Raw genomic sequence first — 54,273 nt, 5'->3', positions numbered from 1 at the left:
AGCTTCAAGGAACAGGACGCTCTGATTGATCGCGGTGTCGATGTCCTGATTGCCACTCCGGGCCGTCTGCTGGACCATTTCGAACGCGGCAAGCTGCTGCTGACCGGTGTGCAGATCATGGTGGTGGACGAAGCCGACCGGATGCTGGACATGGGCTTTATCCCTGATATCGAGCGCATCTTCTCGCTGACGCCCTTCACACGTCAAACGCTGTTCTTCTCGGCCACGATGGCGTCCGAGATCGAACGGATCACCGACACATTCCTGTCCGCCCCTGCCCGGATCGAGGTTGCCCGTCAGGCCACCGCGTCCGAGACCATCGAGCAGGGTGTCGTCATGTTCAAAGGCGGTCGCCGCGACCGCGAAGCCAGCGCCAAGCGCAAGGTTCTGCGCGCCTTGATCGACGGTGAAGGCGACAAATGCACCAACGCGATCATCTTCTGCAACCGCAAGACCGATGTGGATATTTGCGCGAAATCGCTGAAGAAATACGGCTATAACGCCGCTGCGATCCACGGCGATCTGGATCAGTCGCAGCGTATGAAAACGCTGGATGGGTTCCGCGATGGCTCACTGCGGTTGCTGGTTGCATCGGACGTCGCCGCGCGCGGGCTGGATATTCCTTCGGTCAGCCATGTGTTCAACTTTGACGTCCCAGGTCATGCCGAGGATTACGTCCACCGGATCGGTCGAACAGGCCGTGCCGGGCGCGAAGGCAAAGCGATGACAATCTGCTCGGGTCGCGATGAAAAGGCGTTGGATGCAATTGAAAAGCTGATCCAGAAAGACATCCCGCGCATCGACAATCCGGTCAAAGACGAGCCCAAACCCGAAAAGCCGAAGTCCGAGAAAAAATCAAAGGCGCCGGATGCCAAGAAAGGCGAGCGCAAGAAGGACAAAGAGCCCAGAGGCCGTGACCGTCGCGGTGATGCGGGCCCTGCGGTTGTGGGTATGGGCGACCATATGCCCAGCTTCATCGCGCTTAGCTTTGATGAACGCCGCGCAGGCTAGATCGCCAGAACCAATGCCAAAATTGACAGCCCCAACAGCGTCATACCGGCGACCTCGCGCCGGGTGACGGTCTCGCGGAAGACCAAAATCGACGCCAGCAGGCTGAAAATCAATTCCACCTGCCCCAGCGCCTTGACATAGGCCGCGTTCTGCAAGGTGAAGGCGAGAAACCAGCAGAAGGACCCGCCGAGGCTGGTGAGACCGACAAACACGCCTGTTCGGCGTGTCTCCCAAACTGCGCGCAACTCGGCCCTGTCACGCCACAGCAACCACAGCCACATGCAGAGAAATTGGAACGTCACCACCGCCGCCAGTGTGACAAGCGCCCGAAACCAGGCGTCGATATCGCCCAGTTGCAGAGACGCGCCGCGATAGCTGACTCCTGAAAACGCGAACAGAACGCCCGATCCCAGACCCAGTTGTGACGCGCGATTGGTTAGATGCCGCCACCACGCACCCTGCCCGTCTGGCGCCTTCGACAGCACTAAAACCGCAATCAATCCAAGCAGGATTGCCACGAAAGCCCCGGCTGAGACCTGATCGCCGAGGATCAGAAAGCCTACGATCGCAGTCTGGATCACTTCGGTTTTCTTAAACGTGATCCCAACCGCAAAATTGCGCTGTTTGAACAGGGCCACGACACAGATTGTCGCTAAGATCTGCGAGGTTCCGCCGATGACAACAAACAGCCAGAACAGGCCGGGCAAGTGCGGCAGTGCCATCCCGCCGCCCCAAAGCGCTGCCAGTAAGCCCAAAAGGGCAAGCGGTGCCGAATAGGCAAACCTGGCAAACGTAGCGCCCGCAGCCGACAGCTTTACAGTGCTGAGCGATTTTTGCAGCATGAACCGCACAGTCTGGAAAGACGCGGCAGCGATGGTGACGGGAATCCATAAACTCATGATCCCCGTTCTGTCGTTAAATCAGGACTTTGGCCAGAGCGGATGCGCAACCGGGTCTTTGGCACGCCACAAGTATTCGCGGAAAATTTGCCCGTAAGACCGGTAAACATAGGCCTCATTGCAAGCCAGATACCGGTCTTTGCCAGACCAATAAAGTGTTGGAAGTCGATACCAAGGGGCCGCGGGATGCATATGATGAACGACGTGCAAGTTATTGTTCAAAAACAAAAATGCCAACAAGCCCTTGTCTTCGACAATAACGGTTCTGGCACGCGACTTTTCATGTGCGCGGTGTTCCAGAAAGGTGCGGATCTTGACCAGACCCAGACCCAGATATGCCGACAGCACGAAGGCCCAGATCGGCATCGGTGACATCGCGACGACCAACAACACTGCGATGACTCCGGGCATATGCAGGGCCCACGCCAGCAGGATTGCCCAATCCCCTCGCCGTGCACCCTGCCATTCATCGCCGAAAAAGGCGATCTGGCTGATGGCGGGGCCCAACAGAATACGCCCCAGCAACGTGTTGTTCGCCGCATAGAGGCGCTTTCGCCATGCGGGCAACGATGCCCAGACCAATGGGTCCAGATAGTTCGACTCGGGATCGTCATAGGGATCGGTCAGGTTCGAATCCAGATGATGCGCCAAGTGCAAGTCGCGAAACCGATTGAACGGAATGAACAGAGTCAACGGCAACGACATGACGGCCTCGTTCAGCCATTGCACGCGAAATGGGTGGCCGTGCAAAGCCTCGTGCGTCAACGATGAATGCAGCGCGGCGACCAGCGCCATCGCTGGTATTGCCGCCCAAAGGGACCCCTCTGCCAACCAGAAGACGACGCCCAGCCATGCTGCATAGCAGGCCGCCATCAGGCCAGCGGTGATCCATTCTGTGGTTTTGGGGGACGTGGGCTCAACCATTTCGGCCCCACGAAATACCGGCCCAGATACGTTCATAGGCCACGTACATGGTCAAACCGATGGCCGTGTTCACCACCGCCAACGCACCGCCCACCGCAGCAGAACCGGTGGCGATCAAACCCACCAAAGTCATGACCGCCAACCCCATCGCATTCCATACGATAGCTTTCACGACCGATCTTCGTCGCGTTTCCATTCCGGACCCCATAATTATTGCTTTGTTAAAAACGTTACGGACATTCGCGGGAATTGAGAATTCTGAATATGATTAACAAAATTCATCAGTCGTGATATTTTCAAACACATGACTGAAAAAATTGACAAACGCGGCCGGGCGTTGCAGTTCCGGCAACGTCTGACCCGCGCGATGGAAGACAGAAATGTAAGCCAAAGCGCATTGGCCCGCAGCATTGGCGTGGACCGTTCGACCGTCTCACAATTGCTGACCGGGTCGGGCGCGCGCCTACCCAATGCGCATGTTGTTGGGTCTTGCGCCTCGGCGCTGGGGGTTTCGGCGGATTGGCTGCTCAGTCTGTCCGACCGCCCTGAAAGCGCCGCTGAATTGTTGGCAAGCTCGCTGTCTTTGACCAAGGCCCCGCGGGCGCTGGTGGACGAACGCATCTTTGAATGGCACCGCGAAGCCGCCGGTTACAAGATACGCTATGTTCCCGCGGCCCTGCCCGACATGCTGAAAACCCGTGCCGTGCTGGAATGGGAATATGCACCGCATCTTGGACGCACGGCGGATCAGGCCATCGGCGCCTCTGCCGACCGGCTTGCCTGGATGCGCAGCGCGCAGTCAGATTACGAGATCGCGATGCCTATGTATGAAATCCGCAGTCTTGCCCAGGCAACCGGCTATTACGAGGGTTTGGCGCAGGAGGTTCGACTTGAACAGATCGACCACCTGATCGAGCTGTGTGAGCAGCTTTATCCGCGCCTGCGGCTCTATCTGTTTGACGCAAAACGGCTTTACAGCGCCCCGATGACCATCTTCGGTCCCATGCTTTGTGCGTTCTATGCGGGTGGGCACTACATGGCGTTCCGCGACCGCAATCGAATCGAAGTTTTTTCTCATCATTTCGATACGTTAGTGCGCGAAGCTGACCTGACCGCGCGCGATGTTCCGACCCATCTTCGGCAATTACGGGCCAAGATTTCAGGCGGCTCCGAAGTGGCAGATGCCAATCCAGCCATCCTGTAGTATGATCGCCTTGCGTGAACATTCGGGCAATCCGCCCCAGACAAGGAGGATGACAGTAATGGACGCACTCAAAGCCGCTCAATATGCGCGGGCGCTCTACACCGCCCACGGAGACCGCGCCGAGGCCGAAGCCGCCCAGAAAATGCGTGAATGCGAGGCGGCCGGAAACCAGCAGCAAGCACAGGACTGGCAGGCTGTTCGCCAGACCATTCGCCAGATTCGCGGACCGAACCAAGGTTAATGACTAACTGACCCCAAAAACCAAGCCAGGCGCGACCCTACGGTTGCGCCTGAACGAGCGGAATTTAGGGCCCGAGACTTTTCCCCACAATATACAGAATTTTGGCTTGGGTTATCCCCAGCCTTCTCCCCCGAAACCGGTTTGCCTTTGGACCCGTGTCTGCGCCAGCCTTGGCCTATCACTTGTCACAATGCGAATCGAACTTGATGAAATCCGCAATCAACATTCTGCAACCCGAACACCGGGCGCTGAAAACGACCGTGCTGGTTCTGGACGAATGCAGTACGCTGAGTTTCGCCTCGGTCGTCGATCCGATGCGGGCCGCGAACCGGCTGGCCGACCGGCCCGCATTTGACTGGGACTATGTAACCGCCACAGCGGATCCCGTCAGGCTTAGCAGCGCGTTGCTGGTGCCCGGTATTCCGCTGGCCCGTCTTGATCGCTGCGACCTGATGATCGTCATCGCCGGGTTCCAATCGGTACGACACGCGACACCGGCGCTGCTGACCGGATTGCAGCGTATTGCCGACACAGGTGCAGCCATGGCCGGAATCGATGGTGGGCAATGGCTGCTGGCCGAGGCAGGGCTTTTGGATTCACATGCCGCTGCACCGAGGCAAGAGGATCACGCCGCCTTTGCCACCCGGTTTCCCAAGATTGAGCTGAGTTCCGAACGCTTCACAGCCTCGGGCAGCCGTCTGACAGCGGGCGGCGCGGTACCGATTGTCGAGTTGATGCTGCACATCATGTCCAAGCGTCTTGGCGCTGGATTTGCCGCCCGCGTCGCCAGCGTCTTTGCGCAAGACATCACCGTCGCACCATCCGAAACCAAGCCAAACGTGCAGCATCGCGATACGCCGCTGACCGAACAGGCAAACTCACTTATGGCTGCCGCGCTGGACGATCCACTGCCACTGGTCGATATCGCGGAAACACTGGGCACCAGCCCGCGCACTCTGCAACAACAGTTTCGCCTGCGCTTCAACACCACGCCGCAGGACCACTACCTTCAACTGCGACTGGCCGAGGCCCGGCGGCTGGTGACGGATACCGACATGTCGCTGCTGGACGTGGCCGCGGCCACCGGGTTTGCGTCGCAATCCAGTTTCGCCCGCGCATTCCGCACCGCGCACGGCTTGTCCGCGCGGGATCTGCGGCAGGATAGCGGCCAACCCACGCATCACTGACACTCACAACCTTTGTGAACTTCGCAGGCGGGTAAATCCCGCCAGCCGGGCTAGTAGGGCATCGGAAAGGCTTTGTGCGCTGCCGCGATGTCAGCCAGCGCCGCGTCCGGCAGTTCCATCTCGACCCCATCCAGAATGTGCTGCAACTGCGCTTCGGTCGTGGCACCAAAGATCGCGGACATCATGAACGGCCGGGTCCGGCACCAGGCCAACGCCATATGAACCGGGTCGAGACCGTATCGTTCAGCAATACTCAGATAGGCAGAAACCGCGTCAAACACGCGATCAGATTTGCGCCCACCCATATTTGGCACCAGCGACATTCGGGACCCTTCGGGCACGGCACCGCCTTGATATTTCCCAGTCAGAAACCCGGCGGCCAAAGGGGAAAAGGCCATCAGGCCCACCTCTTCGAACAGGCACAACTCGGCCAGATCGGTGTCGAAAAGACGACAAAGCAACGAATACTCGTTCTGGATCGAGGCCACACGGGGCGTACCAATCTCATCGGCCAATCGCACCCATTGGGCGGTTCCCCAGGCGCTTTCGTTCGATAGACCGAAGGCACGGATGTTACCCTTGTCGACCTGCTCCTGCAACGTCTCGAGGCAGGCTCGCATGTCGGCGATCACCGCATCCCGGTTCCCGCCCGAGGGGTCATAGTGCCAGTTCTGGCGAAACATGTAGCTGCCGCGATTGGGCCAGTGAAACTGATAGAGGTCGATGCAATCGGTTTGCAACCGACGCAACGAGCCTTCGATGGCCTGCGGAATCGTTTCGCCCGAAATCGGCGCGCCGTCACGCGCATGCATAAATCCTTCGCCGGAATGCTTGGTCGCCAGAACATAGTCGCCCCGACGCGCGGGGTTGGCGGCGTTCCATGTGCCCAGAATCTCTTCGGAACGACCGATGGTCTCTTTCGAGACCGGGTTGACCGGATACATCTCGGCGGTGTCGACAAAATTGATTCCGGCGTCCAGCGCCATATCCATTTGTCGATGCGCCTCGGCCTCTGGTGTCTGGGTTCCAAAGGTCATTGTGCCAAGGCACAAATCAGACACCATGATGCCGGTACGGCCTAAAGGATTCATTTTCATACTAAAAACTCCTGAACTCCATGAGGCGAAACACCTAGGATTCCGCCTTCTTCTCCCACCGGCCGGATTCTTCGGACCAATATTGCGCCGAACACCCTGCCTCGGTCAGCGCTTTCCACTGTCCCCTCGCCTGCTGGACCGCCGTGTCGTCGTTGCCGTCAAACAGTATGCAGACCCGCTCCAGCGCCGCCACTTCGTCAGGCGCCACCGTTGCACCGTCCACCGCCATAACGCAGGCCGGCTCATTTGCGGCCTGCATTTGCGAGGTCAACAGAACGGGCTGCGCCGCGTCATGCGGTCCACCGTCCCGACCATGCGGTAGGAACCCGTCCTCGGGTCCCAACCACAGTTTCTCGTCCAACCAGTCCAACCGCGCGGGATCGGTGCCGCGCACGGCGATCCGCCAACCGGCCTGCCGGGCTTTGTCCAGCAGAACCGGCAGCGTGCGCTCCAGCGGTTGTCGCGTCAGGTGGTAGAAGTAGACTGCCCCCATCAGGTCACTCGAAATTGTCCTGTACAAATCGGCTGAGGGCGCGAACACCCCATCCGGTTGCCCCTTTGGGGGCATAGGACGTCTCGGACGAGACCGACGCGACACCGGCGATATCCAGGTGAATCCACGGTGTATCCTCTTTGACAAACCGTTGCAGGAATTGTGCTGCGGTAATCGATCCCGCCGCCCGTCCGCCGACGTTCTTCATATCGGCGATGCGCGATTTCAGCAGATCGTCATAGGGCTGCCCAAGCGGCAACCGCCATGCGCCTTCGTCTTCGGCCTTGGCAGACTTGAGGAACGCGTCGCAGAATACGTCGTTGTTCGAGAACACGCCAGCGTTCTGATGTCCCAGACCGATAATGATCGCTCCGGTCAGCGTCGCCAGATCGATCATGCCGACCGGGCTGAACCGATCCTGCGCGTACCACATCACGTCGCACAGAACCAAGCGGCCCTCGGCATCGGTGTTGATGATCTCGACCGTGTCTCCCTTCATCGACTTGACCACATCCCCAGGCCGGGTCGCGTTGCCCGAGGGCATGTTTTCGACCAACCCGACAAGCCCCACCACATTGGCCTTGGCCTTGCGTTTGGCCAGCGCGCGCATGGTGCCCGCAACAACGCCAGCGCCACCCATGTCCATGGTCATGTCTTCCATGCCGCCCGCCGGTTTCAGTGAGATGCCGCCGGTGTCAAACACAACGCCCTTGCCGACCAGAGCCAGCGGCGCGTCATCCACATCGCCGCCTTTCCACTGCATCACGACAACTTTCGACGGGCTGACCGAGCCTTGCCCGACGCTCAGCAGCGTACGCATACCCAGTTCGGCCAGCTTGTCCTCTTCCAGAACCTCGACCTCAAGCCCCAGTTCCTGCATCTCGGACAGGCGGTTGGCAAATTCGGTGGTGGTCAACACATTGGCCGGTTCATTGGTCAGATCACGGGTCATGTGAACGCCATCGGCGATCGCATATAGCGGGGCAAACGCGGCTTCGACCTCGTCGGGTTTGTTGTGGCTGATGGTGATGGATCCAAGCGCGTCAGCCTCTTTGCTCTTGTGCGCGTCGAACTCATAGCTGCGCAGCACCATACCCAGCGTCAGATCTTCGGTGCGGAGCTGATTTCCCGCCATGACCAGAACATCCTTGTTGCCAGCTAGCTTCGCCAGCTTTGCCCCAGCCTTGCGCGCCTCGTCGGGATCGGGACGGCGCGGCAGGATCAGGATGTCCAGCGCCTCGGCCTCGGTTCCCGTTGGCCAGGCCAGCGAGATCACGTCGCCGGTCTTCACCTTGGCAAACCTTTCGCTTTCGACCAGCCGGGCCAGGGCCCCTTTTGTCAGACGATTGGCGCGTCGCGCCGCCGGGCCCAATTTGCCTTCAGCAGGGATGATCACCGCGACGCGTCCGGGCGCTTGCGCGATCCCGTCCAGATCGAATGGTTGAAAACGGACCGGTCTGAGGCTGCTCATATCATGCTCCTGAAAAATGCATTGCCCAAGACCTAGCCCGCACTGCGGCAGTTGACCAGATAGCAGTTTTCCCCGACCCGCAATTGCATTAAGGTCGCCGTAAAATAACCGGCAGGCTCGGGGGAAGAAATTTGAGACCAATCGGCAGGCATAAGCCGTCGCGCATCTACGCGTGCCGGGACGCTGCACAGGCGATTCCCGCAGGGTGTCGAAATTCGGAGGGTCCTGCGTGATCCTCGACCGTTACTTCGCCCGCCGCTTCCTCCAGAGTTTTTTCGTCATCGGCGGTATTTTTCTGACGCTTCTGATCCTGATTGATCTGGTGGAGCAGGTGCGCCGGTTTGATGACGCCAACCTGTCGTTCGGCCAGTTGTTGCAGATCACGTTGCTCAACACGCCTGCTGCCATCAGCGAGATGCTGCCGTTGCTGGTCATTCTGGCAACAATCGCGTTGTTCGTTGGACTTGCCCGCAGTTCCGAGCTGGTGGTGACCCGCGCCATTGGCCGGTCCGGTATTCGCGCCCTTGTCGCCCCCGTGCTGTTGGCGCTGGTGATCGGCGCGCTGGCGGTTTCCATGTTGAACCCGATCGCAGCGGCCACATCGGAAGAGGTTCAGCGCCTGTCGGACAGGTACCGAAACAACGGCGATTCGACCCTTTCGATCAGCCGAGAAGGACTGTGGCTGCGTCAGGGCACTGCCACCGGGCAATCCGTTATTCACGCCAAAAGCATGTTGGACAGCGAGTCATTCGGCCTGAGCGACGTGACCATCACGGCCTTTCTGCCCAACGGCAAACCGACTGAACAGATCGCTGCCGAAACGGCGGTGCTGGAAGATGGGAACTGGGCGCTGCACAACGCAAAGGTCTGGACCATCCAGGATGATCTGAACCCCGAGGCCAACGCCATCAACCACGAGGTACTGAAACTGCCGACTTCGCTGACCCGTGATCGGATTATCGACACTTTGGGCCAGCAGGATTCGGTGTCGATCTACGATCTGCCACAATTGATTCGCGATCTGCGCGAGGCTGGGTTTTCGACGAAACAGTACGAGGTCTGGCTACAGGTCGAACTGGCCCGGCCGTTGTTTCTGGTGTCGATGGTCCTGATCGGTGCCGCCTTCACCATGCGACACGTACGGTTTGGCGGAACCGGAGTCGCAGTGTTGTCTGCGGTCTTGCTGGGGTTCGGCATCTATTTTGTCCGCAACTTCGCTCAGATCCTGGGTGAGAACGGGCAACTGCCGATAATGGTCGCAGCCTGGGCTCCGCCCGTTGCCGCGATCCTGCTGTCGCTTGGCCTGTTGCTGCACGCGGAGGACGGCTGATGCGGTCGTTGCTTTCGCTGCTATTGTCCAGCGCCCTGATCCTGTCGCTGCCCGCGGTGTCTCTGGCCCAGTCCGATGCGCCAGATGCAGAACAGTCGCCTGCCGGGCAGGACCAACCTGCGTTGCTGGTAGCTGACACGATCTTTATCACCAAGGACCGCAAGCTAGTGGCCGAAGGGAATGTCGAGGCCTATCAGGGTGATGTCAAACTGACCGCACAAAGTGTCGTCTATGACCGCGAAACAGGATCGCTGACTCTGACCGGGCCAATCCGAATTGATCAGGCGGGGCAGTCAACGCTGCTGGCCGATTCTGCCGAACTGGATGACGGAATTCAGAACGGGCTACTGACCGGTGCGCGAATGGTTTTCGATCAACAGGTTCAGATCGCTTCGGTTCAGGCCACACGCGCGGCGGGTCGGTACACGCAATTCAGCAAGGTGGCCGCGACCTCGTGCCATGTCTGCGCCGATGGGCGGCCCCCATTGTGGCAGATCCGGGCGCGCAAGGTCACGCATGACCAACTTGAACGCCAACTTTATTTCGAAGGCGCGCAGTTCCGCATTCTCGACCTGCCGGTGTTCTACTTTCCGGTTCTGCGTCTGCCCGACCCGACGCTCGAGAGGGCAACGGGCTTTCTGGTGCCGTCGATCCGTACCACCTCGCAACTGGGCACGGGCCTGCAGGTGCCCTATTTCATTCGGATCGGCGACCACAAAGACCTGACACTGACGCCCTACGTCTCTGCCAAAACGCGCACATTGGGCTTCCGATACCGGCAAGCCTTTAAACGCGGTGACATCCGCCTGCGTGGTGCCTTCACCCGCGACGATCTGCGTCCCAACCAGGACCGGGGGTATTTTTTCGCCGATGGGCGGTTCCGACTCGGAAAAGGCTATAGGCTGAAATTCGATATCCGAACCACGTCGGACGATTCATACCTTGCCGACTACGGCCTGCCGGATTTCGACCGCTTGCGCAGCGAAATATCGGTTGAACGGATCCGGCGAGACACAGCCTTCAAAACAGGGTTTATCCATTACAAGTCGCTTCGTGACAGCGAGCCGCAGGACGAGATCCCCTCGCGCGTGTTCGATCTGAACTACCGCAAACGATATTTCCCGAAACCTGTGGGCGGAGAGGTTCGGCTGGCCTTCATCGGCCATGCGCACCAGCGCACCAGCGACGAAGATATCATTGGTCGCGACGTGGCCCGCGCCACTTTTGACGCTGCCTGGCTACGTAGCTGGACATTTGCGACGGGCCTACGGGCGGACGCGCGACTGGGTGCCTCGATCGACACGTTCAACATCTACGACGACAGCAACTATCCCGACAATGTCACGCGGTCGACACCTCGCGCGGCGCTGACGCTGCGCTACCCAATGGTGCGGCGCGAACAGAGCGGTGCAACCCAGTATCTGGAACCAATTGCACAAATCGGCTGGGCCCATGTGACGAACACCGACGTTCCCAACGACGAAAGCACCTTTCAGGAATTCGATCAGGGCGATCTGCTGTCTCTGTCGCGCTTCCCGGCAGAGGACCGACGCGAAGACAGTGCCACCGCCGTGGTGGGCCTGAACTGGGCCCGCTATCACACCGACGGGTGGGAGGCGCTGGCGACCGTCGGACAGGTTTTCCGCACCAGCGCGGACCCGGATTTCACGCTGTCTTCTGGCTTGCAAGGCACATCATCAGATTTGCTGCTGGCCGGTCAACTACGCAATGGCAAAGGGCTGACTGTCGCTGCGCGCGGATTGTTGAGCGGTGATCTAAGCTTTACCAAGGCCGAATTCCGCACCGCCTGGACAAATGGTGACACCGGCGTGTCGGGCAGCTATGTCTGGCTCAAACCCGATCCGGTGGAAACTGGTGGGGATGAGATCTCGGAACTTTTGGTGACCGGGCGGTACCGGATCAACGAAAACTGGCTGACACGCGCGAACGCGCGCTATGATTTCAGTGCATCCGAACCGATCCGCGCCGGACTTGCCGTTACGTACAGTAACGAATGTGTGGAATTTAATGTGACCGCCAGTAGACGATTTACATCCACATCAAGTATTGATCCTACGACGGAATTCGGCTTTAGCGTGGCCCTGACCGGGTACTCTGTCGAAAGCGATGGTGAGAAGTACAAGAAAAGATGCAGTTGATCTTAGGTTTCACACAAATGGTCCGCCGCGCGCACCGCGTTTCGATTCTGCCGATTCTGGCCGCGTCCATGCTGCCATTCATGCCCGCGCAAACTCTCGCTCAAGGACTGTTCTCACCAGCGATCCGGGTCAATCAAGACATTGTGACCTGGTACGAACTGGAGCAGCGGCAACAGTTTCTCGAACTGCTTGGCGTTCCGGGCAGTGCCGAGGACGAGGTGCGGAAAGCCCTGATCGATCAACGTCTGCGCAAGCAGGCGATGCGCGAAGCAGGTATTGAACCCGCACCCGAGGACATCCAGAACGGCATCGACGAATTCGCCGCCCGCGGCAACCTGAGCGCCGAACAGTTCCTGAAACTGCTCAATGACGCCGGGGTTTCACAGGAAACGGTACGCGACTTCATTGGCGACCAAGTCGCCTGGCGCGATTTCATCGGGGCGCGCTTTGTCTCGCAGGCCCGCCCCTCTGAGGAAGAGATCGACCGCGCACTGGGTCAAGGCGGTGGCGGCGGTCTTCAGGTGCTGCTGTCCGAGATCATCATACCGGTCACGCCGCAGACATTGCCACAAGCCGAAGCACTGGCCGAAGATATCTCCCGTGTTACGGGTCAGGATGCTTTCGCCTCAGCCGCCGCACAGTATTCTGCGGCCGAGACCCGAACCAATGGCGGTCGGCTCGAATGGCTGTCGCTGACGAACCTGCCACCCGCGTTGCAACCCGTCATCCTGGGGTTGGAAAATGGCGAGATCACAGATCCCTTGACCCTGCCAAACGCTATTGCCCTGTTTCAGATGCGCGGCATCCGCGAGGTCGCGTCGGGCGCACCGACCTATTCCAAGATCGATTATCTGCAATATTACATCCCCGGCGGGCGCAGTCCCGAGGCTTTGGCCGCCGCGGCCAAGCTGAAAGAAAGCGTGGATACCTGCGACGACCTCTACGGAGTCGCCAAGGGCCAACCGCCCGAAGTTCTTGACCGCAAGTCCGTCAGCCCTTCGGAAATCCCGCGCGACGTGGCGCTGGAGCTGGCAAAACTCGACCCCAACGAGGTGTCGACCGCCCTGACCCGTAACAATGGCCAGACGCTTGTGTTCCTGATGATGTGCAACCGAACCCGTGTATTGGGTGAGGATACCTCGCGCGTGGATGTCGCCAACGCGCTGACGCAGCAGCGGTTGCAGGCCTTTGCCGAAAGCCTGCTGGAACAGCTGCGCGCCGATGCCATCATCATCGAGCAATGACGCGTCCCATCGCGCTCAGTTGCGGTGAACCGGCCGGGATCGGGCCTGAGATCGCTGCAAAGGCATGGGACACGCTGCGTGACACCTGCCCCTTTGTCTATATCGGCGATGCCCGGCATCTGCCGGATGGCACCCCCGCCCAGCAGATCGAAGACCTGAGCCAAGCGCAGGCAATCTGCGCCCAAGCCCTGCCCGTTCTGCACCAGGACTTTGCCGCACCGGCAACGCCCGGCCAATTGAATCCGATCAACGCACCATGCGTTATCGATGCGATTGAAACAGGCGTGTCGCTGGTGCAATCCGGCAAAGCCTCTGCCCTGTGCACCGCACCCATCCACAAACAGGCCCTGATTGATGGCGCCGGATTTTCCTATCCCGGCCACACCGAGTTTCTTGCGGCACTTGCAGGGCGCAGGCGCGTGGTGATGATGCTGGCCAGTGATCAACTGCGTGTCGTACCTGCCACCATCCACATTCCTCTCGCGCGCGTTCCGGCCGAACTGACACCGGATGTGTTGCGCGAGACCATCGCCATCACCGCAAGCGGTCTGCAAACGCAATTTGGGATCGTGCATCCCCGAATTGCGGTGGCCGGATTGAACCCGCACGCAGGTGAAGGCGGCAAAATGGGTAGCGAAGAAATGGATTGGATCGCCCCGCTATTGGCCGACCTCGATCCCGATGGATACACGGTGACCGGACCGCACCCCGCGGACACCCTGTTTCATGCCGCCGCGCGCAGCCGGTATGACGCCGCGATCGCCATGTACCACGATCAGGCCCTGATCCCGATCAAGACGCTTGATTTCGACCGTGGAGTGAACGTGACTCTGGGCCTGCCCTTCACCCGGACCTCGCCGGATCACGGAACCGCGCTGGACATCGCCGGACAAGGCTGCGCGAACCCGACCAGCCTGATCGAGGCCCTGAAGCTTGCGCAAAACATGGCGCGGACGCGCTGATGCTTCGTCTGGTCAAAATTATCCACGCCGGAGGAAAAAACCTATGGCGCGCGTCCACAAATCCACGCCACGGTAACGCATGAGCGCCATCGACTCCCTCCCCCCTCTGCGCGAAGTGATCGCGACGCACCAGCTTTCGGCCCGAAAATCGCTGGGCCAGAACTTCCTGCTCGACCTCAACCTGACGGCCAAGATTGCGCGACAGGCGGGCGATCTGACCGAATGCGACGTATTGGAAATCGGACCCGGCCCCGGTGGCCTGACCCGTGGTCTGCTGTCCGAAGGCGCGCGCAAGGTTGTTGCAGTGGAAAAAGACACCCGCTGCATCGCTGCGCTGAACGATATCGCTGCCGCGTACCCCGGAAGGCTTAAGGTGATCAATGGCGACGCGTTGGAAATCGACCCGCTGGCACATCTAACGCCACCGATCCGGATCGCGGCCAACCTGCCCTATAACGTCGGCACCGAGCTTCTGGTGCGCTGGCTTACGCCGCCGGAATGGCCACCGTTCTGGAAGAGCCTGACCCTGATGTTCCAGCGCGAGGTTGCCGAACGTATCGTTGCGCAACCCGGTAGCAAGACCTATGGACGTCTCGCAATTCTGGCGCAATGGCGAGCCGATGCTCGCATCGCCATGTCCCTGCCGCCCGGCGCCTTCACCCCGCCGCCCAAAGTCTCGAGCGCCGTCGTCCACCTGACCGCCCTGCCGGAGCCCCGTTACCCGGCAGACGCCGCCACCTTGTCGCGCGTCGTTGCGGCGGCGTTCAACCAACGCCGTAAGATGCTGCGCGCCTCGCTAAAAGGTGTAGCACCGGATATCGAGGATCGCCTGATTGCAGCCGGTATCAAACCCACCGAACGCGCCGAGCAAATTTCGCTGGAAGCCTTTTGTGCACTGGCCAGGCAAATCCACAGCTAACAAAAAAACCCCGGCCAATTGCCGGGGTTCTTCTATCTCGTTCTGGAGAAAATTCTATTCCGCCGCCTCGGGGGCATCGCCGTCGCCAGCGGCCTGCTCGGGCGCGGGCTTTGGTTTGCGCGTGCGCGGGCGGCGCGCGGGTTTTTCCTTGCGCTCTTTAGCTTCTGGCGCAGCAGGCTCGGCGCTCTGGCTTTCCGGTGTCTCGACCAGCCCGCTTTCAGGCTGAACCGGTGCTTCTGCGTCAAAGCCCATCACATCCGGCTGCGGAGCCTCGGCCGGGTCGGCCTGACGCGCGGCCTCGCGTTCCTGGCGTTCGGCACGCTCACGATCCCGCTCGGCCTGGCGTTCACGGTTCTGCCGCTCCTGCTCTTCCCGGCGGGCTTCGATTTCACGCTGCGCTTCGCCGAGCAGCCGAAGGTAATGTTCGGCGTGCTGTTGAAAGTTTTCGGCGGCCACGCGGTCATTGGACAGCTGCGCATCGCGCGCAAGCTGGTTGTATTTATCAATGATTTGCTGCGGGGTACCGCGCACCTTGCCTTCGGGACCCGAGCTGTCGAAAACTCGGTTTACGACGTTGCCGCCCGAAGGACGATTGCGGTTATTCTTGGCCCGAGAACGGGATTTCGAGGATCTCATTTTACTTTACGTCAGCCTTGTCAATTCGCTGTCTGTCGACCCGTATCTCACGTCACTTTCAGGCGTTTGCCATGACGTGTCGTCGACTTTTTGGGCTTGGCGTCAGGGGTACGCTGAAACAGCGTCGGCCTCTCCGACTACCCTGAGTAAACATGTCCTGAGGGTGCAGACAAGGGGTTTGTGAGACTTTTCGCAGGTTTTTTACCTCAACCGGCGCTTTTACGCCTCACCTTTTGCATTCAACCCGGCAATCTGGCCCTGACGACCCTGTCGCGACCGTCCAGGTCAGGGATCACGCGGATATCGTAGAGGCCCGCTGCGTCGAATAGCGCCGATACCGCCGCGCCCTGTGTTGGGCCGATCTCGACCAGGATCCGCCCGCCCGGGGTCAAAAAGTCCGGCGCTGAGGCCGCGATGTGACGATACGCCGCCAATCCGTCGCCCTCGTCCGTCAGGGCCATACGCGGCTCGTGCTCGCGCACCTCGGGCGACAGGTCCTGCATTTCCTCCCGCGAGATATAGGGCGGATTCGCCACGATCAGGTCGAATTCACCTTCGACCGCAGCGAACCAATTGGACTGACGAATATCCGCGCGATCCTGCACATTGTGCTGTACCGCGTTTGCGCTGGCCTGCAGACAGGCGGCTTCGCTCAGATCGACGCCAATTCCGCTGGCACTGGTGCGTTCGGCCAGCAATGTGATCAGGATACAGCCCGAGCCGACACCCAGATCCAGCAGGTGATCGAAAGGTTCGCTCAGCGCGGCCTCGATCAGCGCCTCGGTCTCGGGGCGCGGGTCCAGCACGTCTCGGCTGACGCGGAAGCGGCGGCCATAGAATTCGCGTTCACCCAACAGGTGCGACACCGGCACACGAACCGCACGCAGCGAGATCAGGGTATCGTAGCGTTCGGCAATGTCGGGGGCCAACTCTTCGGGTGCAATCAGCGTCACGCGGCTGGCTTCAATCTTGGCCGCATGGGCCAGCAAAACGCGGGCATCCCGCGCCGGATCGGGCACGCCCGCTGCGCGCAATCGCGCCGTTGCGGCAACCATTGCCTGAGCGGCTGTCAGCGCAGCGATCATTGCGCCATCTCGGCCAAAAGCCGCGCCTGATCATCAGCGGTCAATGCGTCGATAACCTCATCCAGATCGCCTTGCATCACCTGATCCAGCTTATAGAGCGTCAGGTTGATACGGTGATCCGTCATGCGGCCCTGCGGGAAATTATAGGTCCTGATCCGTTCCGACCGATCGCCCGAGCCCACCTGGCTGGCACGGTCGGCTGATCGCTCACTGTCGATGCGCTGACGCTCAAGATCATAAAGGCGTGTTTTCAGAACCTGCATCGCAATTTCACGGTTGCGGTGCTGCGACTTCTCGGAACTTGTCACCACCAGCCCCGTGGGCAAATGCGTGATCCGCACCGCCGAGTCGGTGGTGTTGACATGCTGCCCACCAGCGCCAGAGCTGCGCATGGTATCAATGCGGATGTCATTGGCATCGATCTGAATGTCCACATCCTCGGCCTCGGGCAGAACCGCAACGGTGGCCGCCGAGGTGTGAATTCGCCCGCCGCTTTCGGTTTCGGGCACGCGCTGCACGCGATGCACGCCGGATTCGTATTTCATGCGGGCAAAGACGTTTTCGCCCTTAATGTGCGCGACGACTTCTTTGATCCCGCCCAGATCGGATGCCTGTTCCTCAATGATCTCAAACTGCCAGCCCCGCGCCTCGGCATAGCGCTGATACATGCGCAGCAGATCACCCGCGAACAGCGCGGCCTCATCCCCACCGGTACCGGGGCGGATTTCCAGCATCGCAGGACGAGCGTCCGCTGCGTCCTTTGGCAACAGCGACAGTTGCAGGGCGTGTTCTGCCTCGGGGATACGAGCCTGAAGTTCGGGGATTTCCTCTTCGGCGAGCTCCTTCATGTCCGGGTCGGACAGCATCACCTCGGCCTCGGCCAGATCGGCCACCAATTGCCGCCACGCCATGATCTGATCAACCACCGGTTTGAGGTCGGAATATTCCTTCGCCAGCACAGCGATGTCCCCGCCCGAGGCGCCATCGGCCATGGCGGCTTCGAGGTATTGGAAACGCTGGGTGATCTGTTCAAGTCGTTCTTCGGGGATCATCCCGGCGGTGTCTCTCATCGCGGGGCTTTGGTCAAGGGCCGACGGTGTGCTAGGTTGATTGGTATGAAACGAATTGTTCTGGCCCTAACCCTGCTCTCGACTCCCGCCTTCGCCGATGTTGTCGGTCCAGGAGGCAAGGTTCAGGATTGTTATTGTACGGACAAATCCGGCACACGTGTGGAACTCGGCGAGATGATCTGCCTGCAAGTCGATGGACGCATGTTCATGGCCCAGTGCCAGATGTCGCTGAACGTGCCGATGTGGCGCGAGGTTCAGGAAGGGTGTTTGTCGTCGTGGTTGTCGCAGCCTAGGTCTGAATCAGACGTGCCTAAAACAAGCGTCGGCACAATGTGATTGACTACAAATCAGACCATCTACTCAGGTTGCACTTTTTTCGCTGATACAGTTTGCCCACAAATGCTAAAATGGTTCCGGCAATCGCAAATATAACAGCGAGCCGTACAATTTCGGCAATACGGATTTCAATCGTGAACACGAACGCCAACAAGACGCAGCCTGCGATTGCAAAAACGAAGCAGAAGAGAAATAAATACACGTAGGATAAAGGAGATTCCCAATAGGGAAAGTGCCTTGGTTCGAAACCCAATGCTCTCAGATACCTGATGATTATGACAACATCACCAGGGTCGCTAAGCCCAGCGGCTTCCATCTCTGCCTGAGCGTTCCCGAATTTCCGCTCGTAGTCGTTCAATCTGCTGATCCTAACCCTCGTTGACGCTCAAAGATTTACATCTGCTCCAACCACCGCTCAACCCGCGCCTTGTTCACCCCAAAATCCTTCCGCCCGAAGCGCGAGCGCGCGTAAATACGCAACGTATCACCGTCCCGCCGCACTGTGGTGTAGTCAGGGAAACCGAGCACTTTGGTACGGGTAATATAGGTGATCATCCCCTCGTCGACCGAACCGGCCAGAACGGTAGTGCGCGGGGTCGCTCGAATGATGGCGTCCAGACGGGCGAGACTGTCGGGGCCGGTTTCGACAACCCGCACCACTCCGTTTTTCATGTCTCGCACGTCCCCTAGCGGGGCAACATGCCACCGGATCGGATCGGATGGAGCCAACCGCACGTAAGCCCCGGCCAACAAAACCAGCCCAATAATCAACCAGAGAACCATCTTTACCATCTCGCTTGCGTCCTTTCCGGGAAGACTATCCGGAACGGAGGTTTCGACAAGGCAAATCGCGCTGTGTTACCGCGCCGTCACTCCGGGCAGAATGCACAGCAGTTCGAACAGGATATTCGCCGCGGTCAAAGCCGTGTTTCCCGAAGGATCATAAGGCGGAGACACCTCGACCAGATCGCACCCGACGACCTTGATGCCTTGCAATGCATGGATCAGTTGCAGCGCCTGCGGGGTGGTCAGCCCGCCAATCTCGGGTGTGCCTGTGCCCGGGGCATATGCCGGATCGAGGCTGTCGATGTCATAAGTGACATAGACGGGATGATCGCCAATTGTCTTGCGGATCTGCGCACCAATCTCGGTCAGGTTCTGTTGCCACAACTCCCACGCGGGGAACTGACGGAACCCCCAGTCCTGCGCCTCGGTAAAGTCAGTGGCAGCATAGCCCGAGCCGCGGATACCGATCTGAAAGGTTTTGTCCGGCAGGATCAGCTTTTCCTCGTAAGCGCGGCGAAACACCGTACCGTGGGTTTCCTTTTCGCCAAACATTTCGTCGTTCACATCCGCATGGGCATCGACATGCACCAAGGCAACCGGCCCGTGCTTCGCTGCCACCGCCCGCAGGATCGGCAGCGTGATCGAATGATCGCCGCCCATCGCGACCGGGATCACTGCCTGATCCAGAATGCCGTCATAGCTGTCTTTGATGATCTTCAGACTGTCCGCCAACGAAAACGTGTTGATCGCCAGATCCCCGATATCGGCGATTTGCAGGCTGTCGAAGGGCGCGGCCCGGGTCGCCATATTGTAAGGCCGGATCATCGCGCTTTCGGACCGGATCTGTTTCGGCCCGAACCGCGTGCCCGACCGCCAGGACGTTCCGATATCCATCGGGATACCCAGAACCGCAACATCCAATCCCGCAAGCGAGGCCGCCTGTGGCAAGCGCATGAACGTGTTCGGACCGGAAAACCGGGCCAGATCGTTGCCACTGATGGGCTGATTGAAATCGTTCATTTGCGTCTTAGCTCCCGTCCTGCCTGATCACCTCAACAAGCCAATACCGGAGATATGGCTAACCAAAGGTTAAAGTTGGGCTCAGGTCAGTTTGTTCCACCCCAGAAGACAGATGATCTGCGTCGCCACATGCGCACCCGCAATCGCGGTTGCCCCAGAGGTGTCATAGGGGGGTGAGACCTCGACCACGTCCCCACCTTTGATGTTGATCCCGGCAATGTCGCGCAAGATGATCTGCGCCTGGATCGAGCTTAGACCGCCCCAGACCGGTGTGCCGGTGCCGGGGGCAAAGGCCGGATCAAGACCGTCGATGTCGAAACTCAGGTAGACCGGACTGTCGCCCAGGATACCCTTGATCTTCTGCGCCACAGCCGCTGGGCCCGCTTCATAGACCTCGCGCGCGTCGATGATGTTGACGCCCAGAGTGTCCTCATTCGTCGTGCGGATACCGACCTGAACCGAGCGTTTGGGGTCGACGATTCCCGATTTCACCGCCTTGTAGAACATGGTTCCGTGATCCACGCGGTCCATATTGTCGTCCGCCCAGGTATCCGAATGCGCATCGAATTGCAGCAATGACATCGGTCCGTATTTCTCGGCATAGGCTTTCAGGATCGGAAAGCTGATATAGTGATCTCCTCCCAGTACGACCGAGGCGACATCGGCTGCCAGAATCGTCCGGATGTGGTCCGTCAAAGTATCGGGAAAATCAGGAATATTGGCATAGTCAAAGGCAAGGTCCCCGTAATCGGTGATTGCCAGTTCGCTCAGCGCTTTGAACGGCCAGCCATACGGTTCGTCCGGCGATTGCAACGTGCTGGCCTCGCGGATGGCACGTGGGCCAAGGCGGGTGCCGGGCCTATTGGTCACTGCCTGATCGAAGGGCACACCGGTGACAGCGATATCAACCCCGGTCAGGTCCTTGGTATACAAACGCCGCAGGAATGAAGTCGCCCCGCCAAAGGTGTTCTCGTACGAGACGCCTTTGAGGTCCGCGTTGGTAAACGCCTCATCGACGTAGTTTTTCGAATCTTCCAATGACATTGCGTCTCTCTATCTGTCCAAAGGTTGTGCGATTTCGACAAGGCGCGCAAAAAACGATGCCCCCACCGGCGCGATGTCGTCGTTGAAGTTGTATTTCGGATGATGAAGGCCCGGGCCGTCGCCCTGCCCCAGAAACAGATAAGCACCCGGTCGGGCCTGCAACATGTACGAAAAATCTTCGGCCCCCATATCGCGGCTCATGTTGTCAACCACACGCTCGGCACCGGAAATCTCACGGGCGACGTCTGCGGCAAAGGCCGTTTTGTCCGCGTCGTTTATCGTCGCTGGATAACCGATCTGATAATCCAGTTCTGCTTCAACCCCGTACGAGGCCGCCTGCCCCTGCACGATCTGCTCCATCCGCTGGACCACCATTTTCTGCACCGAAGGATCAAAGGTGCGCACAGTGCCGTTCAGATAAGCGGTATCGGGGATCACGTTATTGACCGTACCGGCATGGATTTGGGTGACCGAGACAACCAGATCCTCGACCGCATAGTGGTTGCGGCTGACGATGGTCTGAATGGCCTGAGCGATCCCACAGGCCGCCATTACCGGATCCTTGGTCTGGTGCGGCAGTGCCCCATGGCCACCCAGTCCCTGAACGTGGATATCAAACGTGTCCACAGCCGCCATGATCGGGCCTGCCGTAGTGTGAAACGCGCCTTCAGGATTCCCCGGATCGTTGTGAATACCGTAGATCTGAGCGATATCGAACCGCTCCATGATGCCTTCTTCGACCATGACGCCTGCACCGCCGCCCTCTTCTTCGGCAGGTTGAAAGATCAGCGCGACCCGGCCGCTGAAGTTCCGCGTTTCTGCCAGATAGCGCGCTGCGCCCAGCAACATCGTCGTGTGCCCATCATGGCCGCAAGCATGCATTTTGCCCTGGTTCTTCGAGGCGTAGTCCAGCCCTGTTTCCTCAGCAATCGGCAAGGCATCCATATCGGCCCGCAAACCGATTGTCGGGCCATCAGCCTGTCCATTGATGATGGCAACCATTCCGGTTTTCGCGATCCCTTCGTGCAGTTCATCGACCCCGAATTCTCGCAACCGCTGCGCAACAAAAGCTGCGGTTTCAAAGCATTCGAATTCCAGTTCGGGGATTGTATGCAGATGCTGCCGCCATTGCTCCATATCGGCAGTGAACTCGGCAATTCGGTTGACGACGGGCATATAGGGTGGACTCCTGATCCGGACTGCGGGATGGATGCATCTGACACCGGAATGAAAGGGTTCGCAATGGTCGAAAGCTCTCTGATCCACGATACGGATGCGGGTATCGAGCGCCTGTTGGAAATCATGCGCCGCCTGCGCGACCCCAAGACCGGTTGTCCCTGGGATATCGAGCAGGATTTCGGCACCATCGCGCCCTATACGATCGAAGAAGCCTATGAGGTTGCCGACGCGATCGAGCGCGAAGCCTATGACGAATTGAGGGGTGAACTTGGCGATCTGCTGTTCCAGTCCGTCTTCCACGCGCAAATGGCAGAAGAGGCCGGGCATTTCACGTTTCAGGACGTGGTGCGCACCATGTCTGACAAGATGGTTGCGCGCCATCCGCATGTATTCGGCGACGAATCCCGGGACAAATCCGCAGATCAGCAAACCGTGGACTGGGAGGCGATCAAAGCTGCCGAGCGTGCGGGAAAGGAACAAAAGGGCGCGCTGGACGGAGTGGCGGCCAACCTTCCTGCCCTATTGAGGGCGCACAAGCTGCAAAATCGCGCCGCGCGCGTGGGGTTCGACTGGCCCGATGCCAGCCATGTCCTTGCCAAGATCACGGAAGAGGCCGCCGAACTGGAAGAAGCGCGCCATGCCAAGGACCCCGATGCGCTTGAGGATGAATTCGGCGACCTGCTGTTTGTCATGGTCAATCTGGGTCGCCATCTGGGCATCGAACCCGAGGCCGCCTTGCGTCGCACCAACGCCAAGTTCACCCGACGTTTCGAACAGGTCGAGGCGCGCTTGGCGGCCCGTGGCAAAACGCCCGCGCAAAGCGATCTGGCCGAGATGGACGCGCTGTGGGACGAGGTAAAGACCGACGAGCATCGGGCCAATGGCAAACTCCCGCCGGTGGATGCGCCGACGGATGCCTGAAACCGCTGGACAAGTGGGAAAACAGTTGCGAGTGTCCGCGCTTCGAGACCCCGGAGGCACAGCATGACCGCCCGCAAAATTATCATCGACACCGACCCAGGACAGGACGACGCCGTCGCCATCCTTCTGGCATTGGCCAGCCCCGAAGAGATCGAGGTTCTGGGCATCACGGCTGTCGCCGGCAACGTGCCGCTGGAATTGACGGCCAAAAACGCACGGATCGTCTGCGAATTGGCGGGTCACACGCAAATCCCGGTCTATGCAGGATGCGACCGCCCCCTGAGACGGGATCTGGTGACAGCCGAACATGTGCATGGGAAAACCGGCCTCGATGGCCCGGTCCTGCCCGACCCGAACATGGCACTGGCAGACGGGCACGCGGTTGATTTCATCATCGAAACGCTGCGCGCGCACGAGCCGGGTACTGTGACGCTCTGCCCGCTGGGACCGCTGACCAATATTGCCACGGCCTTTGAAAAGGCCCCCGATATCATCGATCGGGTCCAGGAAATCGTGCTGATGGGCGGGGCCTATTTCGAGGTTGGCAACATCACTCCGACCGCAGAATTCAACATCTATGTCGACCCGGAAGCCGCTGATATCGTGTTCAGATCCGGCGCTCATATCGTCGTCATGCCGCTGGACGTCACCCATGACGCCCTTGTCACCCCGCACCGGAACGACGCCTTCCGCGCACTTAACAGCGAGGTTGGTCATGCCGTGGCCGAAATGACCGATTTCTTCGAACGGTTCGACAAGGAAAAGTACGGATCCGAGGGTGCGCCTTTGCACGATCCCTGCGTCACCGCCTATCTGATCCAGCCCGAGCTTTTCAAAGGTCGTCACGTCAACGTTCAGATCGAAACGCAATCGGAACTGACCCTTGGCATGACGGTTGCCGACTGGTGGGGCGTGACCGATCACCCACCGAATGCACTGTTTATCGGAGACGTTGACGCAGATGGCTTTTTTGCCCTGCTGACCGAAAGGCTGGCCCGTCTATGACTGCTGCACTTCGCCTTGCGCGCCCGGACGATCTTGACCGTCTGATGGCGCTTGTCGCCGCGTTTCATGCCGAATCCGGCATCGAACAGGACCATGATATACGGCGCGATGCGTTGTCTCCGCTGCTTGAAGGTATCCCTCATGGCTGCATCTATTTGATCGGACCGGGCCGCGCGCCACTGGGTTACATCATCCTGACATTCGGCTGGTCGGTTGAATTTGGCGGTATGGACGCGTTTGTCGACGAAATCTATATCCGACCCGCCGTGCGCGGGCGCGGGATTGCGACCGAAGTGCTACATGATTTGCCAAAAGCGCTGGCAGATGCCGGGCTGACCGCTCTGCATCTTGAGGTCGACCGCACCAACGCGACCGCACAAAAGCTGTATCTTCGGTCAGGCTTCAAAGCGCGCGACCGCTATATGCTGATGAGCAGAACGCTCTAGCGGGATTCGCCGCGGAAAATCAGATCCGGGTTGTACATTTCCCGTACCGGATCATCCTGCGACACCTCTTTTCCGGTGATCGGATAGGTGCCAGGTTCGGTGCAGGCGGCCAGAATTCCAAAGGAAAACAGGGAAACGACGAGAAGGATTCTTGAGGCAGACATCGCGCTCTCCTTTCTGCAACGCAGGCAGGATAGCAAATTTGGACGCGTTTATATATGAACAAGTTCACACATAAGCATGCTTGCAAAGGTGTTTTTCACCAGTTCCACCAATTTTCAGTAATTGTTCACTTTTGGGCAATTCTGCTTCATTCCCCGCTCCATCCTGCTGAATTGCTTTGGGACACGCTTGGGATTTGGCAATGCTTTCAACTGATCGGTTACGTTTTCGCCCGTGTACCACGATTGGAACAATAGCTCTTTGATGTCGTCATCCAGCACCTGATTGGCCACCTGATAGGTGCACAGGCATTCCTCCATCGTGATCTGCCCGCTGACATCACTCGCAACCATTTTGGCGCAAACCGCCGGCGCCGGTGGGCCTGCCCAGGCAACCTGGGGCAGCATCAAAACGGCCGCGCAGCCGAGAATGTTTTTAACCGTCATCTGAATATCCTCACTAAGCAATCATACCGCGAGTTTGCAACAGAACCGCATCTGTTGCTGGTTACGTTCCACCAACCTTACCCGAAAGCTATGACAGCACCTAATTTTCTCGCAAGCAATTGGTTCTACCGCTCCGGCAAAAGGCGCATGCGCAAAGGATGGCAAAGAAAAACCGGCCTCTAAAACAGAGGCCGGCGTCATTTGCGCAGGGCGGTCAGCTTATCGCTTTAGGATCGATGCGCCTGCGTATTCCGCGATTTCACCCAGCGATTCCTCGATACGGATCAGCTGGTTGTACTTGGCCAGCCGATCCGACCGCGCCAGCGAGCCGGTTTTGATCTGACCGCAATTCGTTGCCACCGCCAGATCGGCAATGGTGGCGTCTTCGGTCTCGCCCGAGCGGTGCGACATCACGTTGGTATACCGCGCACGATGGGCCATATCGACGGCCCGCAGGGTCTCGGTCAGCGAACCGATCTGGTTCACCTTGACCAGCATCGAGTTTGCACAGCCGCGATCAATCCCTTCGGCCAGACGTTCGGGGTTGGTCACGAAGAGGTCGTCACCCACCAGTTGCACTTGGTCGCCAATGGCGTCGGTCAGGGCTTTCCAGCCGTCCCAGTCATCTTCGGACATGCCATCCTCGATCGAGATGATCGGATAGTCGTTGACCAGCGCCGCCAGATAGGCTGCGTTTTCTTCCGAGGTCAGCGTTTTGCCCTCGCCGGACAGAACGTATTTGCCATCCTTGTAGTATTCGGTTGCAGCGCAATCCAATGCGAGGTGGATCTCGTCGCCCGGCTTGTAACCCGCTTTTTCAATGGATTTCAGAATGAAATCCAACGCTTCGCGGGTGCTGGCGATGTTGGGGGCAAAACCGCCCTCATCCCCGATCCCGGTGCTGAGACCTGCTGCCGACAGCTCTTTCTTCAGTGTGTGAAACACTTCGGAACCCATGCGCACCGCTTCGCGAATGTTGCTGGCTGCAACAGGCATGATCATGAATTCCTGAATGTCGATGGGGTTATCGGCGTGTTCGCCGCCGTTGATGATGTTCATCATCGGCACCGGCAGAACGCGGGCCGAGGTGCCTCCTACGTAGCGGTATAGCGGCTGCGTGGTGAAATCTGCCGCCGCCTTGGCCGTCGCCAGAGAGACCCCCAGAATGGCGTTGGCACCCAGACGACCTTTGTTCTCGGTTCCGTCCAACTCGATCATCGCGGCGTCGATGGCCACTTGCTCGGTCGCGTCAAAACCCACCAGTTCTTCGGCAATCTCTCCGTTCACGGCGGCGACAGCCTCGAGCACGCCTTTGCCCATATAACGCGACTTGTCGCCATCGCGCTTTTCAACCGCCTCATAGGCTCCGGTCGACGCGCCCGAAGGTACCGCCGCGCGGCCCATGGTGCCGTCTTCCAAAATCACGTCCACCTCGACCGTAGGATTGCCCCGGCTGTCCAGAATTTCGCGTGCGTGGATGTCGATGATCGTGCTCATGAGGCCCGTCCCTATGGCTGCATTCAGTTGCAGGCGTCATAGCAGCAACCGGCGAAAAGTAAACCGGTCACGTTATCGCTAACACGTATATTTTCCTGCCTTTAGGGCTAACAGCCTGCTGTTTGCGCCAACACCGATCAGGCGACAGCCAATTGCCTTGCCAATCGACGTTCTCGGACAAAGGTGTAAAGACCCGACCCGATGATCAACGTGGCCCCGGCCAGGGTCATGGCGTCTGGGCGTTCATTGAACATCAACACGCCTGCAATCATCGAGAACACGAGGCGCGTATATCGGAATGGCATCATCGCCGAGGCCTCGCCCACCCGCATCGCCGCGACGATGCCATAGTAACCCAACATGCTGAAAATAACGGCAGCCAGATACGGCACGACCTGCGCGGATTGCACCGGTGTCAAAGACTGCCCAGTGGCGATCATCAGTACAGTCCCGGCCACGATTGCGGCAATATAGGCTTGCATCGCAACAACCGTGGACGCCACCCGCACATCCAGTTTGCGCGTGATCAGGTCACGTGCCGCGATCAAAAAGACCGTGGCGACGACCAGCAGAGTTTCCGGCTGGAATCCCTCGAGGCCCGGACGGATGATCATCAAAACGCCGATGAAGCCAACACCAATGGCGCTCCAACGCCGCCAACCGACGGTTTCGCCCAGAAACAGCGCAGCACCCATTGTCACCGCCAGCGGCAGGGCCTGAAACACCGCTGCGACTGTGGAGAGATCGATCAGCGACAGCGCGGTCACGAACAACACCGCGCCTACCCCCTCGGCCCCGGCGCGCGCAAGCGGCAAGAGCGTCCATGCTGCGGGGTCAAAGATCCGTTTGCGGGTGGCCACCGACAAAATTGCAAAGGTCAGGCCGCAAACGACGCCCAACGCAATCAGAATCTGCCCGGTCGGTACGGTGACCGACAGGTGCTTGATAAACATGTCTTCGATCGCGAAAGCTGCCATCGATCCGACAAGCAGCAGGATGCCGTTTACGTTGTTCATGCGTATTTCCATTGGGACAGGTCGGCAAAATCCGAGCCCTCATGTCAGCAAAACAACAACTTTCCCGACATCGCAAGCCCGATTGCGACAGCTTCGATGAAGTGCCGTGATGCGGTCAATCGCGGTTCCTGATGGGTCAGTCCTTGTCCAGCGGGACGCCGTAGAGTTCCAGCCGATGACCTTTGAGCTTATAGCCCAGCTTGGCCGCGATCTTTTCTTGTAGTGCTTCGATCTCGGGATCGACAAACTCGATGACCTCGCCCGACTGCATGTCAATCAGGTGGTCGTGGTGATCCCGCTCGGCGTCTTCATAGCGCGCGCGGCCATCGCCGAATTCAAGCCGTTCAAGAATCCCCGCCTCTTCGAACAGTTTTACTGTTCGGTAGACGGTGGCGATAGAAATCCCCGAGTCTTCGGCCGAGGCACGAGCATATAGTTCCTCAACGTCCGGGTGGTCCTCACTTTGTTGCAGCACATGCGCGATGGTACGGCGCTGACCTGTCATACGCAGGCCCTTGGCCTCGCACCGGGCGATAATCGTGTCGGACATTGTTACCCTCGGAACTGTTCGGTTCTCTGTCTTAATATGTCTGACGCGCTTGCGCCACATCAGAATTAGGGCAATTCAGGCAACACGCTGAAGGTCGGCCCAGATCGGAAGGTGGTCTGAGGCGATATGCGCCGGTCGCGCGTCATGCACCCCATGTCCACTGGCCTGCAACCCCTGCCCCAACGCGATGCGATCCAGCGCCCCCAGCGGTTGCGCGGCCGGAAAGCTGGGAACAGGTGGCAGGAACTGCATATCCGGCACCAGATGGTCCAGGACCGGCTGCCGGGACCATTCGTTGAAATCTCCGGCCCAGACCGTTGGCATACTGTCCAGATCAGAATCGCATCGGCGGATATGGGTGATCTGCTGTCGGCGCGAGGCGGGCAGCAAACCCAGATGCATACCCATCACCCGCAAGGGCCCGATCGGGGTGTCGAATTCCACGCGCACCGCACCACGCGGTTCGAACCCCGGAAGGTCGTGATGGCCGGTCTTGCGTACGTTTATCGCGTCTCCGCGCCAGATCACTGCGTTGCCGTGCCACCCCAGGCTGCCCGCGCCCCCGAGATCGACGATCTGCCAGCCAGCTTCATCCAGCATGAAATGCGGCAGCGCTGCCGGGCGGGGAGGCAGCCTTTTGTCCGCCTCTTGCAGCACCACAATATCGGCGCGCAGCCCTGCCAGCACCTGCATGATGCGTTGCGGCTGGCGACGAAAGTCCAAACCGACACATTTCTGGATGTTGTAGCTGGCAATGCGAAGGGTTGGTGAGGGTGTCATGGCGCTCGGGTCAATATGCGAATTCCAACAGTGCCACGCCCAGCGCCCAGTGCAACCCGATTTTCCCGTAGCTTTGGCAAACAACGCTGATTGGGATCGCAAACGGAATTCTGAAGAGGATTTAACCCTAAAGTGCTGTGTGTGAACGTAAATCACGTGTACAGAACGGACAGTGCCGTTAAAGTGCCCCTGAACCGAACCCGAGGATCCACCGTGGATACAACTTTTGCCATTCTTGTAATCGCCGACATCTCGGGCAGCACACCGCTGTACAAGGCGGTTGGCGATGGCGAGGCGCAACGGTTGATCCAACTGGAACTGGACCGACTGCGGCGCGTTCTGCGCGAGCATGGCGGTACGCAGGTTGGACAGAAGGGCGACGATGTCCTCAGCTATTTTCTGGACCCCGACGCCGCGCTGAATGCCGCACTGAACCTGATCGAGGGGTCTCCTGAAACGTCGCTATCGGTGCATGTGGGTGTGCATTGCGGCCCGATCGTGATTGCCGAAAAGGGTGTTTATGGCGAAGCGGTAAATGTCACCGCCCGGCTGGCCACCGCAGCCAATCCCGGTGAGGCCTGCGTCAGCGACGGGGTCGCAGCGATGTTGCAGGGCGATCTGCGCCGGATGCTGAAACCGCTTGGGCGGCTCAACCTCAAAGGGTTGACGGAACAGTTCATGGCGCATTCGCTGATCAGCCCGGCGATGGACCCGTTCACACAGACCCGACTGCCGCTTTCTTATGGTCGGACCGAAGAACACTGGAAAAGCGCCGAGAGACTGACGCTGGTTCTCAGCCACGAAGATCGCTCGTGGCGCTGCCATGACAATGGGGAGCTGACGATTGGCCGGTCACCGGATTGCGACGTCATCCTGACCCAGCCCTGGGTGTCACGCCTGCACGCGGTGCTGAGCATGAAGGACGGCAAGCTGATCCTGTCTGACCGCAGCACCTCGGGGACCTATGTCAAATCCGAGGCTGGCCGGGAAATCCAGCTCAAACGGGAATCGGTAATGCTGGCGGACAGCGGGCTGATCTCGCCTACCCTGCCTATCGAGCATTCCGAGGCCTGTTTGCAATTCGAGATTCTTGGCCGCCGTCAGGTGCCGCAGAACGTGGCCTGAACCACCTCATTCTCGGCTGGCGGGTGGGTCAGGTCTACGGCGTCGGGCTGGCTCTGGTAAGGATTTGCCAGAACAGTGTTCAATCTGTGGAACGGCTCGAAATCGCCCGCTACCGCGGCCTTGATCATTTGCTCGACCCGGTGATTGCGTGGGATAAAGGCCGGGTTGACGGCCTGCATGACCGCGTCAGGGGATTGTTCTGGTTCAAGTCGCGCGCGCCAGCCCTCGGCCCACGTATCGAATGCCGTAGGATCAATGAACTGATCACGCGCCGCGTCGCTGCCCAGCGCCCGGAACGTGTTGGTAAAGTCAGCCTGGTTCTGCGCCATGCGGGTCAAAAGGTCCGAGATAAGCTCAAGATCGCCCTCTGCGGCCGTCGCCAAACCGATTTTGGCACGGAATCTCTCCAGCCAGTTTTCCTGCAACAAGTCGGGCATGGCGTGAACGATCTCGGTCGCCTCTTCAACGGCGGCATCCTTGTCATCCATTTGCTGGATCAAAGCGGTCGCAAGCTGCGCAATGTTCCAAACGGCAATCTCGGGCTGGTTCGAATAGGCATAGCGCCCCATCTGATCAATCGAACTGTAGACCGTGTTTGGATGATAAACATCCATGTAAGCACAAGGGCCATAGTCGATGGTCTCGCCCGCGATCGAGCAATTGTCGGTATTCATAACCCCATGAATGAACCCGACGCTCATCCACTGCGCAATCAGACGGGCTTGCGCGTCCCGGACAGATCGCAACAGACCCATTGGGCCGTCAGCGTCCGGATAGTGTCGCGCGATGGCATAGTCGGTCAGCATTCGCAATCCGTCCAACTGACCCCGCGCCGCAAAGACCTGAAACGTGCCGACCCGCAAATGGCTTTGCGCGACGCGTGTCAGAACCGCGCCAGGCATCGGCCCCTCGCGCAGCACAATCTCACCGGTTTCAACGGCCGCCAGCGCGCGCGTGGTCGGGATACCAAGCCCATGCATCGCCTCGGACACTACGTATTCGCGCAAAACCGGCCCCAGCCAGGCGCGCCCGTCCCCCTGGCGCGAGAACGGTGTCGGGCCCGAGCCCTTCAACTGAATATCGCGGCGCACCCCATCGGTGCCGACCGTCTCGCCCAGCAAAACCGCGCGGCCATCACCCAATTGCGGGTTGTAGTGCCCGAACTGATGACCGGAATAAAGCTGCGCCAGCGGTTCTGCCCCGTCCGGCAGCGTGTTCCCAGCAAACGCTTCGGCCATCTCGGCAACCTCTCCCGGCGTTACCCGCAGCACGCTCGCCAGATCAGCATTAAACGCAATCAGACGCGGTGCGCGGACGGGAACCGGGGCCTGTCGCGCATAAAACAGGTTCGGCAGTCGGGCATAGCTGTTATCAAACGGGATTGTCAGGGTCATGCGCCAAACATATGGCCTATTCGCGCGATTGCCATAGCGGATCAGCGCGGGTCATGCATAATCGCGAAGCGACTGAAGGACAGCCCATGACCCCGCAACAGATCATCGACCACCTGAGCCTGCAATGCCATCCCGAGGGCGGATGGTTCCGCGAGACCTGGCGCGCCGACAATCCCGGCCGCGCCACCGGCACCTGCATCTATTTTCTATTGCAAGCCGGCGAAAGCAGCCATTGGCACAAGGTGGACGCAACCGAGATCTGGCTATACCACAGCGGCGCGCCGCTGGTTCTGTCGCTCAGCGCCACCGATGACGGCCCGGCAACCGATCACCTGCTGACACCAGACTTGGCCAGAGGAGCGCCGCAACTCATTGTCCCAGTGGGCCACTGGCAAGCCGCGCGCAGCATCGGCGCGTATACTCTGGTCAGTTGCACCGTCTCGCCCGGCTTTGAATTTGACGGGTTCGAACTGGCAGAACCCGGTTTCGACATTCCAACGGAGTGACCAGATGGACCACCGCGCCCTGATCGCTTCGATCCCGGCCGAAACCAAAGACAGGCTACAACGGCGCTCGGACACAGCGGGCCTAAAGCACCTTTTGCTATATTTTGGCGCCTTGGCCCTGACCACTTCCGGTATCGCCCTGCACGTTCCATTTTGGCCACTGTTGATACTGCCTCAGGGCCTTTTGCTGGTGTTCCTGTTCACGCTCAGCCACGAATGCACACACAAAACGCCGTTCAGATCTGGTTGGCTGAACGACGCAATCGGCCACCTCGTTTCGGTCCCGATCTGCCTGCCCTTCACCTGGTTTCGCTATTTCCACCTCGCCCATCACAAATGGACGAACCACCCGACCAAAGACCCCGAACTTGATGGCAAACCTCGGCCTGAGAGCTGGCGCAGCCTTGCCGTCTACCTTAGCGGTTGGCCGTATTGGACAAGCATGGCGCAGGTATTGCTCGACAACGCAAAAGGGCGGATCAGTGCCGAATACCTGCCCCGCCGTCAGTACCGCGCAATCAGGACCGAGGCGGTCGCACTGCTTACACTGTACACTTTGACGGCAGTAAGCCTTTTATACACGCCCGTTTTGTTCTGGATCTGGTTACTGCCCGCAATCGTGGGCCAACCATTCCTGCGCCTCTACCTTCTGGCAGAGCATGGGCTATGTCCTCCGGTCGCAAATATGCTGGAGAATTCGCGCACCACATTCACCAACGGGCTGATACGGTTTCTGGCGTGGAACATGCCGTACCACGCGGAACACCACGCCTTTCCAAACGTACCTTTTCACCAATTGCCAGCGTTTCACCGCTGGACACAGGATCACCTGCAATCAACCTCAGAAGGTTATGGCCGGTTCACCGCAGATTACGCACGATCGCTCCGGCGCTAGATCCGCTTCTTCATCTGACCAAAGATATCCCGGGAGTTGCCTTGCGAAGGGCGCAGCGCCCCTACCCGCCAACCACAGCGCCCCGCGCTGGAGATGACACGACCCCTCCCCCAACCAGCGCGCTGACACCGGTTGTTCCCGGGCATGAGGTCGGCAGGCCGCGCGCCACGCGCACGGCCAGATAGGCGAATGCCTGCGCCTCGAGCATATCACCGTCCAGACCAACGGCCTCGACCGGTTCGACCGGGCAATCCAGCGCGACCCGCAGCATCTCCATCAGAACGGGGTTGTGCCGCCCTCCACCGGTGACCAGCACGCGGCTGGGTGGTTTCGGACAGTACTCCATCCCCTGCGTTACGCCGGCAGCGCACATGGCGGTCAAGGTGGCGACTGCATCCGCATCGCTGAGTTCCTGCACCAGTTCGATCATCTGGGCGAAGTCGTTCCGGTCCAGAGACTTTGGCGGCATTCTGGAAAAGAACGGTTCCGCCAGAAATAGCTCAAGCGCACCGGTCTCGACGGTTCCACCGCGCGCAACTGCACCATCCCGATCCATCGCCTGACCCAACCGCGATTGCATCAGGTCGTCCACTGGCGCATTCGCCGGACCGGTATCGAACGCCAGCAGCGCGCCCGGCTCTTCCGGTCCACCGAAGGTCGGATCGACATAAGTCAGGTTCCCGACGCCACCGAGGTTCAGAAAGCACAACGGCTCTTGCGCTTCGATCCATTTGGCACAGGCAAAATGGAAGAACGGGGCCAGCGGCGCGCCCTCCCCCCCAAGCGCCACATCATCGCTGCGGAAATCCCAAACTACGGGCAGCCCCAGCGCCTGCGATAGACCCAGCCCATCGCCCACCTGCAACGTCCCTCGCCCACGCGGTTCATGGGCTAATGTCTGACCGTGAAAACCGATCAGGTCCACCTCTTCGAACTCCGACAAAACCTCGGCATGCGCACGCGTTACCAACTCGGCCGAGATATCGACGTCCGGACCGTGCCACTGACCCAGTGCAACACGCAGCGTAGCGCGCTCCTCATCCGAGTAAGCGCGGTACCCGCTTGGACCAAACCCAAAGATCGCCTGTCCGTCAGTCTCGACCACCGCAGCATCGACGCCGTCCAATGACGTGCCCGACATGGCCCCCAACGATCGAAGAACACCTGATTTGCTGATGACCCTGCTCACACTGTCCTCATTGTTTTGATCGCCCGCCGTGCCGGGTGTTTCGCACAACCTGCACGGTAACGCGAAGCCAAGGCAAGACACATCCTGCGCGAGCCGCGTTTTTCTTGGAAAAGGTGGCTTTTCCTTGCCTCTGACGCCGCCTATACAGTGCCCCGCAATAGTAACCCCGAGGGCACGATATGACCTACCACCCCAAATCGGATTTCATCGCCACGATGATCGAGCGCGGCTTTCTCGCCGATTGCACCGATTATCAGGGCCTTGACGACGCGCTGATCAGTGGGGTGCAAACTGCTTATATCGGTTATGACGCCACTGCGCAGTCGCTGCATGTGGGTCACCTGATGAACATCATGGTGCTGCGCTGGCTGCAAAAGACCGGCCACAAACCGATAACCCTGATGGGCGGCGGCACCACCAAGGTGGGCGACCCCTCGTTCCGTTCGGATGAGCGCCCGCTGCTTGGCCCCGAACAGATCGACGCAAATATTGCGGGCATGAAGCAGGTGTTCTCGAAATACCTGTCTTATGACGAAAGCGAGACCGGCGCACTGATGCTGAACAATGCCGAATGGTTGGGCGGTCTGAACTACCTCGATTTCCTGCGCGATATCGGGCGGCATTTCTCGGTCAACCGGATGCTGTCATTCGAGTCCGTGAAATCTCGGCTGGATCGCGAGCAATCGCTCAGCTTCCTCGAGTTCAACTACATGATCCTGCAGGCCTATGACTTCCTCGAACTGAACCGCCGTTATGGTTGTGTTCTGCAGATGGGAGGCAGCGACCAGTGGGGTAACATTGTTAACGGCATCGACCTGACTCGCCGGGTGCTGGATCACGAGATCTATGGCCTGACGACGCCCCTTTTGACCACCAGCGATGGCCGCAAGATGGGCAAGTCGCAGGGCGGCGCGGTCTGGCTGAATGGCGACATGCTGAGTTCCTACGAGTTCTGGCAGTTCTGGCGCAACACCACCGATGCGGATGTGGGCCGCTTCCTGAAGATCTTCACCGAACTGCCGGTCGACGAGTGCGACCGTCTGGCCGCGCTGGGAGGGGCCGAGATCAACGAAGCCAAGATCCGCCTCGCCAACGAAGTGACCGCCCTGTTGCACGGGGCCGAAGCCGCAGCAACCGCAGAGGCAACCGCGCGCGAAGTGTTCGAAAAAGGCGGAGTTGGAGGCGATCTGCCAACGCTCACATTGTCCGACGCAGAACTGCCGATCTCGATCGTTCAACTGATCGTCAAATCGGGTCTGGCCAAGTCGGGCAAAGAGGCCAAGCGCCTGATTGCAGAAAACGGTGCCAAGCTGAACGACGCGCCGCTGACCGATGCCGGGCTGATGATCGACGCGGGCGCGCTTTCGACGCCGATCAAGCTGAGCGCCGGGAAAAAGCGTCACGCGCTGGTGCAGCAAGGCTGACCTGCCGGTCACTTACGTAAAAGAACGGCCATCCTTTTTGGGATGGCCGTTTTCGTATTACGCGTCGTTGCCGGTGCGTTTCAGGTTCGCGGCATCAGCGTTTTCCGCCTTTGCCGCCACCTTTACCGTCGCCTTTGCCGCCACCTTTACCGTCGCCGCCCTTGCCGCCGCCTTTTCCGTCGCCGCCCTTGCCGCCGCCTTTTCCGTCGCCGCCCTTGCCGCCGCCTTTTCCGTCGCGGCCCTTGCCGCCGCCTTTTCCGTCGCCGCCCTTGCCTCCGCCTTTACCGTCGCCGTCACCCGGGTCGCTGCCGCCATCGCCAGGATCGCCGCCATCACCGGGGTTGTCGTTCCCGGACCCCCCGCCGCCTGCGTTGTTACCGCCTCCACCGGAGTTGTTGTTGCCAGTCTCTGTTCCGCCACCAGACGCATCGGATGAGCGGTCGAAATCAGATCCATCGGAGTACCGGTTTTCACCCGCATTCCCCAGGCCAACAGCGTTTGAAAGGCTCGCCGTGGGCAGATCTGTCAAAAGACTGGCCAGCCCCGGGCATTGCGCGGCGGTTACTTGAAGTGTCGTTTCAAAGTCCGACCTGCTTTGCAGACGATCCAGAAAGCTGGGCGTGACTTGCGCGCAATCGCACAAAGCGGCGTAGTCGCCGGCGTTTGCAAGATCCCGCGCCGTTTTCCAGTTGCAGGTTTCAGGCGCCGCCGCCGCACTGCCAACCATAAACACACCTATGACCGGCGCGGCCATGATCGCGCCCAACCTCTGCTTTGAACTCTTTGACATCTCACTACCTCCTGAGTGATGTACACCCAACCACTTCCGGTTGTCTGAACCCGACATGGCCACCGAGCATGAAGCGATTGTTAAGGCTTGCTGAGCTTTCCTTGAGGATCGCTGACGCTCAAAACCTGTGGACAGGCCGCCCGCGATGGGTTTAATGAACGAGTGTTCATATCCATGGAGGAAGGTCGCGATGCGCATTTCCAATACAGCCGCAGTCGTCTCGGGCGGCGCGTCGGGTCTAGGCGAAGCGACAGCCCGTCACTTTGCTGCCGAAGGTGCGCAGGTTACCATTCTGGACCGCGATGCAGAGCGCGGATCAAAGGTTGCCGCCGAGTTTGGAGGCAATTTTATCGAGACCGACGTGACCGACGCTGACTCGGTCGCCGCAGCCGTTGCCGAAGCCAAGCAAAACATGGGCCAGATCACCGTGGCGGTGAACTGCGCCGGCATCGCCTATGGCATCAAGACGGTCGGCAAGGATGGCCCGCATCCTCTGGACGCGTTTCAACGCACCATCGACATCAATCTGGTTGGAACTTTCAACCTTTCACGCCTGGCGGCCGCCGAGATGGCAACGAACAACCCCGATCCAGAGGGCGCGCGCGGGGTGATCATCAACACCGCCTCGATCGCCGCGTTTGACGGCCAGAAAGGTCAGGCAGCCTATGCTGCATCCAAGGGCGGAGTTGTTGGAATGACATTGCCGATGGCGCGCGATTTGGCGTCGACTGGCATTCGGGTGATGACCATCGCTCCGGGCATATTCATGACCCCGATGCTCGCCGGCCTGCCTGAAGAGGTGCAACAGCAACTCGCAGCCGATGTTCCCAACCCGCCGCGATTGGGTGACCCGCACGAATACGCCCGACTGGCCGCATTCATCGTCGAGATGGGATACCTGAACGGAGAGGTTATTCGCATCGACGGTGCGCTGCGTATGCGCTAGACCAATCACATGACCGAACGCGAGAAAATGGAGGCCGGGACTTGGTATTGCTGCCTTGATCCCGAACTTGACGCCATACGCGCAGATGCCCGCCGCGCTGTCTACGCCCACAATACAAGCGACCCCGACTCGCGGGGTGGCATGGCCCCGGCCCTGCGCACGCTGTTAGGACATTCGGGCGAAGATTGCCTAATCGAAACGCCCTTTCATTGCGCCTATGGCATCAATATCCATCTGGGCGAGCGCGTGTACTTCAACTCTGGCTGTGTTGTGCTGGATACCGCGCGCGTCCAGATCGGCAACGACACGATGTTTGGTCCGCATGCGCAGGTCTATTGCGCCCAACATGCCAAAGACGCGGCTGAGCGCGCCCGGGGGCTGGAAATCGCCCTGCCCGTCACGATCGGCAACAACGTCTGGATTGGTGGCGGTGCCATCATCCTGCCCGGTGTGACGATTGGCGACAATGCGATCGTCGGCGCTGGAGCTGTGGTGACCAAAAACGTTCCCGAAGGACAGACGGTTGTCGGCAATCCGGCGCGTCCTGTCCGATCCTAGGCCCCTTCGGCCTTTTCTTCGAGGGTCAGCCACTCCTCTTCCGCAGCTGACAGCTTATCCTGCCGTTCGACCAGCGCTTCGGTTGCCTTCTGGAATTTGACCGGCTCCCGGGTGAACAGTTCCGGGTCGGACATCAACTCTTCCAGTTTGGCTATTTCGGCTTCAAGCCGTTCGATCTCGGCCGGCAGTTTTTCCAGACGGTGTTTTTCCGAGAATGAAAGGCCCGTCTTCTGCTTTGCTTCCTGCTTTATCTTCGGTTTCGTTACCTTTGATTTTATTTCACTTTTTTCAACTACGTCGCCTCGTTGGGTGACATAATCCGTCCAGCCGCCCGCATAAACGGTGGCGCGGCCATTACCCTCCATCGCGATGGTTGTGGTCGCAACGCGGTCCAGAAAATCGCGGTCGTGGCTGACCAGCAGAACGGTGCCGTCGAAATCATCCAGCAGTTCCTGCAACAGATCCAGCGTTTCAACGTCCAGATCGTTGGTCGGTTCATCCAGCACCAACAGGTTTGACGGCTTGGCCATCAGCTTGGCCAAGAGCAGACGCGCCTTTTCCCCACCCGACAGAGACTTGACAGCCGCCCGTGCCTGTTGATCGTCGAACAGGAACTCCTTGAGATACCCGACCACATGCTTGGGCGCACCCCGCACCATGACCTGATCTGCCTTGCCCGAGACGCGCATTTCGGGATCGCCGGTGAGGCTGTCCCACAAGGTCATCTCGGGGTCCAATTGTGCGCGCGCCTGATCAAACACGGCAACCTCAAGGTTTGTACCCAGCGTTACTGTGCCTTCATCCGGCGTCTCGCGGCCCAACAACATATTCAGCAAGGTCGTCTTGCCGACGCCGTTCGGGCCGACAAAGGCCACTCGATCACCGCGCTGCACCAGCAGATCAAAGTTTCGCACGATCTGTTTGTCGTCGAACCGCTTTGCCAACCCTTTGGCCTCGATCACCTTGCGCCCGGATTTGGGGCTCGCGTCCAGCGACATTGCCGCCGTTCCCTGCCGCTTGATCTGACTGGCACGCTCGGCTCGTAGCGCCTGCAGCGCGCGCACTCGGCCCTGGTTGCGCTTGCGGCGGGCGCTGATGCCCTCGACAGCCCAGCGCGCTTCGGACTTGATCAGGCGGTTCAGCTTGTGGCGTTGCTGATCCTCCTCGTCCCAGGTTTTGTCGCGCCAGGCCTCAAAGGCTTCGAACCCCTGTTCCTGCCGCCGCACCATGCCCCGGTCAATCCAAAGGGTTGCGCGTGTCAGGGCGCGCAGAAACGCGCGGTCGTGAGAGATCAGAACGAACCCCGCGCGGGTTGCGCCCAACTCATGCTCGAGCCAGTCGATCGCTTCGATATCCAGATGGTTGGTGGGCTCGTCGAGCAGCATCAAATCCGGTGCCTCGGCCATGAGCTTGGCCAGCGCCGCCCTGCGCCGCTCACCGCCCGAGGCGGTTTCGACCGCGCGTGACGGGTCGAATTTCAACCCCTCACCGGCGCGTTCGACCTTGTACAACTCCCCGGGTTCCAACTCACTGGCGGCATAGTCACCCAGCGTGGCAAAGCCCTGCATGCTGGGATCCTGTTCCATATAACCCACAGATTTTCCGGGGGGGATGACAATGTCACCCTGATCGGCCTCGACCAAACCAGCCATCACCTTCATCAAGGTTGATTTGCCTGAGCCATTGCGCCCGACAAGCGCGACACGATCACCCGGCTGCACCACAAGATCGAGATCGGAAAACACCGGATCGCCCCCAAAGGTCAGGGAAATACCGGACATCTGCAACAAAGGAATTCTCGCCATGCCCGCCAGCTAAACCGGCTGGACGAACGCGTCAACGCCCCGGCTTCACCTTTTCTGAAATACTCAAATCACCCGGCTACCGCCCGTAGCAGACGTTTGCGGGCTGGGGGAATCGCGCCAATTTCAAGCCCGGTAAACACGTGCAGCGTATTCATGTGCCGATCGACGACCGCATGATCGCTGACCCAGCCCCCCATCATCAGATAGGTGCGCAGCAACGGCGGCATCCTGAGCATGGCCTTCTTGGCATCGGGCCGACGGCGCAAGCGCGCGGCAAACTTGAACACATCCGGCGCTTTGACCCTTGGTAGCCAGCGCTTGGGGGCCAGATGCCGATGCTTGAGCATGGCGAATGCATCCAGATATTCTTCGGTTTCGGTCCCCGCGAAAGACGAGCAACCAAACAGCATCTGCACATCGTTCTGGTCGACAAAGGCCGTCATCGCCCCCCAGGCGACGCGCAGAATATCCGGGTCGGTCCAGTCCGGATGAACGCAAAAGCGCCCCATCTCGACCATCCGCCCACCAAAGCCCTGCAGCGCGGAAAGGTCGTAGTAGCGGGCAGAATAACTGTCTGCGATCTGAGTTCCGCTTTCGATGGTTAGCATCCGAAAACAGCAAACCAACTGCCCACCCTCGCGCATATCCTCAACCAGAATATGTGCGCACAGCGCATCGAACTCATCCCGGTCGAGTTGATCGGTCGCAAAGGCACGTGTTCTGAGGTTCTGGGCCGCCGCGATATCACGCGCCGACTGCGCCAGCCTGGCGCGATAGCGGCCCCGGTTCAGCACTTCGGCATTCAACACAGTTGCTCTGACCATGGTCGCATACTCCGCAGTTGCCGACCCGCTTGTCTCTGCCACGTCCCTAGCACAAAGATTGTGACCGTCACGTGAAGCTGCAAGACCAATCAGAGATTTAGTTGTTGACGCCGGGGATATTCGCCGGGTTGAAGTTGCCGATATTGCCCAGCAGCTGCCGCAGGAATCCTTTGTCCTGAACACTGGAATCCGTCACACGCCGGTCAAGCGGCACGACAATACCATCTTCAAGGCCAAAGCGTTCGATATTGCGCACGACCCCCCGCTGATCAAAGCTGATGGCCACCAGCTCGCGCGAAACGACCTCGGGCCGTTTGGGACCGTAATGACGGACGCGCGACGAAACATAGTAATAGTCCGAATCTCGCACCACACCAGACGAGGTCGGCGCGCCGATAGCCTCGATCACGGTATCGCGGGTATCAACACCAACCTTGATTTCCGCCAATTCCTCGGGCGGCGGAATATATCCGTGTTTCTTGACGATTGGGGTGCATGCGACCGCGGCCAGGATGCTGCCAAATGCCAGCAGTCTGATCATCGGTTTTATGTTGTTCTTCACCTTCAAAACCTACACCCTCTTGTCTTGGCCGCGCGCGACTTCTATCCGATTACAGAAACCGCTGCCGTGGTTCAACACAAAGAAAGGGTCAAAAATGACCACACCCTCCCCCTTGCGCGTCGCGGATCTTTCGCAGAACGCCGCCACGTTGTTCGAACTGCGCCCCGGAACCGCCGAGCTGGACGCGTTGAAACAAGACCTGGGCTTGCTGGGTCTTCGTAAGCTGTCCTTTGTGGGGTCTGTGCAGGCGCAGGGTAAGCGCGACTGGGTTCTGACAGCCAAGCTTGGCGCAACCGTCGTTCAACCCTGCGTGATCTCGTTGGAGCCGGTGACAACCCGGATCGAAACCCCGGTGCGCCGGGTCTTTCTGGCCGATTGGGACGAACCGGACGAACCCGAGTTTGAGATGCCCGAAGATGACGAAACCGAAGCCCTTGGCGCTGAAATCGACCCATCTGCGGTCATGGCCGAGGCGCTTTCGCTGGCCTTGCCCCAATATCCTCGAAAGGACGGCGCAGAGTTGGGACCGTCAGATTATACCGAACCCGGAAAACAGGCGATGACCGACGAGGACGTCAAACCATTCGCAGGGTTGGCGGAATTGCGCGACGCATTGAAAAAAGACAAGTGACAGAGGTTTGATTTCCTGTCATAGCAGGCGCTCAGAAAAATCGCTTGAACATGCCGAGAATCGCAGTATTTTCGCGCGCTCATCGGAATTTGGGTTGGACAACGTGGGGCATGTACCCTAAACGCGCGTCAAACCACGAGAAAAACGAAGAATGAAACCCGGCCCACAGCGAATCTGTTGGCCCTTAAATAGACAAAGGTTGAGACCATGGCCGTCCAACAGAACAAAGTTTCCAAGTCGCGTCGCAACAACCGCCGCGCACACGACGCTCTGGTTGCTGCAAACCCGAACGAATGCCCCAACTGCGGTGAGCTGAAGCGCCCGCACCACGTCTGCGCGTCCTGCGGCCACTATGACGATCGCGAAGTCGTCGCGCAGGCCGACGAAATCGACCTGGACGAAGACGCGGCCTGAACCTGATCGGACGCAGGCCAAGGCATGACGGATCAGCCCACGCAAACCGGACGGATCATCATCTCGGTTGACGCGATGGGCGGAGATTCGGGTCCCGCCACCGTTGTCGCGGGCATAGCCAAATCTGCGGACAAGAACCCCACGATCGGGTTCGTCCTGCACGGGCCGGAAACCGTACTGCGCAAACTGGTTGCCAAACGGCGTGTCCTTGAAGGGCGCGTCGTTTTTCGTGATTGCCCTGACGTGGTCACGATGGAGGACAAGCCCAGCCAGGTGGTGCGCAATGGCAAGCAGACCTCGATGTGGTCTGCGCTGGAATCGGTGCGTCAGGGCGAGGCCCATGGCGCCGTCTCTTGCGGCAATACCGGCGCGCTGATGGCGTTGTCGATGATGCGGCTGCGCAAATTGCCGGGCGTGAACCGACCGGCGATTGCAATTCTGTGGCCATCGCGCAACCCGCAGGGCTTTAACGTCATGCTGGATGTGGGCGCGGATGTGCGCGCCGATGCCAAGGATTTGCTGCAATATGCGCTGATGGGGGCCTCGTATTCCCGGAACGGCATGGCGCTGGCCCGACCCCGGATCGGCTTGCTGAATGTCGGCACCGAAGAACACAAAGGCCGCGCCGAGTTGAAAGAAGCCCACGCGATGATCACGGATTTCGCTGAACAGGCGAACTTCGAGTTTGTGGGCTTTGTGGAAGGCAGCGACATACCGGGCGACAAGGCGGATGTCATTGTAACGGATGGATTTACCGGGAACGTGGCGATCAAGACCGGCGAGGGCACGGCAAGCCTGATCGGCGATCTGCTGCGCGAGGCGTTCAAGTATTCGCCCCTGTCTCGGTTGGCCTCGATCCTTGCCATCACATCCCTGAACCGTCTGAAGAAGCGGATCGACCCGCGCCGCGTCAATGGCGGTGTGTTTCTGGGTCTGAATGGCACGGTGATCAAATCGCACGGGGGTGCGGATGCAACCGGGGTGTCGGCTGCGGTCAAGCTGGCTTTTACCCTGGCCGAATCCGGCTTCTCTGAAAAATTGGCGGCACGGGTTGCATCCACAGCCGCGCTTGCACAAGATGCCGCGCAATCTGCATCGCAGTCGGAATAATAAAAAAGGCAGTACCCAAGCATGGCAGGCCGTTCAGTTGTTGTAGGTGTTGGGCATTATTTGCCCGAGCGCATTGTCCCCAACACCGAATTTGAAAACAGTCTGGATACGACCGACGAATGGATTCGAACCCGATCCGGGATCGAACGCCGCCACTTTGCCGCAGAAGGCGAAACAACCTCTGATCTGGCAACCCATGCCGCGCAGGCGGCACTCAAAGATGCCGGACTCGATGCAAGCGATATCGACGCCATTGTCCTAGCGACCTCGACCGCCGATCTGACCTTTCCCTCAGCGGCGACGATGGTTCAGGCCCGTTTGGGAATGACCAACGGATTTGCATTTGACGTTCAGGCGGTTTGTGCCGGGTTCGTCTATGCGCTCAGCAACGCCAACGCGCTGATCCTCTCTGGTCAGGCCAAACGCGTTCTGGTCATCGGTGCCGAGACGTTTTCCCGGATCATGGATTGGACCGACCGGTCGACCTGCGTTCTGTTTGGAGACGGGGCCGGCGCGCTGGTTCTGGAACTGCAGGAGGGTAAAGGTACCTCGGAGGATCGCGGGATTCTGGCTACCGACCTCAACTCCGACGGTCGTTATAAGGACTTGCTGTATGTCGATGGTGGAGTTTCGACCCAATCGACGGGCCACCTGCGCATGCAGGGCAATCAGGTTTTCCGCCATGCCGTTGAAAAACTTGCAAGAACCGCCGAAGTTGCACTGGAACGCGCCGGTCTGACCGGTGACGATGTCGACTGGATCGTTCCGCATCAGGCCAATATCCGAATCATTCAGGGCACTGCCAAAAAGATGGGCCTGCCGATGGATCGGGTCGTGGTCACAGTTCAGGATCACGGCAACACGTCCGCCGCATCGATTCCCCTGGCGATGTCCGTTGGCAGGGACCGGGGCCAGATCAAGCCCGGCGATCTGATCGTGACCGAAGCAATCGGAGGCGGTCTGGCCTGGGGTGCGGTTGCCCTACGCTGGTAACCGGCACAATCCGGCTTACGTGCCCTCACGCAATTCATTGATATTGACAGCGAATTTCCCCTCACCCTATGCTCTGATATCTACAGGGGAATAAGCATGGGCGATAAAACACTGACTCGAATGGATCTGAGCGAGGCCGTCTTTCGCGAAGTTGGGCTGTCACGCAATGAAAGTGCGCAACTGGTTGAAAGCGTCTTGAACCACATGTCCGACGCACTTGTGCGCGGCGAACAGGTCAAGATATCGTCTTTCGGCACATTCAGCGTTCGAGACAAAACAGCCCGCATAGGCCGCAACCCCAAGACCGGTGAAGAAGTGCCCATTCAGCCCCGCCGCGTCCTGACGTTCCGCCCGTCGCATCTGATGAAAGATCGCGTCGCCGCTGGGAACCGGAAATAACCCCGAGGTTCGGTTAAGATGAGCAAGTCCCCCGACGCGTTTCGCACAATCAGTGAAGTTGCGGATTGGCTCGGTGTTCAGGCTCATGTCCTGAGATTCTGGGAAAGTCGTTTCACACAGGTCAAACCCGTAAAACGCGCGGGTGGCAGGCGATATTATCGGCCCAACGACATGCGGTTGCTGGGCGGTATCAAAAAGCTGCTGCACGAGGATGGCATCACGATCAAGGGCGTTCAGCGTATCCTACGAGAGCAGGGCGTTGCTCATGTTGCCTCGCTGTCGCCCAGTCTGGACGATCCCGCAGCCGAAGACGGGGCAACGGACAGCACCATTGTTCCATTTTCGGCAAAACCCGCGCCTGCGGCTGAGCAGATCAGGATGGAGTTGGACACACCTCCGGATCAGGCCGCGCACACTGCCGACGCCGCCGTCGTGCCGGAAGCAGTCGCCAGCCAGCCAGAATCACCGCAGGCAACTGAAGTGGACGCCGCCCCTCTTATGGGTGGTATCACGTCTTTGGCCTGGAACCGCTCCGAATTCGACGACGCGTTGCTGGCGCGGATCGCGCCCATCGCCAAGGACCTGCGCGTCTGGCTGAACCGGGTCGATGCACAAGCCGCGGGATAAGACAAAAAGGCGATGATTTCCTCTTGCCCCTGCCGGGAAAGTCTTTATGAACGCTGCAACGTCGGGCTATGGCGCAGCCTGGTAGCGCGTCCGTCTGGGGGACGGAAGGTCGCAGGTTCGAGTCCTGCTAGCCCGACCAAATCACACCGACGTTTATGGCAAACAGGCCAGATCCCGCTCTGGCATCAGGGGGGATCGGAATGACAGGCGTATGCGCAAACCAGCAGATACAGGCAATGATCGAGCGGGGTGAGATCACCGCGCAACCTGCGATCATTCCGGAACAGATTCAACCTGCCAGCCTGGATATGCGTTTAGGTACAGTCGCTTATCGTGTGCGCGCCTCGTTCCTCGCGGGCGAAGGTCGCAGCGTTGCGGACCGTCTGGCGGAATTTGAGATGCACCGCATCGACATCAGCGAAGGTGCGGTTCTGGAAAAGGGCTGTGTTTATCTGGTGCCGTTGATGGAATCTCTGGCCCTGCCCCCGGGAACAAATGCAGTGGCCAACGCCAAAAGCTCAACCGGGCGGCTGGACTTGCTGACCCGAACCATCACCGATGGCGGCACCGAGTTCGACCGTGTTCCGGCGGGGTACACTGGCCCTCTCTATGCCGAGATTTGCCCGCGTTCCTTTTCGGTCCTGGTGCGCCCGGGCATGCGACTGAATCAGATCCGGTTCCGGCAGGGTCAGGCGGTTCTGAGCGATACTGAACTAAGCGCGCTCCATGCCGACTCACCTTTGGTTGATGGTCCTGCCGTTATTCAAGACGGGTTGGGGTTTTCGGTCGATCTGCAATTGCCCGAGTCCGATCTGGTGGGCTATCGCGCCAAGCCCCATACCGGCGTGATCGATCTGGACCGCATTGGCGGCTACGCGCCGCAGAATTACTGGGAAGAGGTCCGCACCACGGATGGACGTATCATCCTGGATCCGGGCGCGTTCTATATTCTCGTCAGCCGTGAAGCCGTGCATATTCCGCCGATGTACGCAGCCGAAATGGCCCCCTATCTGGCGATGGTCGGCGAATTCCGCGTCCACTATGCAGGGTTCTTTGATCCGGGCTTTGGCCATGCCGCGGCGGGTGGTGCCGGCTCACGCGGTGTGCTTGAGGTCCGCTGTCACGAGGCGCCATTCGTGCTGGAACACGGACAGGTTGTCGGACGGCTGGTGTATGAGAAGATGGCAGAATTGCCCACGCAGCTTTATGGGGCTGGGATTGCATCAAACTATCAGGGACAGGGTTTGAAGCTGTCCAAGCACTTTAGGTCCGCAGGATAACCCCTTAGAATTTCATGAACTTGCGCGCCTGCCGCGTCAGTCGTTGTGCTTGCCGCATCGTCTGCTTCTGGTTCTTGGCGGTCTGCTGCATCTGACGTTTTGCTTCTGGGTCAGGCTTGCCTTGATCCGGGCCGCCCGTCCGGCTTGCCATATCAAATCCTTTGTCGACGCCCTTGTTTACAAGACGGCGCACGACACGGCGAACAATCATATCGATGATGCGGTTGGCGTTCATTGTTGTCTCCGTTTTCTGACACCCTAGATAGGTTGTCCTTGCGGCAACATAAGGGCTGCGCGATCACTCTTCCTCGAACAGTTCCGATTGGTCTTCGTCTTCGTGATCTTCTGAGGACCCAAGTGGCACTGCCCCCGGTGGCGGGCGGTTTTCCAGCAACCCCGCCGCCCGCAATTCCTTGAGTCCAGGTAGGTCGCGTGCATTCTCGAGCCCGAAATGATCCAGAAATTGCGGCGTTACCACAAACGTCACAGGGCGCCCCGGTGTCATTCGGCGGCGACCCAGCCTGATCCACTCCATTTCCAGTAGCTGATCAATGGTTCCGCGTGATACCGACACGCCGCGGATTTCTTCGATCTCGGCGCGGGTACAGGGCTGATGATAGGCAACAATCGCCAAGGTTTCGATGGCCGCGCGGCTGAGTTTCCGGGTTTCGACCGTCTCTTTCTGCATCAGAAAGCCAAGATCGGGCGCGGTGCGAATGGCCCATGCCTCACCCACCTGAACCACGCGAACACCGCGCCCCTCATAACGTTTCTGAAGCATTTCAACCGCTTGCGCGGCATTGCTGCCATGGGGCATCCGCGCCTCAAGGTCGGCGATGTTAACCGGCTCGGCACTGGCAAACAGCACCGCCTCGACCATCCGCTCTTGTTCCGCCAAGGGTGGCGCTTCGAACAGGGTGCCGGTCTCTTCGGGGGCGTCAGTCACGGGTTTCTGTCCTCTTGCGCAATTGGATCGGGGCGAAGGTCTCGCTTTGCTTGATCTCCATATGTCCTTCTTTCACCAGTTCCAGCGAGGCCGCAAAGGTCGCTGCCGTGGCAGACCGCCTGCGCACTGGATCACTCTCCCACCCGTCAGGCAAATAGGTTTCCATATCGGTCCAGGTTCCTGCAAACCCGATCAACGGGCGCATGCGTTCCAGTGCCTGCTCCATCGTGAAGACGGCGTCGCGATCCATTACAAAGGGGCGGAATTCGTCCCTTGTGCGAATGCGGGCGTAGCCTTGCATCAGGTCCAGCAAGGTCGCCGAATATGTGACCGTACGAATACGCCGGATGTCCTCACCCTGCCCGCGCTTGAAAAAGTCGCGGCCAAGCTGGTCGCGCGCCATCAAACGCGCGGCGGCATCGCGCATGGCTTGCAGGCGTTCCAACTGAAACGCCAGATGCGCGGCAAGTTCTTCGCCGGTCGGCCCTTCTTCGTCGGGATCAGGGGGTAGCAGCAGGCGCGATTTCAGAAAGGCCAGCCAGGCGGCCATCACCAGATAGTCTGCGGCCAACTCGATCCGCAGCGCGCGGGCGCGTTCGACAAAGGCCAGATATTGCTGCGCCAAGGCCAGAACCGAAATTTTCCGCAGATCGACCTTCTGTGTGCGTGACAAAGTCAGCAGCACGTCCAGTGGGCCTTCGAACCCGTCTACGTCAACGATCAGCGCCTCGGCGGCCAAACGATCGGCGACCGAGATCGGGTCTTCGCTGAAAAGGTTATCCGACATATACCTGCCCGCCCATGAGGGCAGATAGTTCCGCCTCGGCGGCCTGAATGTCAAGCGCCAGAGGTGCCGTGCGCATGGCCAAAGCCCGCTCTGCGCGGGTCTGTGCCGCATCGGTCATCTCGCCTGCGGTGTTCAGAACGGCCTCGCGATCCGAAAGGGATGCGTTGCAGTGCAGAACAACATCGCACCCGGCGGTCAGAGCTTTACCCGCAACCTCGGCCGGGGTGCCGCGAAGCGCTTTCATCGAGATGTCGTCGGTCATGATCAACCCGTCAAACCCGATCTGTTCTCGGATCAAGCGGATCATCTTGCGTGAAATCGTTGCAGGCTGCGGGTCGATCTGATCGTACACCAAATGCGCGGTCATCCCCATCGGCAAGTCATTCAGCGCACGAAACGGCGCGAAATCCGCGAGTTCCAGTTCCTCGAGTGGCAAATCGACATGTGGCGGTTCGTGATGGCTGTCCAGCGTGGCACGCCCGTGTCCGGGCATGTGCTTGACCACAGGCAGAACACCGCCATCCAGATGCGCCTGCGCTACGGCCCGTCCGATCTGCGCGACCTGCTCGACCGAACTTCCATAACAGCGATTGCGTAGGAAAGCGTGTGTCTCGGGCCGGGCCACGTCCACCATCGGCGCGCAGTTGCTATCGATCCCCAGCGACCGGAGTTCATGAGCAATCAGGCGATACCGAAGGTACATTGCGCGCTCGGCCTGCGTATCTGCAGTCTCGGCGTGGTCTAGCGGAGGCAACCACTCGCGCGCCAACGGAGAACGAAGGCGCTGAACGCGCCCCCCTTCCTGGTCGATGGTGATCGGGCATTCGCGCCCGACCGCATCGCGAAAGTCATCGCAAAGGGCGCGGACCTGATCGGCGGTATCAACATTGCGAGCAAAAAGTATGAACCCGAACGGGTTCATCTGGCGAAACAGGGCTTTTTCATCTGCCGAAAGGCGCAACCCTTCGGCGTCGGTGATCACCGCACCAAACGTCACCGCACGGCAACCGGAATGCAGTCTGCCCCTTGCGCGACCAGCGCTGCGCAGAACTGACGCGAGTCGCTCAGGTCGTCGAAGCCAAGAACACGGAGGCGATAGAATATGCGGCCACCACTTGAAGTTTTCTGGATAACCCGCTGTTTATCATTCATATAATCCCCAAAGCGACCAGAGATCCTGTTCCACTCGGCCTTGGCGACCTCGGTGCTTTCATAGGCACCAAGCTGGGCAAGACGCGTCCCCTTGGCCAGCGTGTCGGGTGCGACATCCAATCCGGCAGCCGCTTTGACGGCGGCATTGATCGTCGCTTCGGTGTTGCTATTTGCGGCAATCCCGCTTTGCGTTGCACGCGCCGGGCGCGTCACTGGCCGCAGCGAACGGCGTACGCCGGGCAACGCTGCGATTTTCGGATCGGGCTGCAATGCGGCAAGATCAGCCGGATCGATGGCGGGTTCGTCATCCAGGATTGCCAGAGAGGCAACCTGAACGCCGCCCTCGACCGCAGGATCGGTCTCTGCCTCGCCTGCAATTTCGGCGACCAGCGCGTCAACTGCGCTCTGTCGCAGTTTCGTGGCATCTTCCCGGGTAATCTCTTCCTCGACCACATGCACCGCTTTGGTCGGCTTCAGAACACCCATCGGAGTATCTTCGTCCGTCAGCGAAACGGGTCGCGGCGCGAGGATCAGACGATCCGCTGGCGCGGCTGCCGACCCTTCTGCGGCAACAGTGTTTACGGCAAGCCCCTGATGATCGGCCAGAGTCCCGCCCGGATTTTCAGGCTGGATACGCATCGGCCCCTCGATGGCGCGCACAACCGGCACACCGCTGACGTCGCGCATAACCAGTTGGTAGCCCCAGACCCCAACCCCTGCCACAAGCGCCAGCGAGGCCGCAGCCCCCAGAAAGTTGACCACGCGGCCAAGCCCTGCGACGCCGCGCGGCGCGTCGTCATACGCGTGCATGTCGTCAGAATAGTCATACGCATCCTCGGGATGCGCTTGATTCGGGTAATACATCTGCTCGGGGCTCGCCTGCCCCGAGTAATCGTAACTCGCCATTTCCGCCTCACCGCCCGATTGCGCCTTAAAACGTGGCGCGCGGGTCATTTCTTGTCTGCCTCAGACCGGCGGTTCGGGCGGTGTTGGTCACCGCATCTCCTGCGCCGGAGTGACGCCAAGAATACCCAAGCCCGCTGAAATCACAACAGAAACGGCCCGGGCCAATGCGATTTTTGACTGGCTTGTGGCAACATCGCCATCCTGGATGAAGCGCAACTGGGTTTCGTCATTGCCCTTGTTCCACAAAGCGTGGAAATCCCCAGCCAATTCATAGAGATAGAAGGCAACCCGGTGCGGTTCGTTGGTGCGAGCGGCTATTTCGACCAGACGCGGCCATTCGGCCAGCTTTTTGGCAACAGTCAGTTCCGAGGCGTGATCGTTCTTGCTCAGATCTGCCCCTTTGAGAGTTGCATCATCCGCAGCAATCTCAGCTTCAGCAGCGCGACGCAACACGCTCATGACCCGCGCATGGGCGTATTGCACGTAGAACACTGGGTTCTCGCGGCTTTGTTCCAGCACCTTGTCGAAATCGAAATCCAAGGGCGCATCGTTCTTGCGGGTCAGCATCACGAAACGGGTCACATCAGGGCCCACCTGGTCAACCACGTCGCGCAGGGTGACAAAGTTCCCTGCCCGTTTAGACATCTTGAACGGCTCGCCGTTCTTCCACAGCTTCACCAGTTGAGTCAGCTTGATATCCAGCGACACCTTACCATCGGACAGTGCCGACACCGCCGCTTTCATCCGCTTGACATAGCCACCATGGTCGGCGCCAAATACGTCGATCAGCGCGTCAAAGCCTCGGGTCACCTTATCATAGTGATAGGCGATATCCGGTGCGAAATAGGTCCAGCTGCCGTCCGATTTCTTTACCGGTCGGTCGACGTCATCGCCGTGCTCGGTCGATTTGAACAGGGTCTGCTCGCGCGGTTCCCAATCCTCGGGCTTCTTGCCCTTGGGCGGTTCCAGCACGCCTTCGTAGATCAGGCCCTTGTCGGTCAGAGACTGCAGCGCAGCCTCGATCCTGCCCGTGCCATAGAGCGACTTTTCCGAGAAGAACACATCCATCTCGACACCCAACGCCTTTAGGTCGGCACGGATCAAATCCATCATCGCATCGGTGGCGAACTCGCGCAGCTCTTCCAGCCACTCGCTCTCGGGCTTGTCGATCAGACTGTCACCGTATGTCTCTTTCAGCGCCTCGCCGATTGGGATCAGATAGTCACCGGGATACAGACCTTCTGCAATCTCCGGGCTCAGGCCATTGGCCTCGCGATAGCGTTCGTACGCTGACCGCGCCAGCACATCCACCTGCGCACCGCCGTCATTGATGTAGTACTCGCGGGTCACGTCATGGCCAGAATACGCCAACAAACTCGCCAGTGCGTCGCCGAATACCGCGCCCCGCGTATGACCCACATGCAGCGGACCGGTTGGGTTGGCCGAGACATATTCGACGTTGACCTTCTGCCCCTGCCCCATGGTCGAGCGACCATAGTCGGTGCCCTTTTCCAGCACCGCTGCCAGAACGCCTTGCCAGACCGACGGCGCCAGCCGCAGGTTCAGAAAGCCCGGTCCTGCAACTTCGGCGCTGGTAATGCGATTGTCGTTTGCCAGCTTGCCCGCCAGCACATCCGCAATGTCGCGCGGTTTCATTTTGGCAGGTTTGGCCAATACCATGGCCGCGTTGGTCGCCATGTCGCCATGCGCCGCGTCGCGCGGCGGCTCGACTGCCACGTTATCAAAGCTCAACCCCTCGGGCAGAGCACCGTCGGACTGCATCTGGGTCAGCGCGTCCAGTACGAGGCCGCGGATCTCGGAAAACAGGTTCATTTCGGATGTCCTTTTGCTTGTCGGGCGGTTTATCACGCAATGCGACAAGGTCAATGGAAGCGATCAGTTTAGGCGCGGATCGACCGCCGCATTCCGCCGCGTCGCTGATCCAGAGGCGGCCATGTGGCTTGAACACCGATAGATATTGCGGCTGCACGCTGGAATGGAGCGTCACAATTGCCGCAGAATGTTCTACTGACGGAATGATCAGCCGGTACACAGCCGTGCATGATCCTGCAACGCAAAACGGTCCGTCATACCGGCGATATAGTCAGACACGATCCGCGCCAACGCCGTTTCGTCTGTTGCTGCCTCAATATCCTCATGCCATCGCTCGGGCATCTGTTTGGGATCGTCGAGGTAGATGGGAAACAACTCCTCGACCACTTTGCTGACCTCAGCCCGCACCTGCATGACGCTGGGGGCGCGATACATACGCGCAAACAGGAAGGCGCGGATTTCCTTTAGCTGCGCCCACAGGTCTGCCGAGAAGCGAATGACCGGATAACCCAGATGGCGAATATCTTCGACCGTCAACGCGTTGGACCCGGTAAGCAATGCCCTTGAAGTGTCGATAACATCTGCCACCATCACACCAAACACGCGGCGCAGCGCCTCGTGCCTGCGGCGATATGGATCCAACTTAGGGTATTTGCGATCTACCTCGGCGTAACACGCGCCGACGATGGGCAATTGGCCAATTTCCGCGTCGGTGAACAACCCGGCACGCAAGCCGTCCAACAGGTCATGATTGTTGTAGGCGATATCATCTGACAATGCCGCCACCTGAGCTTCGGCGCTGGCATGCGTGTGCAGTTCCAGATCAAAGCCGCTGTTGCATTCCGCAAGAGCCCAGGGCAACTGCCCCGTGACGGGGCCGTTATGCTTGGCGATCCCCTCCAGACATTCCCAAGTCAGATTGCAACCATCGAAATCAGCATAGTGACGCTCAAGCTTGGTTACGATCCGAATGGCCTGAGCGTTATGGTCGAACCCCCCATAGGGTTTCATCAGAGAGTGCAATGCGTCCTCGCCGGTATGCCCGAACGGCGTGTGCCCCAGATCATGCGCCAGCGCGACAGCCTCGGTCAGCTCGGGGTTCAACCCCAGTGCCCCCGCAATCGTGCGCGCCACCTGCGCCACTTCGATGGAATGAGTCAGTCGCGTGCGATAGCTGTCGCCCTCATGTTCGACAAAGACCTGCGTCTTGTGTTTGAGCCGCCGAAACGCGCTGGCGTGGATGATCCGATCACGGTCGCGTTGAAAGCACGATCGGAAACTGCTTTCCTCTTCGGGCACAAGCCGCCCACGTGCGCGGCCCGGGTTCGAAGCAAAACCCGCTCGTTCCAATGGTCTTATCCTTGTCGCCTGTCTTTTGATTTCATATATTGTACTGTGCTGAGGAAATAAACCTTTGGAGTCCGGCATGAATCTGCCTCCAACCGTCACAGAACGCGCCTTCGACCGACTGGCCGAGATTGGCGCCGCAGATCAGGGTCAAGCCCTGCGCGTCGCCGTTGAGGGTGGCGGATGTTCCGGTTTTCAATACGAAATCGCGCTGGACAAACCAAAAGAGGATGACCTTGTGCTAGAGGGCAAAGGCCAAAAGGTTATCGTCGATTCAATCTCGCTGCCGTTTCTGGAAAACGCGGTAATCGACTTTACGCAGGAACTGATCGGCGCAAGGTTCGTGATCGAGAATCCAAACGCGACTTCGTCCTGCGGCTGCGGCACCTCGTTCTCAATGTGATCACCTGGGCGGCCAGCGCCCTCCCTCAAGATATTTTCAGCGAGATGAAGTGGGGATCTACTCTCTGGCAACTGCGTCACTTGGAACGTCTCGCATCTTTGCCTCGTTGCATTGAGAAATTTGAGTCCGATCGTCGGGCTGCATCGTGAAATACTGCTCCAAACATCAAGCACTACTGACCTAATGACGGAAGTGCGGAGATAGTGTTGAAAAATTCCGTTGATTGGTTTGCCTGTCGCTGATTCACTCGTTTTTGAGAGTGGAGGTGCGGTGATGATGGGACCGAGGCAGGTGGCGCAAGGGGCGC

At 59.4% G+C, this 54,273-nt stretch carries 60 protein-coding genes and 1 tRNA gene (1 of these 61 only partly in view); 28 read left to right on the top strand and 33 right to left on the bottom strand.

The annotated features are described in order from the left end of the window. On the top strand, positions 1-1,011 hold the 3' portion of the coding sequence (locus ACR0LX_RS00305; RefSeq protein WP_480782105.1) for a DEAD/DEAH box helicase. Its footprint begins 333 nt before the window's first position; the window shows 1,011 of its 1,344 coding nt (coding positions 334-1,344); its start codon lies off the left edge, out of view; its stop codon occupies positions 1,009-1,011. On the opposite strand, the gene ACR0LX_RS00300 is transcribed toward ACR0LX_RS00305, so the two are convergent. The 3 genes from ACR0LX_RS00300 to ACR0LX_RS00290 are packed head-to-tail and all read right to left on the bottom strand — an operon-like array spanning position 1,008 to position 3,030. Then, positions 1,008-1,910, bottom strand: a complete 903-nt coding sequence (locus ACR0LX_RS00300; RefSeq protein ID WP_480782104.1) for an EamA family transporter — start codon at positions 1,908-1,910, stop codon at positions 1,008-1,010. The two genes, ACR0LX_RS00305 and ACR0LX_RS00300, sit on opposite strands and share 4 nt — an antisense overlap. A gap of 21 nt (positions 1,911-1,931) precedes the next feature. Next, positions 1,932-2,834 (bottom strand): fatty acid desaturase, encoded by a 903-nt coding sequence (locus tag ACR0LX_RS00295; protein WP_480782103.1) that lies wholly within the window; start codon positions 2,832-2,834, stop codon positions 1,932-1,934. Next, positions 2,827-3,030 carry a DUF2061 domain-containing protein gene (locus ACR0LX_RS00290; RefSeq protein ID WP_480782102.1) on the bottom strand — a complete coding sequence of 68 codons (204 nt, stop codon included), beginning with the start codon at positions 3,028-3,030 and terminating at the stop codon, positions 2,827-2,829. The genes ACR0LX_RS00295 and ACR0LX_RS00290 overlap by 8 nt, the downstream gene beginning before the upstream one ends. 108 nt (positions 3,031-3,138) lie before the next feature. On the opposite strand from ACR0LX_RS00290, the gene ACR0LX_RS00285 reads away from it, so the two are divergent. The 3 genes from ACR0LX_RS00285 (at position 3,139) to ACR0LX_RS00275 (ending at position 5,466) form a co-directional block, all read left to right on the top strand. Next, positions 3,139-4,038, top strand: a complete 900-nt coding sequence (locus ACR0LX_RS00285; RefSeq protein WP_480782101.1) for a helix-turn-helix domain-containing protein — start codon at positions 3,139-3,141, stop codon at positions 4,036-4,038. Between the two features lie 58 nt (positions 4,039-4,096). Next, entirely contained in the window at positions 4,097-4,279 is a 183-nt protein-coding gene (locus tag ACR0LX_RS00280; RefSeq protein WP_480570275.1) for a hypothetical protein, read from the top strand. 206 nt (positions 4,280-4,485) lie between these two features. Further along, positions 4,486-5,466, top strand: a complete 981-nt coding sequence (locus ACR0LX_RS00275; RefSeq protein ID WP_480782100.1) for a GlxA family transcriptional regulator — start codon at positions 4,486-4,488, stop codon at positions 5,464-5,466. Between the two features lie 50 nt (positions 5,467-5,516). Here ACR0LX_RS00275 and ACR0LX_RS00270 read toward each other — a convergent pair whose 3' ends face one another. The 3 genes from ACR0LX_RS00270 to ACR0LX_RS00260 are packed head-to-tail and all read right to left on the bottom strand — an operon-like array spanning position 5,517 to position 8,527. After that, positions 5,517-6,563: an aldo/keto reductase gene (locus ACR0LX_RS00270; protein WP_480782099.1), complete on the bottom strand. Its 1,047-nt coding sequence runs from the start codon at positions 6,561-6,563 to the stop codon at positions 5,517-5,519. 34 nt (positions 6,564-6,597) lie between these two features. Further along, the gene (locus ACR0LX_RS00265; protein ID WP_480782098.1) at positions 6,598-7,056 is read right to left on the bottom strand and encodes a DNA polymerase III subunit chi; all 459 of its coding nucleotides are present in this window, start codon (positions 7,054-7,056) and stop codon (positions 6,598-6,600) included. 4 nt (positions 7,057-7,060) lie between these two features. After that, a complete protein-coding gene (locus tag ACR0LX_RS00260) occupies positions 7,061-8,527 on the bottom strand; it encodes a leucyl aminopeptidase (RefSeq protein WP_480782097.1) in 1,467 nt (488 codons plus the stop codon). Positions 8,528-8,756: 229 nt separating this feature from the next. On the opposite strand from ACR0LX_RS00260, the gene lptG reads away from it, so the two are divergent. The 5 genes from lptG to rsmA all read left to right on the top strand — a co-directional run bounded on the left by lptG (position 8,757) and on the right by rsmA (position 15,141). Continuing rightward, positions 8,757-9,857 carry an LPS export ABC transporter permease LptG gene (gene lptG / locus ACR0LX_RS00255; RefSeq protein WP_480782096.1) on the top strand — a complete coding sequence of 367 codons (1,101 nt, stop codon included), beginning with the start codon at positions 8,757-8,759 and terminating at the stop codon, positions 9,855-9,857. Beyond that, complete coding sequence (locus tag ACR0LX_RS00250) at positions 9,857-12,016, top strand: LPS-assembly protein LptD (RefSeq protein WP_480782095.1); 2,160 nt, start codon at positions 9,857-9,859, stop codon at positions 12,014-12,016. Before lptG ends, ACR0LX_RS00250 begins: the two co-directional genes overlap by 1 nt. Continuing rightward, positions 12,007-13,260 carry a peptidylprolyl isomerase gene (locus ACR0LX_RS00245; RefSeq protein ID WP_480782094.1) on the top strand — a complete coding sequence of 418 codons (1,254 nt, stop codon included), beginning with the start codon at positions 12,007-12,009 and terminating at the stop codon, positions 13,258-13,260. Before ACR0LX_RS00250 ends, ACR0LX_RS00245 begins: the two co-directional genes overlap by 10 nt. Then, complete coding sequence (gene pdxA, locus ACR0LX_RS00240; protein ID WP_480782093.1) at positions 13,257-14,222, top strand: 4-hydroxythreonine-4-phosphate dehydrogenase PdxA; 966 nt, start codon at positions 13,257-13,259, stop codon at positions 14,220-14,222. The genes ACR0LX_RS00245 and pdxA overlap by 4 nt, the downstream gene beginning before the upstream one ends. A gap of 79 nt (positions 14,223-14,301) precedes the next feature. Next, positions 14,302-15,141, top strand: coding sequence for a 16S rRNA (adenine(1518)-N(6)/adenine(1519)-N(6))-dimethyltransferase RsmA (gene rsmA, locus ACR0LX_RS00235; protein ID WP_480782092.1), 840 nt, complete (start codon positions 14,302-14,304; stop codon positions 15,139-15,141). A 54-nt stretch (positions 15,142-15,195) separates the two neighbouring features. On the opposite strand, the gene ACR0LX_RS00230 is transcribed toward rsmA, so the two are convergent. The 3 genes from ACR0LX_RS00230 to prfA all read right to left on the bottom strand — a co-directional run bounded on the left by ACR0LX_RS00230 (position 15,196) and on the right by prfA (position 17,914). Beyond that, positions 15,196-15,777, bottom strand: a complete 582-nt coding sequence (locus tag ACR0LX_RS00230; protein ID WP_480782091.1) for a DUF4167 domain-containing protein — start codon at positions 15,775-15,777, stop codon at positions 15,196-15,198. Between the two features lie 239 nt (positions 15,778-16,016). Further along, positions 16,017-16,862: a peptide chain release factor N(5)-glutamine methyltransferase gene (gene prmC, locus ACR0LX_RS00225; protein WP_480782090.1), complete on the bottom strand. Its 846-nt coding sequence runs from the start codon at positions 16,860-16,862 to the stop codon at positions 16,017-16,019. Then, positions 16,859-17,914: a peptide chain release factor 1 gene (gene prfA / locus ACR0LX_RS00220; RefSeq protein ID WP_480782625.1), complete on the bottom strand. Its 1,056-nt coding sequence runs from the start codon at positions 17,912-17,914 to the stop codon at positions 16,859-16,861. Before prfA ends, prmC begins: the two co-directional genes overlap by 4 nt. A 63-nt stretch (positions 17,915-17,977) precedes the next feature. Here prfA and ACR0LX_RS00215 point away from each other — a divergent pair, with 63 nt between their 5' ends. Beyond that, on the top strand, positions 17,978-18,268 hold the full coding sequence (locus tag ACR0LX_RS00215; RefSeq protein ID WP_480570309.1) for a hypothetical protein: 291 nt from the start codon (positions 17,978-17,980) through the stop codon (positions 18,266-18,268). Between the two features lie 4 nt (positions 18,269-18,272). Here ACR0LX_RS00215 and ACR0LX_RS00210 read toward each other — a convergent pair whose 3' ends face one another. From ACR0LX_RS00210 to ACR0LX_RS00190, 5 genes are all read right to left on the bottom strand, one after another. Continuing rightward, positions 18,273-18,626, bottom strand: coding sequence for a DUF6404 family protein (locus ACR0LX_RS00210; RefSeq protein WP_480570312.1), 354 nt, complete (start codon positions 18,624-18,626; stop codon positions 18,273-18,275). Between the two features lie 35 nt (positions 18,627-18,661). Next, positions 18,662-19,060 (bottom strand): DUF1499 domain-containing protein, encoded by a 399-nt coding sequence (locus tag ACR0LX_RS00205; RefSeq protein WP_480782089.1) that lies wholly within the window; start codon positions 19,058-19,060, stop codon positions 18,662-18,664. Positions 19,061-19,126: 66 nt separating this feature from the next. Next, complete coding sequence (gene speB / locus ACR0LX_RS00200; protein WP_480782088.1) at positions 19,127-20,074, bottom strand: agmatinase; 948 nt, start codon at positions 20,072-20,074, stop codon at positions 19,127-19,129. An 81-nt stretch (positions 20,075-20,155) separates the two neighbouring features. Continuing rightward, positions 20,156-21,118: an agmatinase gene (gene speB, locus ACR0LX_RS00195; RefSeq protein WP_480570321.1), complete on the bottom strand. Its 963-nt coding sequence runs from the start codon at positions 21,116-21,118 to the stop codon at positions 20,156-20,158. Between the two features lie 9 nt (positions 21,119-21,127). Beyond that, positions 21,128-22,294, bottom strand: coding sequence for a M20 aminoacylase family protein (locus ACR0LX_RS00190; protein WP_480782087.1), 1,167 nt, complete (start codon positions 22,292-22,294; stop codon positions 21,128-21,130). A gap of 66 nt (positions 22,295-22,360) precedes the next feature. Here ACR0LX_RS00190 and mazG point away from each other — a divergent pair, with 66 nt between their 5' ends. From mazG to ACR0LX_RS00175, 3 genes are all read left to right on the top strand, one after another. Then, positions 22,361-23,218, top strand: a complete 858-nt coding sequence (gene mazG / locus ACR0LX_RS00185) for a nucleoside triphosphate pyrophosphohydrolase (protein WP_480571140.1) — start codon at positions 22,361-22,363, stop codon at positions 23,216-23,218. 63 nt (positions 23,219-23,281) lie between these two features. After that, positions 23,282-24,223 carry a nucleoside hydrolase gene (locus ACR0LX_RS00180; RefSeq protein WP_480782086.1) on the top strand — a complete coding sequence of 314 codons (942 nt, stop codon included), beginning with the start codon at positions 23,282-23,284 and terminating at the stop codon, positions 24,221-24,223. After that, positions 24,220-24,669, top strand: coding sequence for a GNAT family N-acetyltransferase (locus ACR0LX_RS00175; RefSeq protein ID WP_480782085.1), 450 nt, complete (start codon positions 24,220-24,222; stop codon positions 24,667-24,669). Before ACR0LX_RS00180 ends, ACR0LX_RS00175 begins: the two co-directional genes overlap by 4 nt. Here ACR0LX_RS00175 and ACR0LX_RS00170 read toward each other — a convergent pair. The 6 genes from ACR0LX_RS00170 to ACR0LX_RS00145 all read right to left on the bottom strand — a co-directional run bounded on the left by ACR0LX_RS00170 (position 24,666) and on the right by ACR0LX_RS00145 (position 29,120). Continuing rightward, entirely contained in the window at positions 24,666-24,833 is a 168-nt protein-coding gene (locus ACR0LX_RS00170) for a hypothetical protein (protein WP_480570333.1), read from the bottom strand. The genes ACR0LX_RS00175 and ACR0LX_RS00170 overlap by 4 nt on opposite strands. Before the next feature lie 114 nt (positions 24,834-24,947). After that, entirely contained in the window at positions 24,948-25,277 is a 330-nt protein-coding gene (locus tag ACR0LX_RS00165) for a hypothetical protein (protein ID WP_480782084.1), read from the bottom strand. 219 nt (positions 25,278-25,496) lie between these two features. Then, positions 25,497-26,774 carry a phosphopyruvate hydratase gene (eno, locus tag ACR0LX_RS00160; RefSeq protein ID WP_480782083.1) on the bottom strand — a complete coding sequence of 426 codons (1,278 nt, stop codon included), beginning with the start codon at positions 26,772-26,774 and terminating at the stop codon, positions 25,497-25,499. Positions 26,775-26,911: 137 nt separating this feature from the next. Continuing rightward, positions 26,912-27,790 carry a DMT family transporter gene (locus tag ACR0LX_RS00155; RefSeq protein ID WP_480570344.1) on the bottom strand — a complete coding sequence of 293 codons (879 nt, stop codon included), beginning with the start codon at positions 27,788-27,790 and terminating at the stop codon, positions 26,912-26,914. A gap of 136 nt (positions 27,791-27,926) precedes the next feature. Then, a complete protein-coding gene (locus ACR0LX_RS00150) occupies positions 27,927-28,340 on the bottom strand; it encodes a Fur family transcriptional regulator (RefSeq protein ID WP_480570347.1) in 414 nt (137 codons plus the stop codon). 75 nt (positions 28,341-28,415) lie between these two features. Next, positions 28,416-29,120: an endonuclease/exonuclease/phosphatase family protein gene (locus ACR0LX_RS00145; protein ID WP_480782082.1), complete on the bottom strand. Its 705-nt coding sequence runs from the start codon at positions 29,118-29,120 to the stop codon at positions 28,416-28,418. Positions 29,121-29,333: 213 nt separating this feature from the next. Here ACR0LX_RS00145 and ACR0LX_RS00140 point away from each other — a divergent pair, with 213 nt between their 5' ends. Further along, positions 29,334-30,245, top strand: coding sequence for an adenylate/guanylate cyclase domain-containing protein (locus ACR0LX_RS00140; protein ID WP_480782081.1), 912 nt, complete (start codon positions 29,334-29,336; stop codon positions 30,243-30,245). Here the strand turns inward: ACR0LX_RS00140 and ACR0LX_RS00135 are convergent. Continuing rightward, complete coding sequence (locus tag ACR0LX_RS00135) at positions 30,221-31,639, bottom strand: protein adenylyltransferase SelO (protein WP_480782080.1); 1,419 nt, start codon at positions 31,637-31,639, stop codon at positions 30,221-30,223. The two genes, ACR0LX_RS00140 and ACR0LX_RS00135, sit on opposite strands and share 25 nt — an antisense overlap. An 86-nt stretch (positions 31,640-31,725) precedes the next feature. Between ACR0LX_RS00135 and ACR0LX_RS00130 the strand changes: the two genes are divergently transcribed. Both ACR0LX_RS00130 and ACR0LX_RS00125 read left to right on the top strand, forming a co-directional pair. Beyond that, positions 31,726-32,145 carry a cupin domain-containing protein gene (locus ACR0LX_RS00130; RefSeq protein ID WP_480782079.1) on the top strand — a complete coding sequence of 140 codons (420 nt, stop codon included), beginning with the start codon at positions 31,726-31,728 and terminating at the stop codon, positions 32,143-32,145. 4 nt (positions 32,146-32,149) lie between these two features. Beyond that, complete coding sequence (locus ACR0LX_RS00125; protein WP_480782078.1) at positions 32,150-33,040, top strand: fatty acid desaturase; 891 nt, start codon at positions 32,150-32,152, stop codon at positions 33,038-33,040. Between the two features lie 61 nt (positions 33,041-33,101). Here ACR0LX_RS00125 and ACR0LX_RS00120 read toward each other — a convergent pair whose 3' ends face one another. After that, the gene (locus tag ACR0LX_RS00120; RefSeq protein WP_480782624.1) at positions 33,102-34,181 is read right to left on the bottom strand and encodes an anhydro-N-acetylmuramic acid kinase; all 1,080 of its coding nucleotides are present in this window, start codon (positions 34,179-34,181) and stop codon (positions 33,102-33,104) included. Between the two features lie 227 nt (positions 34,182-34,408). On the opposite strand from ACR0LX_RS00120, the gene tyrS reads away from it, so the two are divergent. Next, positions 34,409-35,653 (top strand): tyrosine--tRNA ligase, encoded by a 1,245-nt coding sequence (gene tyrS, locus ACR0LX_RS00115; RefSeq protein ID WP_480782077.1) that lies wholly within the window; start codon positions 34,409-34,411, stop codon positions 35,651-35,653. A gap of 94 nt (positions 35,654-35,747) precedes the next feature. Here tyrS and ACR0LX_RS00110 read toward each other — a convergent pair whose 3' ends face one another. Continuing rightward, complete coding sequence (locus ACR0LX_RS00110) at positions 35,748-36,443, bottom strand: hypothetical protein (protein ID WP_480782076.1); 696 nt, start codon at positions 36,441-36,443, stop codon at positions 35,748-35,750. A 190-nt stretch (positions 36,444-36,633) separates the two neighbouring features. On the opposite strand from ACR0LX_RS00110, the gene ACR0LX_RS00105 reads away from it, so the two are divergent. Together ACR0LX_RS00105 and ACR0LX_RS00100 are read left to right on the top strand one after the other, a co-directional pair. Further along, positions 36,634-37,389 (top strand): SDR family NAD(P)-dependent oxidoreductase, encoded by a 756-nt coding sequence (locus tag ACR0LX_RS00105; protein ID WP_480782075.1) that lies wholly within the window; start codon positions 36,634-36,636, stop codon positions 37,387-37,389. Positions 37,390-37,398: 9 nt separating this feature from the next. Continuing rightward, positions 37,399-37,947, top strand: coding sequence for a sugar O-acetyltransferase (locus ACR0LX_RS00100; protein WP_480782074.1), 549 nt, complete (start codon positions 37,399-37,401; stop codon positions 37,945-37,947). Here the strand turns inward: ACR0LX_RS00100 and ACR0LX_RS00095 are convergent. From ACR0LX_RS00095 to ACR0LX_RS00085, 3 genes are all read right to left on the bottom strand, one after another. Next, positions 37,944-39,752 (bottom strand): ABC-F family ATP-binding cassette domain-containing protein, encoded by a 1,809-nt coding sequence (locus ACR0LX_RS00095; RefSeq protein WP_480782073.1) that lies wholly within the window; start codon positions 39,750-39,752, stop codon positions 37,944-37,946. The genes ACR0LX_RS00100 and ACR0LX_RS00095 overlap by 4 nt on opposite strands. A gap of 68 nt (positions 39,753-39,820) precedes the next feature. Further along, positions 39,821-40,576, bottom strand: a complete 756-nt coding sequence (locus ACR0LX_RS00090; protein ID WP_480782072.1) for a GNAT family N-acetyltransferase — start codon at positions 40,574-40,576, stop codon at positions 39,821-39,823. A gap of 97 nt (positions 40,577-40,673) precedes the next feature. Then, positions 40,674-41,117 carry an outer membrane protein assembly factor BamE gene (locus ACR0LX_RS00085; protein WP_480570382.1) on the bottom strand — a complete coding sequence of 148 codons (444 nt, stop codon included), beginning with the start codon at positions 41,115-41,117 and terminating at the stop codon, positions 40,674-40,676. A gap of 115 nt (positions 41,118-41,232) precedes the next feature. On the opposite strand from ACR0LX_RS00085, the gene ACR0LX_RS00080 reads away from it, so the two are divergent. From ACR0LX_RS00080 to ACR0LX_RS00045, 8 genes are all read left to right on the top strand, one after another. Continuing rightward, the gene (locus ACR0LX_RS00080; RefSeq protein WP_480782071.1) at positions 41,233-41,769 is read left to right on the top strand and encodes a YceD family protein; all 537 of its coding nucleotides are present in this window, start codon (positions 41,233-41,235) and stop codon (positions 41,767-41,769) included. 207 nt (positions 41,770-41,976) lie between these two features. Continuing rightward, positions 41,977-42,183, top strand: a complete 207-nt coding sequence (gene rpmF / locus ACR0LX_RS00075) for a 50S ribosomal protein L32 (RefSeq protein ID WP_008756996.1) — start codon at positions 41,977-41,979, stop codon at positions 42,181-42,183. A 24-nt stretch (positions 42,184-42,207) separates the two neighbouring features. After that, positions 42,208-43,293 carry a phosphate acyltransferase PlsX gene (gene plsX, locus ACR0LX_RS00070; RefSeq protein ID WP_480570387.1) on the top strand — a complete coding sequence of 362 codons (1,086 nt, stop codon included), beginning with the start codon at positions 42,208-42,210 and terminating at the stop codon, positions 43,291-43,293. A gap of 21 nt (positions 43,294-43,314) precedes the next feature. Then, complete coding sequence (locus tag ACR0LX_RS00065) at positions 43,315-44,286, top strand: beta-ketoacyl-ACP synthase III (protein WP_480782070.1); 972 nt, start codon at positions 43,315-43,317, stop codon at positions 44,284-44,286. A 96-nt stretch (positions 44,287-44,382) separates the two neighbouring features. Then, positions 44,383-44,685, top strand: coding sequence for an integration host factor subunit alpha (ihfA, locus tag ACR0LX_RS00060; protein WP_008755922.1), 303 nt, complete (start codon positions 44,383-44,385; stop codon positions 44,683-44,685). An 18-nt stretch (positions 44,686-44,703) separates the two neighbouring features. Then, entirely contained in the window at positions 44,704-45,312 is a 609-nt protein-coding gene (locus ACR0LX_RS00055; RefSeq protein WP_480782069.1) for a MerR family transcriptional regulator, read from the top strand. A gap of 62 nt (positions 45,313-45,374) precedes the next feature. After that, a tRNA-Pro gene (locus tag ACR0LX_RS00050) sits at positions 45,375-45,451 on the top strand. Between the two features lie 61 nt (positions 45,452-45,512). Then, complete coding sequence (locus tag ACR0LX_RS00045; protein WP_480782068.1) at positions 45,513-46,592, top strand: 2'-deoxycytidine 5'-triphosphate deaminase; 1,080 nt, start codon at positions 45,513-45,515, stop codon at positions 46,590-46,592. Positions 46,593-46,596: 4 nt separating this feature from the next. Here the strand turns inward: ACR0LX_RS00045 and ACR0LX_RS00040 are convergent, their stop codons facing one another. From ACR0LX_RS00040 to ACR0LX_RS00010, 7 genes are all read right to left on the bottom strand, one after another. Beyond that, a complete protein-coding gene (locus tag ACR0LX_RS00040; RefSeq protein ID WP_480782067.1) occupies positions 46,597-46,827 on the bottom strand; it encodes a hypothetical protein in 231 nt (76 codons plus the stop codon). Between the two features lie 63 nt (positions 46,828-46,890). Then, entirely contained in the window at positions 46,891-47,538 is a 648-nt protein-coding gene (gene scpB / locus ACR0LX_RS00035; protein ID WP_480782066.1) for an SMC-Scp complex subunit ScpB, read from the bottom strand. Continuing rightward, positions 47,531-48,325 (bottom strand): segregation and condensation protein A, encoded by a 795-nt coding sequence (locus ACR0LX_RS00030; protein ID WP_480782065.1) that lies wholly within the window; start codon positions 48,323-48,325, stop codon positions 47,531-47,533. Before ACR0LX_RS00030 ends, scpB begins: the two co-directional genes overlap by 8 nt. After that, positions 48,315-49,322: a beta-N-acetylhexosaminidase gene (nagZ, locus tag ACR0LX_RS00025; RefSeq protein ID WP_480782064.1), complete on the bottom strand. Its 1,008-nt coding sequence runs from the start codon at positions 49,320-49,322 to the stop codon at positions 48,315-48,317. The genes ACR0LX_RS00030 and nagZ overlap by 11 nt, the downstream gene beginning before the upstream one ends. Beyond that, a complete protein-coding gene (locus ACR0LX_RS00020) occupies positions 49,319-50,431 on the bottom strand; it encodes an SPOR domain-containing protein (protein WP_480782063.1) in 1,113 nt (370 codons plus the stop codon). The genes nagZ and ACR0LX_RS00020 overlap by 4 nt, the downstream gene beginning before the upstream one ends. A gap of 39 nt (positions 50,432-50,470) precedes the next feature. Beyond that, positions 50,471-52,216 (bottom strand): arginine--tRNA ligase, encoded by a 1,746-nt coding sequence (argS, locus tag ACR0LX_RS00015; RefSeq protein ID WP_480782062.1) that lies wholly within the window; start codon positions 52,214-52,216, stop codon positions 50,471-50,473. Between the two features lie 207 nt (positions 52,217-52,423). After that, positions 52,424-53,644, bottom strand: a complete 1,221-nt coding sequence (locus tag ACR0LX_RS00010; protein ID WP_480782061.1) for a deoxyguanosinetriphosphate triphosphohydrolase — start codon at positions 53,642-53,644, stop codon at positions 52,424-52,426. Between ACR0LX_RS00010 and ACR0LX_RS00005 the strand changes: the two genes are divergently transcribed. After that, on the top strand, positions 53,643-53,966 hold the full coding sequence (locus ACR0LX_RS00005; RefSeq protein WP_010440593.1) for a HesB/IscA family protein: 324 nt from the start codon (positions 53,643-53,645) through the stop codon (positions 53,964-53,966). The two genes, ACR0LX_RS00010 and ACR0LX_RS00005, sit on opposite strands and share 2 nt — an antisense overlap. The last annotated feature ends 307 nt before the right edge of the window (positions 53,967-54,273 follow it).

It is taken from the genome of Ruegeria sp. CH11 (assembly GCF_056537105.1).
The sequence above is the reverse complement of the archived record's forward strand: the minus strand, read 5'-3'. Positions and strand labels throughout refer to the sequence as shown.

What these genes read in the sequence shown, in the direction of transcription:
- ACR0LX_RS00300 (WP_480782104.1), bottom strand. Translation starts at nt 1,910, where the DNA reads ATGAGTTTATGGATTCCCGTCACCATCGCTGCCGCGTCTTTCCAGACT.
- ACR0LX_RS00295 (WP_480782103.1), bottom strand. Translation starts at nt 2,834, where the DNA reads ATGGTTGAGCCCACGTCCCCCAAAACCACAGAATGGATCACCGCTGGC.
- ACR0LX_RS00290 (WP_480782102.1), bottom strand. Translation starts at nt 3,030, where the DNA reads ATGGAAACGCGACGAAGATCGGTCGTGAAAGCTATCGTATGGAATGCG.
- ACR0LX_RS00285 (WP_480782101.1), top strand. Translation starts at nt 3,139, where the DNA reads ATGACTGAAAAAATTGACAAACGCGGCCGGGCGTTGCAGTTCCGGCAA.
- ACR0LX_RS00280 (WP_480570275.1), top strand. Translation starts at nt 4,097, where the DNA reads ATGGACGCACTCAAAGCCGCTCAATATGCGCGGGCGCTCTACACCGCC.
- ACR0LX_RS00275 (WP_480782100.1), top strand. Translation starts at nt 4,486, where the DNA reads ATGAAATCCGCAATCAACATTCTGCAACCCGAACACCGGGCGCTGAAA.
- ACR0LX_RS00270 (WP_480782099.1), bottom strand. Translation starts at nt 6,563, where the DNA reads ATGAAAATGAATCCTTTAGGCCGTACCGGCATCATGGTGTCTGATTTG.
- ACR0LX_RS00265 (WP_480782098.1), bottom strand. Translation starts at nt 7,056, where the DNA reads ATGGGGGCAGTCTACTTCTACCACCTGACGCGACAACCGCTGGAGCGC.
- ACR0LX_RS00260 (WP_480782097.1), bottom strand. Translation starts at nt 8,527, where the DNA reads ATGAGCAGCCTCAGACCGGTCCGTTTTCAACCATTCGATCTGGACGGG.
- ACR0LX_RS00250 (WP_480782095.1), top strand. Translation starts at nt 9,857, where the DNA reads ATGCGGTCGTTGCTTTCGCTGCTATTGTCCAGCGCCCTGATCCTGTCG.
- ACR0LX_RS00245 (WP_480782094.1), top strand. Translation starts at nt 12,007, where the DNA reads ATGCAGTTGATCTTAGGTTTCACACAAATGGTCCGCCGCGCGCACCGC.
- pdxA (WP_480782093.1), top strand. Translation starts at nt 13,257, where the DNA reads ATGACGCGTCCCATCGCGCTCAGTTGCGGTGAACCGGCCGGGATCGGG.
- rsmA (WP_480782092.1), top strand. Translation starts at nt 14,302, where the DNA reads ATGAGCGCCATCGACTCCCTCCCCCCTCTGCGCGAAGTGATCGCGACG.
- ACR0LX_RS00230 (WP_480782091.1), bottom strand. Translation starts at nt 15,777, where the DNA reads ATGAGATCCTCGAAATCCCGTTCTCGGGCCAAGAATAACCGCAATCGT.
- prmC (WP_480782090.1), bottom strand. Translation starts at nt 16,862, where the DNA reads ATGATCGCTGCGCTGACAGCCGCTCAGGCAATGGTTGCCGCAACGGCG.
- prfA (WP_480782625.1), bottom strand. Translation starts at nt 17,914, where the DNA reads ATGATCCCCGAAGAACGACTTGAACAGATCACCCAGCGTTTCCAATAC.
- ACR0LX_RS00215 (WP_480570309.1), top strand. Translation starts at nt 17,978, where the DNA reads ATGAAACGAATTGTTCTGGCCCTAACCCTGCTCTCGACTCCCGCCTTC.
- ACR0LX_RS00205 (WP_480782089.1), bottom strand. Translation starts at nt 19,060, where the DNA reads ATGGTAAAGATGGTTCTCTGGTTGATTATTGGGCTGGTTTTGTTGGCC.
- speB (WP_480782088.1), bottom strand. Translation starts at nt 20,074, where the DNA reads ATGAACGATTTCAATCAGCCCATCAGTGGCAACGATCTGGCCCGGTTT.
- speB (WP_480570321.1), bottom strand. Translation starts at nt 21,118, where the DNA reads ATGTCATTGGAAGATTCGAAAAACTACGTCGATGAGGCGTTTACCAAC.
- ACR0LX_RS00190 (WP_480782087.1), bottom strand. Translation starts at nt 22,294, where the DNA reads ATGCCCGTCGTCAACCGAATTGCCGAGTTCACTGCCGATATGGAGCAA.
- mazG (WP_480571140.1), top strand. Translation starts at nt 22,361, where the DNA reads ATGGTCGAAAGCTCTCTGATCCACGATACGGATGCGGGTATCGAGCGC.
- ACR0LX_RS00180 (WP_480782086.1), top strand. Translation starts at nt 23,282, where the DNA reads ATGACCGCCCGCAAAATTATCATCGACACCGACCCAGGACAGGACGAC.
- ACR0LX_RS00175 (WP_480782085.1), top strand. Translation starts at nt 24,220, where the DNA reads ATGACTGCTGCACTTCGCCTTGCGCGCCCGGACGATCTTGACCGTCTG.
- ACR0LX_RS00170 (WP_480570333.1), bottom strand. Translation starts at nt 24,833, where the DNA reads ATGTCTGCCTCAAGAATCCTTCTCGTCGTTTCCCTGTTTTCCTTTGGA.
- ACR0LX_RS00165 (WP_480782084.1), bottom strand. Translation starts at nt 25,277, where the DNA reads ATGACGGTTAAAAACATTCTCGGCTGCGCGGCCGTTTTGATGCTGCCC.
- eno (WP_480782083.1), bottom strand. Translation starts at nt 26,774, where the DNA reads ATGAGCACGATCATCGACATCCACGCACGCGAAATTCTGGACAGCCGG.
- ACR0LX_RS00155 (WP_480570344.1), bottom strand. Translation starts at nt 27,790, where the DNA reads ATGAACAACGTAAACGGCATCCTGCTGCTTGTCGGATCGATGGCAGCT.
- ACR0LX_RS00150 (WP_480570347.1), bottom strand. Translation starts at nt 28,340, where the DNA reads ATGTCCGACACGATTATCGCCCGGTGCGAGGCCAAGGGCCTGCGTATG.
- ACR0LX_RS00145 (WP_480782082.1), bottom strand. Translation starts at nt 29,120, where the DNA reads ATGACACCCTCACCAACCCTTCGCATTGCCAGCTACAACATCCAGAAA.
- ACR0LX_RS00135 (WP_480782080.1), bottom strand. Translation starts at nt 31,639, where the DNA reads ATGACCCTGACAATCCCGTTTGATAACAGCTATGCCCGACTGCCGAAC.
- ACR0LX_RS00130 (WP_480782079.1), top strand. Translation starts at nt 31,726, where the DNA reads ATGACCCCGCAACAGATCATCGACCACCTGAGCCTGCAATGCCATCCC.
- ACR0LX_RS00125 (WP_480782078.1), top strand. Translation starts at nt 32,150, where the DNA reads ATGGACCACCGCGCCCTGATCGCTTCGATCCCGGCCGAAACCAAAGAC.
- ACR0LX_RS00120 (WP_480782624.1), bottom strand. Translation starts at nt 34,181, where the DNA reads ATGTCGGGCACGTCATTGGACGGCGTCGATGCTGCGGTGGTCGAGACT.
- tyrS (WP_480782077.1), top strand. Translation starts at nt 34,409, where the DNA reads ATGACCTACCACCCCAAATCGGATTTCATCGCCACGATGATCGAGCGC.
- ACR0LX_RS00110 (WP_480782076.1), bottom strand. Translation starts at nt 36,443, where the DNA reads ATGTCAAAGAGTTCAAAGCAGAGGTTGGGCGCGATCATGGCCGCGCCG.
- ACR0LX_RS00105 (WP_480782075.1), top strand. Translation starts at nt 36,634, where the DNA reads ATGCGCATTTCCAATACAGCCGCAGTCGTCTCGGGCGGCGCGTCGGGT.
- ACR0LX_RS00100 (WP_480782074.1), top strand. Translation starts at nt 37,399, where the DNA reads ATGACCGAACGCGAGAAAATGGAGGCCGGGACTTGGTATTGCTGCCTT.
- ACR0LX_RS00095 (WP_480782073.1), bottom strand. Translation starts at nt 39,752, where the DNA reads ATGGCGAGAATTCCTTTGTTGCAGATGTCCGGTATTTCCCTGACCTTT.
- ACR0LX_RS00090 (WP_480782072.1), bottom strand. Translation starts at nt 40,576, where the DNA reads ATGGTCAGAGCAACTGTGTTGAATGCCGAAGTGCTGAACCGGGGCCGC.
- ACR0LX_RS00085 (WP_480570382.1), bottom strand. Translation starts at nt 41,117, where the DNA reads ATGATCAGACTGCTGGCATTTGGCAGCATCCTGGCCGCGGTCGCATGC.
- ACR0LX_RS00080 (WP_480782071.1), top strand. Translation starts at nt 41,233, where the DNA reads ATGACCACACCCTCCCCCTTGCGCGTCGCGGATCTTTCGCAGAACGCC.
- rpmF (WP_008756996.1), top strand. Translation starts at nt 41,977, where the DNA reads ATGGCCGTCCAACAGAACAAAGTTTCCAAGTCGCGTCGCAACAACCGC.
- plsX (WP_480570387.1), top strand. Translation starts at nt 42,208, where the DNA reads ATGACGGATCAGCCCACGCAAACCGGACGGATCATCATCTCGGTTGAC.
- ACR0LX_RS00065 (WP_480782070.1), top strand. Translation starts at nt 43,315, where the DNA reads ATGGCAGGCCGTTCAGTTGTTGTAGGTGTTGGGCATTATTTGCCCGAG.
- ihfA (WP_008755922.1), top strand. Translation starts at nt 44,383, where the DNA reads ATGGGCGATAAAACACTGACTCGAATGGATCTGAGCGAGGCCGTCTTT.
- ACR0LX_RS00055 (WP_480782069.1), top strand. Translation starts at nt 44,704, where the DNA reads ATGAGCAAGTCCCCCGACGCGTTTCGCACAATCAGTGAAGTTGCGGAT.
- ACR0LX_RS00045 (WP_480782068.1), top strand. Translation starts at nt 45,513, where the DNA reads ATGACAGGCGTATGCGCAAACCAGCAGATACAGGCAATGATCGAGCGG.
- ACR0LX_RS00040 (WP_480782067.1), bottom strand. Translation starts at nt 46,827, where the DNA reads ATGAACGCCAACCGCATCATCGATATGATTGTTCGCCGTGTCGTGCGC.
- ACR0LX_RS00030 (WP_480782065.1), bottom strand. Translation starts at nt 48,325, where the DNA reads ATGTCGGATAACCTTTTCAGCGAAGACCCGATCTCGGTCGCCGATCGT.
- ACR0LX_RS00020 (WP_480782063.1), bottom strand. Translation starts at nt 50,431, where the DNA reads ATGACCCGCGCGCCACGTTTTAAGGCGCAATCGGGCGGTGAGGCGGAA.
- argS (WP_480782062.1), bottom strand. Translation starts at nt 52,216, where the DNA reads ATGAACCTGTTTTCCGAGATCCGCGGCCTCGTACTGGACGCGCTGACC.
- ACR0LX_RS00005 (WP_010440593.1), top strand. Translation starts at nt 53,643, where the DNA reads ATGAATCTGCCTCCAACCGTCACAGAACGCGCCTTCGACCGACTGGCC.
- ACR0LX_RS00010 (WP_480782061.1), bottom strand. Translation starts at nt 53,644, where the DNA reads ATGCCGGACTCCAAAGGTTTATTTCCTCAGCACAGTACAATATATGAA.